At 71.7% G+C, this 45,521-nt stretch carries 28 protein-coding genes; 9 read left to right on the forward strand and 19 right to left on the reverse strand.

Features of this window, described 5'->3' with window-relative positions; all coding sequences use genetic code 11:
* The first annotated feature begins 57 nt into the window (after nt 1-57).
* Together M1E25_RS19830 and M1E25_RS19835 are read left to right on the forward strand one after the other, a co-directional pair.
* Nucleotides 58-1,221 (forward strand): ROK family transcriptional regulator, encoded by a 1,164-nt coding sequence (locus tag M1E25_RS19830; protein WP_251417580.1) that lies wholly within the window; start codon nt 58-60, stop codon nt 1,219-1,221.
* Nucleotides 1,222-1,342: 121 nt separating this feature from the next.
* Complete coding sequence (locus M1E25_RS19835; protein ID WP_251417539.1) at nt 1,343-1,945, forward strand: N-acetylmuramoyl-L-alanine amidase; 603 nt, start codon at nt 1,343-1,345, stop codon at nt 1,943-1,945.
* A gap of 57 nt (nt 1,946-2,002) precedes the next feature.
* Here M1E25_RS19835 and M1E25_RS19840 read toward each other — a convergent pair whose 3' ends face one another.
* From M1E25_RS19840 to M1E25_RS19860, 5 genes are all read right to left on the reverse strand, one after another.
* A complete protein-coding gene (locus M1E25_RS19840; RefSeq protein ID WP_285830990.1) occupies nt 2,003-2,713 on the reverse strand; it encodes a PIG-L deacetylase family protein in 711 nt (236 codons plus the stop codon).
* A 61-nt stretch (nt 2,714-2,774) separates the two neighbouring features.
* Entirely contained in the window at nt 2,775-2,969 is a 195-nt protein-coding gene (locus M1E25_RS19845; protein WP_251417544.1) for a hypothetical protein, read from the reverse strand.
* Nucleotides 2,970-3,445: 476 nt separating this feature from the next.
* On the reverse strand, nt 3,446-4,585 hold the full coding sequence (locus M1E25_RS19850) for an acyl-CoA dehydrogenase family protein (RefSeq protein WP_251417546.1): 1,140 nt from the start codon (nt 4,583-4,585) through the stop codon (nt 3,446-3,448).
* The gene (locus M1E25_RS19855) at nt 4,582-5,763 is read right to left on the reverse strand and encodes an acyl-CoA dehydrogenase family protein (RefSeq protein WP_251417582.1); all 1,182 of its coding nucleotides are present in this window, start codon (nt 5,761-5,763) and stop codon (nt 4,582-4,584) included. Before M1E25_RS19855 ends, M1E25_RS19850 begins: the two co-directional genes overlap by 4 nt.
* 55 nt (nt 5,764-5,818) lie before the next feature.
* On the reverse strand, nt 5,819-6,802 hold the full coding sequence (locus tag M1E25_RS19860) for an NADPH:quinone oxidoreductase family protein (protein ID WP_251417549.1): 984 nt from the start codon (nt 6,800-6,802) through the stop codon (nt 5,819-5,821).
* A gap of 199 nt (nt 6,803-7,001) precedes the next feature.
* Between M1E25_RS19860 and M1E25_RS19865 the strand changes: the two genes are divergently transcribed.
* Entirely contained in the window at nt 7,002-7,856 is an 855-nt protein-coding gene (locus M1E25_RS19865; protein ID WP_251417551.1) for a phosphotransferase, read from the forward strand.
* 169 nt (nt 7,857-8,025) lie between these two features.
* Here the strand turns inward: M1E25_RS19865 and M1E25_RS19870 are convergent, their stop codons facing one another.
* The 3 genes from M1E25_RS19870 to M1E25_RS19880 form a co-directional block, all read right to left on the reverse strand.
* Nucleotides 8,026-18,963 carry a non-ribosomal peptide synthetase/type I polyketide synthase gene (locus M1E25_RS19870; RefSeq protein ID WP_251417554.1) on the reverse strand — a complete coding sequence of 3,646 codons (10,938 nt, stop codon included), beginning with the start codon at nt 18,961-18,963 and terminating at the stop codon, nt 8,026-8,028.
* A complete protein-coding gene (locus M1E25_RS19875) occupies nt 18,960-20,198 on the reverse strand; it encodes an MFS transporter (protein WP_308290452.1) in 1,239 nt (412 codons plus the stop codon). The genes M1E25_RS19870 and M1E25_RS19875 overlap by 4 nt, the downstream gene beginning before the upstream one ends.
* 233 nt (nt 20,199-20,431) lie before the next feature.
* A complete protein-coding gene (locus M1E25_RS19880) occupies nt 20,432-21,670 on the reverse strand; it encodes an MFS transporter (RefSeq protein WP_251417558.1) in 1,239 nt (412 codons plus the stop codon).
* Between the two features lie 550 nt (nt 21,671-22,220).
* Between M1E25_RS19880 and M1E25_RS19885 the strand changes: the two genes are divergently transcribed.
* The gene (locus tag M1E25_RS19885) at nt 22,221-22,646 is read left to right on the forward strand and encodes a hypothetical protein (protein WP_251417561.1); all 426 of its coding nucleotides are present in this window, start codon (nt 22,221-22,223) and stop codon (nt 22,644-22,646) included.
* Nucleotides 22,647-22,748: 102 nt separating this feature from the next.
* On the opposite strand, the gene M1E25_RS19890 is transcribed toward M1E25_RS19885, so the two are convergent.
* Nucleotides 22,749-23,696 carry a cytochrome P450 gene (locus M1E25_RS19890; protein ID WP_251417562.1) on the reverse strand — a complete coding sequence of 316 codons (948 nt, stop codon included), beginning with the start codon at nt 23,694-23,696 and terminating at the stop codon, nt 22,749-22,751.
* A gap of 439 nt (nt 23,697-24,135) precedes the next feature.
* Between M1E25_RS19890 and M1E25_RS19895 the strand changes: the two genes are divergently transcribed.
* Nucleotides 24,136-25,362, forward strand: a complete 1,227-nt coding sequence (locus M1E25_RS19895) for a cytochrome P450 family protein (protein ID WP_251417563.1) — start codon at nt 24,136-24,138, stop codon at nt 25,360-25,362.
* Between the two features lie 101 nt (nt 25,363-25,463).
* Nucleotides 25,464-26,246: a class I SAM-dependent methyltransferase gene (locus tag M1E25_RS19900; RefSeq protein ID WP_251417565.1), complete on the forward strand. Its 783-nt coding sequence runs from the start codon at nt 25,464-25,466 to the stop codon at nt 26,244-26,246.
* A gap of 129 nt (nt 26,247-26,375) precedes the next feature.
* Here the strand turns inward: M1E25_RS19900 and M1E25_RS19905 are convergent, their stop codons facing one another.
* The 3 genes from M1E25_RS19905 to M1E25_RS19915 form a co-directional block, all read right to left on the reverse strand.
* Nucleotides 26,376-27,059 carry a haloacid dehalogenase type II gene (locus tag M1E25_RS19905; RefSeq protein ID WP_251417566.1) on the reverse strand — a complete coding sequence of 228 codons (684 nt, stop codon included), beginning with the start codon at nt 27,057-27,059 and terminating at the stop codon, nt 26,376-26,378.
* Nucleotides 27,060-27,415: 356 nt separating this feature from the next.
* On the reverse strand, nt 27,416-28,189 hold the full coding sequence (locus M1E25_RS19910) for a 4'-phosphopantetheinyl transferase family protein (RefSeq protein WP_251417568.1): 774 nt from the start codon (nt 28,187-28,189) through the stop codon (nt 27,416-27,418).
* A complete protein-coding gene (locus M1E25_RS19915; RefSeq protein ID WP_251417569.1) occupies nt 28,186-29,061 on the reverse strand; it encodes a metallophosphoesterase family protein in 876 nt (291 codons plus the stop codon). The genes M1E25_RS19910 and M1E25_RS19915 overlap by 4 nt, the downstream gene beginning before the upstream one ends.
* Nucleotides 29,062-29,394: 333 nt before the next feature.
* Between M1E25_RS19915 and M1E25_RS19920 the strand changes: the two genes are divergently transcribed.
* Nucleotides 29,395-30,363 carry an ACP S-malonyltransferase gene (locus tag M1E25_RS19920; protein ID WP_251417570.1) on the forward strand — a complete coding sequence of 323 codons (969 nt, stop codon included), beginning with the start codon at nt 29,395-29,397 and terminating at the stop codon, nt 30,361-30,363.
* A 222-nt stretch (nt 30,364-30,585) separates the two neighbouring features.
* Here M1E25_RS19920 and M1E25_RS19925 read toward each other — a convergent pair whose 3' ends face one another.
* Nucleotides 30,586-32,190 (reverse strand): outer membrane protein assembly factor BamB family protein, encoded by a 1,605-nt coding sequence (locus M1E25_RS19925; protein ID WP_251417571.1) that lies wholly within the window; start codon nt 32,188-32,190, stop codon nt 30,586-30,588.
* 566 nt (nt 32,191-32,756) lie between these two features.
* On the reverse strand, nt 32,757-34,340 hold the full coding sequence (locus M1E25_RS19930; RefSeq protein WP_251417572.1) for an AMP-binding protein: 1,584 nt from the start codon (nt 34,338-34,340) through the stop codon (nt 32,757-32,759).
* 185 nt (nt 34,341-34,525) lie between these two features.
* Here M1E25_RS19930 and M1E25_RS19935 point away from each other — a divergent pair, with 185 nt between their 5' ends.
* On the forward strand, nt 34,526-34,822 hold the full coding sequence (locus tag M1E25_RS19935; RefSeq protein ID WP_251417573.1) for an acyl carrier protein: 297 nt from the start codon (nt 34,526-34,528) through the stop codon (nt 34,820-34,822).
* A 179-nt stretch (nt 34,823-35,001) separates the two neighbouring features.
* Here M1E25_RS19935 and M1E25_RS19940 read toward each other — a convergent pair whose 3' ends face one another.
* From M1E25_RS19940 to M1E25_RS19950, 3 genes are all read right to left on the reverse strand, one after another.
* Entirely contained in the window at nt 35,002-36,261 is a 1,260-nt protein-coding gene (locus M1E25_RS19940; protein ID WP_251417574.1) for a pyridoxal phosphate-dependent aminotransferase, read from the reverse strand.
* Nucleotides 36,258-37,628 carry a KamA family radical SAM protein gene (locus M1E25_RS19945; RefSeq protein WP_251417575.1) on the reverse strand — a complete coding sequence of 457 codons (1,371 nt, stop codon included), beginning with the start codon at nt 37,626-37,628 and terminating at the stop codon, nt 36,258-36,260. Before M1E25_RS19945 ends, M1E25_RS19940 begins: the two co-directional genes overlap by 4 nt.
* A 307-nt stretch (nt 37,629-37,935) precedes the next feature.
* A complete protein-coding gene (locus M1E25_RS19950; protein ID WP_251417576.1) occupies nt 37,936-39,531 on the reverse strand; it encodes an MFS transporter in 1,596 nt (531 codons plus the stop codon).
* Between the two features lie 76 nt (nt 39,532-39,607).
* Here M1E25_RS19950 and M1E25_RS19955 point away from each other — a divergent pair, with 76 nt between their 5' ends.
* The gene (locus M1E25_RS19955) at nt 39,608-40,201 is read left to right on the forward strand and encodes a TetR/AcrR family transcriptional regulator (RefSeq protein WP_251417577.1); all 594 of its coding nucleotides are present in this window, start codon (nt 39,608-39,610) and stop codon (nt 40,199-40,201) included.
* A 74-nt stretch (nt 40,202-40,275) separates the two neighbouring features.
* On the opposite strand, the gene M1E25_RS19960 is transcribed toward M1E25_RS19955, so the two are convergent.
* Both M1E25_RS19960 and M1E25_RS19965 read right to left on the reverse strand, forming a co-directional pair.
* Entirely contained in the window at nt 40,276-41,880 is a 1,605-nt protein-coding gene (locus M1E25_RS19960; protein ID WP_251417578.1) for an amino acid adenylation domain-containing protein, read from the reverse strand.
* Between the two features lie 36 nt (nt 41,881-41,916).
* A partial coding sequence (locus tag M1E25_RS19965) for an SDR family NAD(P)-dependent oxidoreductase (protein ID WP_251417579.1) occupies nt 41,917-45,521 on the reverse strand: 3,605 nt, incomplete at its 5' end.

Consider the following 45,521-nt stretch of genomic DNA (forward strand, 5'->3'; position numbering starts at 1 on the left):
CCGACGAGACGAGAGGAGGCGGCCGTGCGGTCCGCAGCGCCCAACACGCAGCACGGGATGCGGCAGCGCAATCTGTCCATGGTCATGCGTGCGATCGCCGACCACGGCCCGCTCTCCCGCGCCCGGATCGCCGAACACGTCGGGCTGACCCGGGCGGCGGTCTCCACGCTCGTCGGCGAACTGGCCGGTGCGGAGCTGCTGGTGGAGCTGGGCCGGGACCGGCCCGGCACCGTCGGCCGCCCCGGCAGCGCGCTCGCCCTCAGCGACCGCGGACCGGCAGGGCTCGGCGCCGAGATCGGCGTGGACCACCTCGCCGTGTGCGCGGTCGACCTGCGCGGCGAGGTACGGGTGAAGGCGGAGGAATCCGCGCCGAACCGGGACAGTTCACCTTCCCTCGTCCTGGGACGCCTTGCGGGGCTGGTGCGACGGGTCGCCGACGAGGCCGGTGCGGGTGGGCTGCGCCCGGCCGGTCTGTGCGTCGCCGTGCCGGGCCCGGTCGAGCGGGGGTCGACGCGTGTCGTACGGACCCCGAATCTCGGATGGCCGCCCGTGGACCTCGGCGACGCCCTCTCCGGGACCCTCCCGGAACCGGTACCCATGACCGTCGCCAACGAAGCGAACCTCGGAGCGCTGGCCGAGCTGTGGATCGGCGGCCACGGCCCGGGGCTCACCGACTTCGTGCACGTCTCCGCCGAGATCGGGATCGGTGCCGCGGTGGTCGTGGACGGCGAACTGCTGCGCGGCGCCCACGGTTTCGCCGGCGAGCTGGGGCACGTGCCGGTGCGTCCGGAGGGGCTGCCCTGCCGCTGCGGCGGTCGTGGCTGCCTGGAGCAGTACGCAGGTGAAGCCGCGGTGCTGCACGCAGCGGGCGTCGTCGCTCCGGCCGGAGCGGGGGTGGAGCTGCTGCGGCGGAGCGCCTCGGACGGCGACCGCGCCGTGCTCGAGGCCCTGTGCGGCGCGGGCTCGGCACTGGGTATTGCGCTCACCGCCACGGTCCAGCTCCTCGACCCGCAGGCCGTGGTGCTGGGCGGTGCCCTCGCCGAGCTCGCCACATGGCTGGCGCCCGCCGCCGAGGAGGAGTTGCGCCGCCGACTGCAGCTTCCGCGCAGCAGGCTCGTGGTGTCCCGGCTGGGCCGCAGCGGTCCGCTGCTCGGCGCGGCGCACTCGGTGGTCCGGGCGGTGCTGGACGATCCTCTGGCGTCCGGGGCTCCGGCGGGTTGAGCGCCGTACGCCCGCCGAGGGTGCCTCACCGTGCCGCCGGCCGTCCCGTCCCGTCCCCCGTAGTGTGTTCCGGGTGGCTTGCCATGCGCGAGCGAACTCACGGGCGTTTCGGGGGGTCGTGGTGGAGCGGGGGCCTGACGGCCGACGTGCCGTGGTGCGGGCCGGGCTGCTCTTCGGAGCGGCCGCGGCGGCCACGGCGGTTTCGGCCGCACTGCCTGTGCTGGGTCGCGAGCGCAGGCTCGTGGACTATCCGCACGCCCATTGGGCACCGGCCGCCGGATCCACCTGCACGGCATCCGACCGTCCGTCGGCACATCCGATCGACCGCGTCGTGATCCACGTGACCCAGGAGACCTTCGCGGACACGATCGGCATCTTCCAGAACCCGGACAAGCCGGTCTCGGCGCACTACGTGGTGAGGTCCGTCGACGGCCGCATCGCCCAGTGCGTGCGGGACAGGAACATCGCCTGGCACGCCGGCAACTGGCACCACAACACCCGCAGCATCGGCATCGAGCACGAGGGCTGGGTGGACCGGCCGCGGTACTTCACCGCGGCGATGTACGAGGCGTCCGCGGCGCTCACCGCCCATCTCTGCGCCACCTACGGCATACCCGGAGACCGGGACCACATCATCGGCCACTCCGAGGTGCCGGGGGCCGACCACACCGACCCCGGACCCCTCTGGGACTGGGACCGATACCTGCATCTGGTCAATGGCTGAACGCCGCTGGTGGAACCGAGCCGCGCAGGACTCCCGGAGAGGCTGTCGCGTGGTCCGTCAGCGCGGGAAGAGTTCGAACGTGGTCGCGGGCCGCCCGCCGAACCGGGACGCCGCGCTCCGGGTGGTGCCGGTCAGGAAGTTGCGGCAGTAGGTTTCCGGGTCCTCGTCCGTCAGGCCCTCGATGTACGCCCGGTGGGCGAGCAGGGACCGGACCCCGCGCTCGAACCCCTCGGAGACGTCGACCGCGTGCGTGGGGTTCGGCGAACCCGCGACCGCCACCCACCGCACCCCGCCCCAGGGTTCGAGGCCGTCGTCCGCCAGGTCGGTGAAGATCCAGCGGTTGCCGGCGTCCCCGGCCGCGTCGAGCACCGCCCGGCCCACGGCGCGGTGGTCCGGGCTGTTCCAGTACGTGCCGCCCCAGGTGTCCTGGTGGTTGAGCGTGAGCACCAGCTCCGGGCGGTGCCTGCGGATGGCTGCGGTGAGGTCGCGACGCAGACCGACGCCGTACTCGATCACGCCGTCCCGGTGGTCCAGGAACTCGACGGACCGGACGCCGACCACCTCGGCGCTCGCCCGTTGCTCCTTCTCGCGCAGCGGGGCGCAACGGCTCGGGTCGATCCCGTCGATGCCGGCCTCGCCCCGCGTGACCAGCAGATAGCCGACCTCCGCGCCCCGGTCGGTCCACGTGGCGACTGCGGCAGCCGCGCCGTACTCCAGATCGTCGGGATGGGCGACGATCGCCAGGCAGCTCTGCCAGTCGGTGGGCATGGCCTCGAGGGGTGCGGTCACCGCACTCTCCTGCCGTTCGGGCCGCGGGCGCCCCCTGCCGTCACGGTTTGACGCTTCCGACGACCTCAGCCGTCGCGGAGAGGCCGTTGTAGAGCGTCGGGGCGAGGCTGGTCCCCGCGAGACTGAATCCGAGCATCACACATACGAGGGCGTGCGACATCTTCAGTGTGCCGCTGCGCACGAAGATGACTGCCAGGAGCAGGAGCAGGACGACCACTGAGATGGAAATGGCCACGATGAACCTCCTTGGCCGCGGGCGACGGAGCGGCGAACGGCCGCCAGTGTGACCCATCGCCGTGCCTTCTCCGGCCGTACGGGCGTCCTCCGAACGGGTGTTGACTGCCTGTTACCTCGATCGTCGGCGAACAGGCGGCCGGTTCGGCGCCCGAGCAGCGATGCCGCCGCTGAGCGCCTTCGGCCCGACGGCCACGGAACGACGCGCGGATGCCCGAGGACCGGACAGGCGTGCGGGGCTGCGAGGCGTTCTCTTCGACTCGGGCGGCGTGTTGATGCGACCGACCGTACGCAGGGCGCGTGATCTGCAGGGAGCCGGCCACCTCGCAGGTTCCCCTCATCAGGGCGCTGACCGAACTTTCCGGCTTCTTCTGACACACGCACACGGGCTGGGCCGAAAACGCGTGACCGCCCCGGCCCGGTCCCGCACGTCCTGGTGTGCCAGGACGTCGCGGCCCACGGGCCGGAATCGGACACTCAGTCCATCGGAGCCGGCAGATCGACCAGTCCCGCCAGCCGGGAGCGGTGGCGGCCGGCGGTGCCCAGCGCGGTCGCGTCGCTCTTGGCGCGCTTGAGGTAGAGGTGGGCCGGGTGTTCCCAGGTCATGCCGAGTCCGCCGTGCAGTTGCACGCACTCCTCCGCCGCGTGCACCGCAACGCCGGAGCAGAGGGCCTGGGCGACGGAGACCGCCACCGGGGCGTCCGGGCTGCCCGTCGCCAGAGCGTCGGCCGCGTTGCGGGCCGTGGCCCGGGCGGAGACCAGATCCAGCCAGATCCGGGCGAGACGGTGCTTGAGCGCCTGGAACGAGCCGACGGGACGGTTGAACTGGTGCCGCTCGCTCGTGTGGCGCACGGTCTCCCGCAAGCACCATTCGGCGAGGCCCAGTTGTTCCGACGCGAGGAGTCCGGCACCGGCGAGCAGGGCCCGCTGCACGGCGGCATCGGCGTCGCCGGATCCGGCCAGGAGGCGAGTGGGCGCTGCGTCGAACCCGACGTCCGCGATCGGCCGGGTCAGGTCCAGCGGCACCCGAGGGGAGATCGTGACTGCGGCGTCCCGGGCCTCGACGGCGTGGAGCGCTGAACCCTCCGGCCCGTGCGCCGGGACGATCAGGACGTCCGCGCGTGCCGCGTCGGCCACCGCCGGCACCTGGCCGTCCAGTCGGCCGTCGGCCGCAGCGCGCACCGAAGGTGCGATCTCGCCTCCCGCCGCCGTCGACCACGGGACGGCCAGCACGGCCACCGACCGGCCCGACGCCACCGGCGCGAGCGTTCCGGCGACGGTGTCCGAGCCTGCCGGCCCGCAGCCCAGCAGCGCCTCGACGGCGATCACCGCGCTCGTCAGATACGGCAACGGGGCGACGCTGCGCCCCAATTCCTCCAGGACGACCGCAGCCTCGCGGGCCGTCGCGCCCTGCCCGCCGAGGTCCTCGGGCACCAGCAGTCCGGCCGCTCCGATCCCGGAGGTCAGGGCGTCCCACAGGGCAGGGTCGTACGGCTCGTCCGTCTCCTGGCGGGCGAGGACGACCGCTGCGTCGCAGCGGTCCGTCAACAGCGCCCGGACAGCGGCCCGCAGGTCTTCCTCGGCCTCGGAGTACAGCAGATCGGGTCCGGCGCTCAACGGGAGAGTTCCTTCCACGGGACGTCCTTGTCGGTGCGTGGTTCGGCCGGTAGTCCGAGGACGCGTTCGGCGACGATGTTCAGCAGGACCTCCGAAGTGCCGCCCTCGATCGAGTTCCCCTTGGCCCGCAGGTAGCGGTACCCGGCGTCATGTCCGGTGAAGTCGACTTTTTCGGGACGGCGCATCGTCCAGTCCTCGTAGGTGAGGCCGTCGTCGGCGAGGAGTTCCACCTCCAGTCCGCTGATCTCCTGGTTGAGGCGGGCGAACGCGAGTTTCATCGCGGAGCCCTCGGGACCGGGCTGGCCGACGGCCAGTTGCTGCCGCAGCCGCTCCCCCGCGAGCCGCGCCGCCTCGGCCTCCACCCACAGCCCGAGCAGCCGCTGGTGCAGGTCATGGGTACGCAGTTCGGGCCGGGCCCGCCAGGTCCCGGCGACGAGTCCGATCATGCCGCCCTCGCGGGGGACGGTGCCGCCGCCGATGGCCACCCGCTCGTTCATCAGCGTGGTCTGCGCGACCCGCCAGCCGTCGCCGACCGCCCCGAGGCGGTGGCGGTCGGGGATGCGCACCCCGGTGAGGAACACCTCGTTGAACTCGGCCTCGCCCGTGATCTGGCGCAGCGGGCGGACCTCGACACCGGGGTCCGTCATGTCGCACACGAAGTAGCTGATGCCGCGGTGCTTGGGCACGCCGGGGTCGGTGCGGGCGATGAGGATGGCCCACCGGGCCAGGTGGGCGCTGGAGGTCCACACCTTCTGCCCGTCGACGATCCAGTCCTCCCCGTCCCGGACGGCGCGGGTGGCGAGCCCGGCGAGGTCCGATCCGGCACCGGGTTCGCTGAACAGCTGGCACCACACCTCCTCGCCCAGCCACAGCGGGCGCAGGAAACGCCGTTGCTGCTCCTCCGTGCCGTACTTCAGGATGGTCGGGGCGGCCATGCCCAGGCCGATGCCGATGCGGCGCGGGTCGTTGTCGGGTGCGCCGGCGGCTTCGAGTGCGGCGTCCACGACCGTCTGCAGCGACCGGGGGGCGCCGAGTCCGCCGAGGCCTGCGGGGAAGTGCACCCAGGCCAGTCCGGCGTCGAACCGGGCGCGCAGGAAGTCGGCGCGATCAGTGGTCGCGGGGTCGTGGGCCGCGGTCAGTTCCGCGACGCGCCGTCGCAGTTCGTCCGCGTCGGGCACGGCGGCCGGGTTCGGGGTCGGGGCTTCGTTGCGTGGCACGGCGGCCTCCCTGGGGTCAGTCGGTGGTGACGACGACGCGGCCGGTGGTGGTGCCGTCCGCCACTCGCTGGACGGCGTCCGCTGCCGCCTCGAGCGGCACCCGCTCGCTGACCAGCGGAGCGACGGCGCCCTTTGCCGCCAGCTCGGTCAGCTCGTCGTGGCAGGCGCGCACCGATGCCGGGTCGTGGACGTTGTAGAGGCCCCAGTGCAGGCCCAGGATCGAATAGTTCTTCACCAGCGCGTGGTTGAGTCCGGGCGTGGGGATCGCCCCGCTCGCAAAGCCGACGACGACGATGCGGCCTTCGAAGGCGATGCACTTGACCGACTTGGCATAGGCGTCTCCACCGACCGGGTCGTAGACGACGTCCGCGCCTCGTCCGCCGGTCGCCTCCTTCACCGCGGCGACGATGTCGTCGGAGCGACGGTCGATGACGAGGTCGCAGCCCAGGTCACGGGCCGTCGCGGCCTTGTCCGGTCCGCCGACCACGCCGATGACCCGTGCGCCGGCCGCCTTGCCGAGCTGGACGGCTGCGCTGCCCACACCGCCGGCCGCGGCGTGGACCAGCAGCGTCTCGCCGCTCTGCAGTCGGGCCCGGCGATGGAGGCCGAACCAGCCGGTCTGGTAGCCGATGTGGAGGGCCGCGGCCTGGGCGTCGTCCAGCGCGGCGGGCACGGGAAGGACGGCTGAGGCGTCAGCCAGGACGTACTCGGCGAAGCCGCCCGCGGGCAGTGCGGGCTGGGCGAGCACCCGGGTGCCGACGGTCGCGTCCGCACCCACGCCCACGCCCACGACTTCGGCGCAGACCTCGACGCCCGGCGTGAACGGCAGCGGCGGCCGGGACTGGTACTGACCGCGGCACAGCAGTGCGTCCGGGAAGTTGACGTTCGCCGCGCGGACGCGCAGCAGGAGCCGGCCCGGGCCGGCGACGGGGTCCGGCGTCTCGTCGAGGCTCATCACCTCGCGGGGCTCGCCGTTCTCGTGCACGCGCCATGCCTTCATGGGGTGGCCTCCACGACCGTCGAGGGGGCGGCGGGCCGAAGGGCTCCGGCACCGCCGTCGGTTTGCGCATACTAACCAGTCGGTATGAATGGGGGGAAGGGCCCGTCCGGGCCCCGGCGAGGGCTGCGTAGTGTGTGAGCCCAGCTGGGACGGCGGGCGGAGCGCACCCTTCATGACGGACACGCGAAGGACAGGTCACGTGAGGCTCCCGGACGCACTCGGCACCGGACTGGTGTTCATCCGCGAGGAGGAAGTCACCGTCGGGCTGTCCGGCGCTGCGGTGCACCGGCTGCTGGACGCGGACGGCGTGCCCGTCGCCTACGCGAAGGCCGCGGGCCCTCAGGTGCCGGATCTTCAGGACGAGTTGCGGGCCGAGGCGGACCGTCTGGTGTGGCTTCACGGCAGGGGCGTGGCCGTGCCCGAACTGCTCGCCTTCGACGTCATCGACGGCACGGCCTGGCTGTTGACCCGTGCCGTGGCCGGAACACCGGCTTCCGGCCCGTGGCCCGCGGGAGACCGGGACGCAGTCGTGGTGCAGCTCGCCGAGTGCCTGCACACACTGCATGCCGTCGACCGCACCGGTTGCCCCTTCGACCGATCGCTGCCGGTCGCGCTGGAGCACGCCGCATCCCGTACCGAGGCAGGCATGGTCGACCGGTCGTGGCGGGAGCGGGGTGCGGACGACCGTCCCGCCACGACCCTGCTCGGCGAACTCACAGCAGCAGTGGAACAGTTCGGGCCGGATGACCTCGTCGTCAGCCACGGCGACTTCTGCCTGCCGAACGTGCTGCTGCGCCCGGACGGCCCGGCCGCGCTCGTCGACCTGGGACGAGCCGGGGTCGCGGACCGCCACTCCGACGTCGCCGACTTGCTCCGCAGTCTGCGCAACGCCGAACTGAACCCGCAGTTCGGAGAGTCGTACGCCCAATTGTTCCTCGACGCCTACGGGCGGGACGGGCTGTCCGAAGAACGGCTGCGCGTGCACGACCTCGTGGAGCGGTTCTTCTGGCCGGTCTCGCGGCAGCCGGGCCCGGCCGGTCCCGTTGCGCCGTGAGCCGCTCCGGCGGGCCCGCGGTCCGGCCGGTGGTCCGCTGCTCGACGCGGACCTCGTCACGGAAGCACTGCGCCGTGTACGACCACGAGGAGGGCGAGGGCACGAAGACGTACGCGGCCCCCGAGCCTCCGCTTCGACGGCCGCGGATTCACCGGCCGGCAGCCGAGCGTCAGCCCTCCCGTCCGGGAAGGGGTGCCTCCGGATCCGCCGTGACCTCGGCGAGCAGCGCTGCGAACTCCTCGCCCCAGGAGGCGATCGTCGACGCGTCGAAGAGGTCGGTGGAGTACTCGATGACGACCTCGATCCCGTCGTCTCCCGGTACCAGCACCACGTAGAGCTCGTTGCGTGCCAGTCCGGGTACGGGAAGGCTCCGGATCCGGGTGCGCAGCCCGTCCAGGTCCATCGACGGGGAGGCGGTCGTCACCACGGTGAACAGCACCGTGGGGAACAGCTGCTCCGCCATCTCGGGGGCGGCCAGCCGCACGACCTCCTCGAGCGGCAACGCCTGGTGATCGATGGCCGGGAAGAGCATGGAGCCCAAGTGCGTCACCAGCTCCGAGAACGTCGTGGCCCCGGAGGTGCGGGTGCGGAGCAGCACCGCGTCACCGATGAAGCCGACGGTGTTCTCGAACTCCTGGCGGGTGCGGTTCGCGCTGGAGGCCGCCAGCACGACATCGGAGCTGCTGCCGGACCTTGCGCCGGCCCAGGCGGCGAACGCGCCGGCCAGCACCAGGTAGGCGGTGGTGCCGAGCCGGGCCGCCGTGCCTGCCACCCGCTCGGCGACCGCTTCGCCGATGCTCAGCCGGTGCAGTGCGCCCTCGCCGGAGAGGACCTCGGGGCGGGGACGGTCGTAGGGAAGCTCCATGCGCAGCTTCGCGCCCGCCAGTTCGCGACGCCAGAACGCCTCGAGCTCCTCGCGTCGTGCGCCGGTGAGCTGTTCACGCTCCCAGCGCGCATAATCCGTGAACTGCGCCGGAACAGCGCCGAGTTCGGGTTCCCGGCCGGAGCGCCGCGCGTTGTGGAGTTCTTCGAGTTCGCGCCACAGCACGCCCATCGACCAGCCGTCGCAGATCGCGTGGGACAGCACCGCGACGAGCACCCACCGGTCCTCGCCGAGGCGGGCGAGTCCGAACCGGAACAGCGGGGCGGTGTCCAGGGAGAAGGGCCGCCGTGCCTGCTCCCGGCACCAACGGTCGACCCGCTCCTCGTCCGCGGCGGTGAGATCGGTGACGGGCAGATCCGGTTCGAGGTCGGCGAGGACCTCGATCAGGTACTCGCCGTCGCGGTGGACGGCCCGGCTCCGCAGCGCGGCATGCCGGCGCACGAGCACGGTCAGAGCGTGCGAGAGCGCGGCCGTGTCGAGTTCGCCGTGCAGGTCGATCCGGTGGGCCACGTTGTAGACCGAGGGATCGGAGCGCTCGTGGTGGCGCCGCCACATCCTGCGTACGGTGCCGGGCATCGGGGCCCGGTCGGCCGTCGCCCCGGACGTGGACGCCATCCGCCCGGCCACGGCCCGGACGGTGGGTGCGCGGAAGAAGTCCGCCATGGACATCTCGAAGCCGTGCTCCCTGGTCATGCGGTTGAGGAGCCGGACAGCGCTCAGCGAGTGGCCGCCCAGTTCGAAGAACGACCGGTTCACCGGCACCGAGGTGCGCCCCAGTTCGTCGCACCACACCTCGTGCATGACCTTCTCGGCCGGGGTGGACGGCTCGCCCGCCGCAGCCGCCCGGTCCGTCCTGCCGTCCGGGTCCGGGGCGGGATCCGTTTCCGGTGCCGGCAGCCGGTCCCGGTCGATCTTGCCGCTGCTGTTGAGCGGGATCCGGTCCATGCGCACCCACTGCCGCGGGACGAGGTGGTCGGGCAGTCCGGCCGCGAGAGCCGCGGCGAGGTGGCCGATGCCGTCCGCGGCGCGCGCGGGCACCACGTAGGCGGCGAGCACGGTCTCACCGTTCCGGTCGCGCCGGGGCACGACCGCTGCGGCCGTCACGTCGTCCCGGACGGCCAACGCCGCCTGAACCTCGGCCGGTTCGACCCGGAAGCCGCGGATCTTCACCTGGTCGTCGGCGCGGCCGAGATATTCGAGCTCCCCGTCGGAACGCCATCTGCCGAGGTCACCGGTGCGGTAGAGGGTGCCGTCCCGGGCGTCCCGCACGAACGCGGCGGCCGTCTCCTCGGGGCGGCCGTGGTAGCCGTGCGCCAGTGCCACGCCCGCCACATGGATCTCGCCGACGGCGCCGACCGGCACCTCGCGGCCGCTGCCGTCGAGCAGCCGGATCCGCACTCCGGGTACGGGCATGCCGATCGGGGGCCGGTCGCCCTCGGCCGGATCCACCCGGTGGGAGGTGACGATCACGGACGCCTCGGTGGGCCCGTACTGGTTGTAGAGCGCGCATTCGGGATGCCGCCCGAGGAAGCGGCGCAACGGCGGAGTGAGTGTCAGGGCCTCTCCCGCGACGAACACCTCGCGCACGGAGGGCATCAGCGGGTCGGTCTCCATGAGGTATCTCAGCGGTGTGTACGGCATGAACAGGCGCTGCACCCCGTGACGCCGCACGGCCTCGGTGACTGCCGCCGGGTCGAGCCGGGTCTCGTCCCCGATCAGGACGAGCGCCGCGCCCGCCGCCAGTGTGGTGAACAACTCCTGGACGCTGACGTCGAACGACGGGGAGGTCCACTGCAGGGTGCGCATCGGCTCGTGCCCCTCGAGGTGCCGCCGGACCAGGTTCGCCGGGCCGCGGTGCGGTACGACGACGCCCTTCGGACGGCCCGTGGAGCCCGAGGTGTAGATGCAGTAGGCGGGGTCCTCGGGCCGTGCTCCGCCCTCCGGGGGACTCTCGTCGCCCCCGTCCGCGGCAGTCATCGGCTCCCCCGGACCCCCGAGGCGCTCCGGGAACGTGACGTCCCCTGCTTCGGCCGCCTCGTCCACGAGGTGCACGCGCATGCCGTCGGGGAGTCCGAGCCCCGAGCGCAGAGCGCTGGTCGTCACCAGCAGGGCCGGCGCACCGTCCTGGAGGAGCCACTCCGTCCTGGCCGTCGGCGCGCCCGGGTCCAGAGGGAGGTAGCCGGCGCCGCTCTTCAGCACCGCGAGCAGTGCCGTGATCAGCTCGGGGCCCCTCGGCAGCAGCACCGCGACGAGGACGCCGCGTTCTGCTCCCCTGGCGCCGAGCTGCCGGGCCAGCCGGTTCGCGTGTTCGTCCAGCTCCCGGTAGCCGATGCCGCGGTCGTCCGTGATCAGGGCGACGGCATCGGGGCTTCTGCGCGCCTGCTCCTCGAACAGTTCGTGCAGCGTCCGGCCGGAACCGGATTCGGTCCCGCCCTCGAAGGCGGTCAGCGCGGACCGGTCGGCCGCGGTGAGGGCGGTGAGGGCGGTGAGCTCGGGCAGGGGCGCGGTCGGCGCTTCGAGCGCCCTGCGCAGCGCGGTCTCCGCATAGTCGATGAACCTGCGCACGGTGCCCTCGTCGAAGAGCGCCGTGTCGTACTCGACCATGAGGCGCAGGCCGTTCCGGTGGTGCGTGAGGTAGATGCTGAGGTCGAACGGGGCGCGGGCGCTGGGCACGTCGAGGAGGGTCGCCTCCAGCCGGGGCGGGTCGAACTCGACCCGCCCCTCGTTCTCGTACTCGACCAGGACCTGGAAGAGCGGATTGCGCGACGGGTCGCGGGGGACGCCGAGCGCGCCCACGAGCTCGTCGAACGGGACGCCGCGGTGCTCGTACGCGGTCGTGGTGCTCTCCCGCACCCGGTGGACCAGTTCGGCGAAACCGGGGTCGCCCGACAGGTCGATCCGCAGCGCCAGGGTGTCCAGGAACAGCCCGATCTCGTCCTCGGCGGCCACGGGCCGTCCGCCGACGGCCGTGCCGATCACGACGTCGTCCTGTCCGCTGAACCGGGCGAGGACCGCGCAGATCGTCGCGAGGAGCGACATGAACGGCGTGACCCGGTGATCGGCGCTGAACCGGCGCAGTTCGGCGACGAGTTCGGGGTGGAATTCATGGGTGAAGCCGGCGCCCGCGCCTGATCTGACCGCCGGGCGGGGCCGGTCGGCGGGCAGTTGCAGAACGGGGGCGCCGGCGAGTTCGCGCCGCCAGAACGCGAGGTCCCGTGCCGTGTCGGCCGGGTCGGGCCGCGGTTCCGGCCTGTCCGCCAGGGGCGGGGGCGGGGCGGCCCCGTGCTGCTCGGCGCGGTAGAAGGCGGCGAGGTCGCGGACGAACACGGCGGTGGAGGCGGAGTCGAGCACGATGTGGTGGGCCCGCAGGAACAGCAGGTGCACGTCCGGTGCGGTGCGGAGCAGCCGGGCGGAGAACAAGGGGCCGCTGCCCAGGTCGAACACACGCTGTGCCTCGCGCTCGAGCACCGACCTGAGGGCCTCCTCCTCTCCGGCCCCGGTGTGGTCCTCGACGGGGCAGTCGACCGGGACGTCGTCCAGGATTCGGCGCCACGGCACGCCGTCGTCGTCGGGGAAGACGGTGCGCAGGGCCGGCTGCCGGGCGACGACCTTCCGGAGGGCTCTGGCGAACGCCTTCTCGTCCAGGGGCCCTTGGAGCCGGACGGCCTTCGGCTCGTGGTACATGGCGGTGCCGGGGTGCAGCTTCTCCAGGAACCAGATCCGGCGCTGGGCCGGGGAGAGCGGCAGACGTTCGGGCTCCCGGGCGGCCCGGCCGGGGGACGACCGTCCGAGCCGGTCGATCGCGGGCAGCGCGGCGAGCACGCGGTCCTTCGGCACCCCGAAGTCGACGAAGCAGGCGATCTCGTCGGCTCCGGCCTCGGTCAGGAGCCGCACCGTCTCGGCGGCCGTGCGTTCGTCTCCGATCAGGGCGCGGGACTCGCAGTAGCGTTCGTAGGCCCGTCCGAGCAGGAACTCCAGGTCCTCCTCGGGGGTGTTGTCCAGGTCGACATCGAACCCGAGGCTGTTCGTGACCTGGTCGAACAGGGAGAGCGACGAGCGAAGGTAGCCGATGAAGGGCCGGTAGGCCTCGGCGCGGGCTCGCTCGGCGTCCTCGCCGAGGTAGGTGTGCACGAGCACGACGACGCGGCCCGCGGCCGGGTCGAGCCCGTGATCGGCCCGGGTCTTCCGGTACAGCGCGATGTTCTCCGCGAGTTGCTCGACGCTCTGCGACATGAGGTTGGTGACCACGCCGAGACCGTTCTCGGCCGCCCTGCGGTAGCTGTCGGGGTTGCCCAAGACCGCGACGAACAGCGGCGGCTGCGGTTGGACGGGCGTGGGGTGCAGCCGGACCTCCGCGGGTTCGCCGCCGCCCGCGGTCACCGGAACCGCTTGCCCCGACCAGAGGCGGCGCACGGTGTCCAGCTGTTCGTACATCAGCTCGCGATGGCGTCCGAAGTTGTCCGGGGCGAGCGCGAAGTCCTGGGCGTGCCAGCCACTGGCCACGCACATCCCTGCGCGTCCGCCGGAGAGGTTGTCGACGACCGACCACTCCTCGGCGACGCGAACGGGGTGGTGCAGCGGCAGGACGACCGAGCCGGCGTGCAACCGGATGCGACTGGTGCGCGCAGCCAGTGCGGCGGCCAGGACCGAGGGGTTGGGGAAGAGGGAGCCGAAGGAGTTGAAGTGCCGCTCGGGGAACCAGAGGGTGTGGAAGCCGTGCCGGTCGGCGAACTCGGCGGCCGACATGATGAGGTCGTACCGGCCGGTTTCCCCGCTCTCCGGGTAGTCGCCGAAGAAGTACAGACTGAAGTCGCAGCCGGAGGCGTCCGGGACGTCGACGTCCGCGCAGGGGGGCAGCGCCGTGAGGGGCCGGGCGGCCGCTGGGGGCGCCGTCCGTGCGGGTTCCGTCCGGGGCGCCGGCACCGGGCTTGCACCGGCGGGCTCTCCAGCCGGGGCGGGTACGGCCGTAGCGGGCGTGACGGAAGGGGGCGCGGCGGGTGGCAGCGCCGCGCCGAGCGCCTGAAGCTGGCGTGACATCAGGCCGGTGACCTGGTCGACCATCTTCTCGGCCAGTCTCAGCTGCTGTCCGGCGATCGCATGGAGGCCGTCCGCAGCAGGGCCGTCGGTGGCCGAGAGGACCGGAACGGTCGGGTACGCCGGCAGTTCGTCCACGGGGCAGATGTCCGCCTCCGCGGTCCGGTGCTCGTGGGCGGCTGTCGGAGCCGGTTCACTCCCCGTCCTTTCCTGCACGGTTCCGGTCGCGGTCCCTGCCGACTCCGTCGGCGTGATGACCGCACCGCCCTCCCGTACGACGAGTTCCGCGAGCTTGCGGGGGGTGTCCGCCGTGGAGAACAGTTCGCGGACGGGGATGCGGACCTGGTGGAGCGTCTCCAGCTCTCGCGTCATCCCCATGAGGGAGAGGGAGTCGGCGCCGAGCAGGAAGAACGACGTGTCGGGGCTCATCTCCTCCGGGTCGGCGCCCAGTTGGGCGGCGGTCAGCTCCACCACCGAACGCAGGACCGGACCGACCCGCGCATCGTCGCCGCGCCGGGTGGACGGATCGCCGGGCGCCGGGGCGGGTGATGAGCTCTCGCGGGCAGCTGCCACCCGTTGCTGCGCCGGGAGTGCCGTGGGGGTGCGGCGCAGCGGGTGGCCGGGCAGCGGTATACGGCCGCCGTCCGGTACGACATCGCTCCAGGTCACGTCCGCTCCTCCGGTGTAGAGCTCTCCGAGTGCCTCCAGCAGGCCCTCCATCGCGTCGGTGTCCCGGCCCTGGTGCACCCAGCGGCTGCCGGGCAGGCACTGTCTGCCGGGGCCGGCCAGGACGCCGGCCGCTCCGATCTCCAGGAAGTCCGCGCATCCCTGCTCGGCGGCTGTCCGCAGGGCGAGGTCGAAGCGGACGGCCTCGCGTGCTTGCGCGTGGAGATAACCGGCGTCGACAACCCGGCCCACGGACCGCAGTACGCCGTCGAGTCCTCCGACGAAGGGCGCGCTCAACGGCGCGAGCGTCAACCGGTCGGTGACGGAGCGGAATTCCGCCAGGGCTGAGTCCATCAGGGACGTGTGGAAGGCCCGGTCGACGGACAGGGCGCGCCACGGGATGCCGTCCCGGTCCAGGAGGACAGCGGCTTCCCGTATCGCCCCCGCGGCTCCGGAGAGCACCTGGGAGCGGGGCCCGTTCACCGCGGCCGGCTCGGTGCCGCTCGCCTGCGCGATGCGGTCCGCGGTCGCCCGGTCGCAGCGCACGGCGAGCATCGCGCCGGGCGGGGTCTCCTGCATCAGCAGGCCGCGCCGGGCCGTGAGCCGCAGGCCGTCGGCGAGCGACACGGCTCCCGCGGCGCACAGGGCGGCGTACTCGCCGAGGCTGTGTCCCATCAGCAGGGCGGGCCGGACACCGCAAGCGCGCCAGAGTTCGAAGAGCGCCATCTGGTGGGCGAAGAGCGCCGGTTGGGCCGTGCGCGTGGGCATGGCGGCGGACGGCCCGGCGTCGTCCGCGAGCAGGACGTCGAGCAGGCTGCCGCCGTAGTCGTCCGAGAACAGCTGCTCGCACTGCTCGAGCACGCGTCGCGCGACGGGCGCGTGCGCGTGCAGCGCCCGCGACATGCCGGGGGCGGCGCTGCCCTGACCGGAGAAGACGAATGCCAGGGATCCCAGGGGCTGCCGGGCAGCCGGCTTCCACCGCGCGAGGGCCGCGACGAGATCCTCGCCCGAGCGCGCGACGAACGCGGCCCGCTGCTCCCGGTGCCGTCTGCCGAGAGCGAGCGTGCGGACCACGTCGGCGCATGCGGTTCCGGGACGGTCCCGCAGGTGCTTCTCCAGGCCCGCGACGAGGTCGCCCAGCGCTCCGGGGTCCTTGGCGGAGACCGGTACGAGCACGGGGCCCTCGGCCGTCGGCCGTGGCGCCCGGGGCGGCGTCTCCTCGAGGAGGACGTGGGCGTTGGTGCCGCCGACGCCGAGGGCGCAGACTCCCGCGCGCCGCGGCAGTCCGCTCCCGGTCGGCCAGGGCCGGAGCTCGGTGGCCAGGACGAACGGGCTGCCCTCGAGGCGCAGAGCCGGATTGGGGCGGGTGAGGTTCAGGGTCGGCACGAGCATGCCGTGCCGCAGCATCAGCACGGTCTTGATCAGGCCGGCCATGCCCGCGCAGCTGTCCAGATGACCGATGTTCGGCTTGACGGAGCCCAGCGCGCAGAATCCCGTCCTGCCGGTGCCCTCGCCCAGCGCCCGCGACAGGGCCTCGAACTCGACCGGGTCACCGAGCCTCGTGCCCGTGCCGTGCGCCTCCACGTACGAGACGGTGTCAGCGGGGACGTTCGCGCGGTGCAGCGCCTGCCGGACCACGTCGACCTGACCGGCCACTCCCGGTGCGGTGAAACCGACCTTGCCCGAGCCGTCGTTGTTCACCGCGGACCCGATGATCACGGCGTGCACGGTGTCGCCGTCGGCGAGTGCCCGGTCCAGGCGCTTGAGCAGGACCGCCGCGACCCCGCTGCCGCCCACGGTGCCGTCGGCGTCGGCGTCGAAGGCACGGCATCGCCCGGTCGGCGAGAGGATGGAGCCGGGGTGGCTGCGGTAGCCCGACTCCTGGGGGGTGTGCACGGCGGCTGCGCCCGCGAGGGCCAGGTCCGCGTCGCCGCTCAGCAGGGCCTGCGCAGCAAGGTGTACGGCCACGAGCGAGGTGGAGCAGGCGGTCTGCACGCCAATGGCGGGGCCGGTGAGGCCGAGCCGGTAGGCCACCCGGGAAGCCATGAAGTCCGGCTGCCGGCCGACAGCGGCCTGGATTCCGGCTGCCGGATCGTCCGGTCGGGGGCCGGCGGTGGCGGTCGGCTGCTGGTGGCCGTACAGGTGCATGCCGGATCCGGCGAACACGCCGACACGGGTGCCCGGTTCGCCGGCGGCGTACCCGCCGTCCTCCAGGGCCTGGTGGCAGGACTCGAGGAAGAGCCGGTGGGCGGGGTCGGTGAGTTCGGCCTCGCGGCGGCTGATGCCGAAGAAGTCCGCGTCGAAGCCGTCGGCCTCGTCGAGGTGCCCGGCGACGGACACCCGTCCGGGCTCCTCGAGCAGTGCGGGCGGCAGTCCAGCCGCGGTGAGGTCGTCGGCTGTATAGGTGCGGACGCTGTCGACGCCCGCACACAGGTTGCTCCAGAACTCGTCCACGGAGGCGGCTCCTGGGAACCGCGCGGACATACCGATGACCGCGATGCGCCGGTCCGCGGGGGTGGCCGGGGAGACCGGCTCCGTCACGTCGGCGGTACCGCCGGCCGGGGCCGCGTCGAGGTGGGCGGCCAGCGCGGCGGCCGTCGGGTGCTCGAAGAAGGCCGTCGCGGGGACGGTCCGGCCGAGCCGGCGTTCGAGGTCGCCGCGCGTCCGCATCAACAGCAGCGAGTTCATGCCGAGTTCGTAGAACGGCGTGTGCGGGTCAACCGGGTGTCCCAGGATCGCCGTGACGCACTCCTGCACGGCGGCCGTCGTCCCCGCACCCGCCACGAGAGCCGACGGTGCCGCCGGGGACGTGCCTTCGTACTCCCCCGACTCCAGGCGGTCGCGCAGTACGCCGCGGCGCACCTTCCCGGCCGGTGTCCTCGGGAATGCGGCCTCCGGCACGGGGACGACCCGGTCGGCCGTGAGTCTCAGCCGGGTGAACACCCTTTCCCTGAGGGCGCCGGCGACGCGCCGGTCGGCATCGCGGGCGCCGGTGCTCACGAAGAAGAGGGCCAGCGACTCGCTGCCGGTGTTCCGATCGGGAACCCCGCAGGCCGCCACGCTTCCGGTCCGGACGCCGGGGACGCCGGCCGCCACCTCCTCGATCTCGTGGCTGTAGTGGTTGTGCCCGTTGAGGATGATGACGTCCTTGCGCCGCCCGGTGACGACCACCTGGCCGTCCGCGAAGAAGGCGAGATCACCGGTGTCCAGCCAGTCGGGACCGTCCGGGAACGCCTCCGCGGTGGCCTCCGGACGGGCCGCATACCCCGGTGTCACCCGGGCGGAACGGACCTGGAGTCTGCCGATCCTGCGCTCCGGTACCGGCTCGCCGCGCTCGTCCACGGCGCGCAGCTCGGCGCGGTGCGCCGGCGAGCCGGCTGCGACGAAGGTGATGCAGTCGGCGTCCGGGTCGTCCTCACCGGCCGGAATCAGGTCGCCGCCCAGGGACGACTTGAGGACGCGGTGCACGCTTCCCGGGGCACCCAGCCGGCCGTAGGTGATGGCGGTGACGGTCTCGGCCATTCCCCAGGCGGGCACGATGTGCTCGTCCCGGACGCCGAAGGGCGCGACCGCGTCGAGGAAGCGGCGCATCACGGGCAGGGGTATGCGTTCGCCTCCGCAGAGCAGGGTGCGCAGCCGGGACAGGTCCCACCGGGCGCCGGGCCGGCCGCCGATCGCGTCCGCGATCAGCGCGAAGGCGAACGCGGGGGCCCACGAGTGAACGGCCCGGTGCTCCTCCAGCAGGTCGAGCCAGTGCAGGGGGTCGGCCAGGACCCGGTCGGTCGGCACGTGGACGTTGGTGCAGCCCGCGAACACCTGGAGGACGTGGAAGATCAGGAACGCCCCGCTGTGGTCGACCGGGAGCCAGTTCAGTGTGACGTCACCGGGTCCCACGCCGAGGATCCGCCGGGTGCTCGCGGCGAACTCCGCGAGACCGCCGTGCGTCAGCTGGGCGGCCTTCGGCAGGCCCGTACTGCCCGAGGACAGCATGAGCAGCGCGACATCGCCCGGGGCGGGCTCTTCGAGCCGGCCGGCCGGTTCGTGGCGGAGGCAGTCGGCGGCGACTGCGACGCGCAGGGCGGGGTCCGTCCGGGCGAGCGACGAGGCACCGGCCCTGTCGCTGAGCACCACTGGAGCTCCGAGTAACTCGCCGGTGTGCCGGAGGCGTTCGAGCGCCGGGGTGCCCTCACCGCAGTGCTCGGCGATGGCGACCGGGCGGATTCCGCCGAGCGCGCAGGCCCAGAAGGCGGGAAAGAATTCGGCGAGCGGGAGACCGCAGAGAACGACGTGCTGACCGGGACGCAGGCCGTGTGCGCGGAGTCCGGTGAGCAGTTTCCGCGCCCGGGTCAGCAATTCGGCGTAGGTGAGCGTGTGCGTGGCGCCGTCCTGGTCCACGGTGACCACCGCTGATTCCGGAAAGAGTTCCGCGGCTCGCAGCAGAGCCGACGCGGCGGTCGGTGAATCGTCCGCTGAGAACGCGAGTTCGGGTCCCCGGTAGTGGGAGAGACCTCGCGGCTTGTTCATATGCAGTCCTTCTCTCCGCTTTCGGCTACCGGAGCGTTCGCGCCGCTCCGGTGTCTGCCGGCCAGTACCAGGAACGCAAGCGCCCCGCACAGGGCGATGCCGTGGAAGGCCGCGACGACGTGCAGGGGCGGTGCCGTCTCGAGAGCCCAGGCGGACACCACGGTGCCGACGGCGAACCCGGAGGTCTCGGCGACGGCGGAGAGGCCGAACAGACGGCTTCGTCGGGCATCGGGCTCGGCCTGCAGGCGTGAGGTGTAGGCGATGTCGGTGAAGCCGTCCGCCAGCCCCGCGGCCAGGGCCACGGCCACGAGGGCGGGTCCCGGCAGCCCGGTGAACGCCAGCACGAAGGAGACCGACATCAGGCAGGTGCCGACCGCGAACGCGCGCTCGTCCTCGAGGGCCTGGCGCCATGGCTCCCAGCGCTTGACCAGCTGGTGCGGGAGAAGGCTGCCGACCGCCCACGCCGCCCAGAACTGCGTCATGAACACGGCCGGGCTGCCCGGATCGGCCAGTTCGGCGACCACGGGCAGGGCGACGTTGTGCGAGGACGAGCCGAGGGCGTCGGCGCCCCGGAGCAGGAGCATGCCCAGCAGTGGCGGGGCGAGGACGGCCGTTCCGATGCGGGTGGAAGACGGCGCGGCGGCCTCGGAAGGCTCCGCGGTGGCTTCGTCCCGGGTGCTCAGCCGCAGGAACAGCAGCGCCGCGGCCGACACCAGAAAGCTCAGGGCGTTCAGGGCGAAGGCCGCGCGGTAGCCGCCGACCGCGATCACCGGAGCGGCGGAGGCGAAGCCGAGCACCGTGGCCAGGGAACGCGCCGTGACGAGCAGCCCGTTGGCCCGCACCCGGTTGTCCTGACCGACCATGTCCGGCACCGCGCTGCGCAGCGCGACGTTGAACAGCGTGTTGCCCGATCCGAGCACCACCACGACGGCGGAGAGAAGCAGCACCCCGGTCTCCGCGCGTGCGGCGAGCACCGTCATGGCCGCCGCCTGGGCGAGATCGGTGCAGATCATGAAGGTGCGGCGGTTGTGAGGCCTGACGAGAACACCGGCGGCCAGCCCGGCGAGCACTCCAGCTGCCAGGCGCAGGGCCATGAACGCGCCGATGCCGAAGGCGGTGCCCGCGACCTCGTAGGAGAACAGGCTGAGCGCGATCAGATTGAGGTAGTTCCCGTAGGTGGACACCGCATGAGCTGCGACGAGACTCCGGAAACGTCGATCACTTCCCGCCACCACAGTTCCTAATTCATGAGAAATCAAGAAAAACTCCGCAACACAATATTTCCCATGACTTTTTGGGGCAGTGAGGCTTCCGGCCGGAGTTTACGACGCGATGGATGCCCTGGCAATGCCTTCGTAAAATCCCGACGCAATGACGCGATATATGAGGTCATATGGAGTTGACGGAACATGATTTCGGAAGCGGGCCTTGATGATTACTCAGGGCCCGCCCCGATGTTGATGTGACGTCAGGTTTCGACGCTCCGGCCGTCGGGGCCGCCAACTCGGGTCCGGGCAGGCCAGCGGACGGCCAGAGCGGAGACAGTGAGGCTGGTGACGATCAGCAGGGCCAGCGCGGTGCGCAGGCTCGTGGCATCGGCGAGAGCCCCGATGAGAGCGGGTCCTGCGACGAACGCGCTGTAGCCGACGGCCGTGGTCAGCGCCACTGCCTTGCCCGCATGACCTGGGACGCTACGGCCTGCCAGCGACAGGGCCAGGGGGACGACGGGTGCCACCGCAGCGCCGACGGCCAGCAGCCCGCAGATCGCCGGAACGGGCGTGGTCGACTCAACCACTGCGGTCATTCCCGCCGCTGCCAGGATCCCCGCACAGAACAGCAGCCGCCGCTCTCCCCACCGCTGCTGGACACCGACCGAGCCGAGCCGTCCGATCAGTGAGGCGAGGTGGTAGCCGCCGATGCCGATACCCGTCAGCACGCCGTCGGGGGCGTTCCAGCGGGTGAGGAAGACGCCGAGGAAGCTCTCCAGGGCACCGTCGCCGAAGAACGTGACGGTCACGGCGCCCATCGCGAGGACAACGCCGAGTTCACGCCACACCGGCCGCTCGGGCCGGGCCGAGGCGGCGCCGCCTGCTTCCGCACCCTGATGGCCGGCGTTCCGAGTAGGCAGCGACGCCACGGCGGTGATCAGGGCGGTGAGCGCGAGCACGACGGCGAGAAGCACGTAGACCGTGCGGAACCCTGCGCCCGCCCACAGCAAAAGGGAACTGGCCAGGGCTCCGAGCAGGGCGCCCAGGCTGAATCCGGCATGCAGACCGGTCATGGCCTGCCGCCCGTGGGTTCGTTCGTAGTCGGAACCGACCGTGTTGGCTCCGAGATCGATGAAGCTCACCGTCAGGCCGTACAGGACGAACACAAGGATGAGCATCGGCGTCGAGCGGACCTGAGCGAGCGACACGAACGCGGCAGCGGTACCGCCGAAACCGGCGAGCAGGACGGGACGGCGGCCGAACCGGTCGGCCAGCCGGCCACCGCCGAAGAGCGTGACGATCCCTGCTGCCGCCGAGGCGCTGACGGCCGCGCCGAGGGCTCCGGGCTCGAGATGGAGGGCGTCGGCGAGGCGGGGCAACTCGACGGCCCAGACCCCGACGTGGAACCCCAGGACGAGGAAGACGCCGGCTGCGAGGAGAGCGTGGCGGTGCCGTTCGATCCGTGCGGATCGGGGCGCGCTGAAGAATTGCGTATGCACGAGGGGACTCCTGCGAGGATGCGGAAAGGAAACCGCGTCCGGGCAACACGAGTTCACCGGCGGCTGTGCCCGGTTTCGTCTCATGTGCGGGAGAGGACGCGCGGGCTCACCGCACGCGGGGAGTCTCCCCCTCGCCGAGCTCTCCCCCTTGTGCTCGAGTCATGGCCACGGACCCTACCCCGGGCGACCGTCAGGGGCACCCGGATATCCGGGCTCCGGCAACTCGACTGCGCGTGGCGCCCCATGGAGCGGCGGCCCCCGGAAGGCCGTCGGGAACCCGGGACGGCAGAGATGTGACCGGTACACAGCGCGTCCGCAGTCCGTCGCGGTGCGTTCTCCCCCACGACGGCGCATGTCCGGACCTGCGGCACCGGCATCCCGGCTCGCACGACCGGCAAGGAGAGTGCACGGGGGGGACACGCATCAGGACGGTCGGGACGCGCACGACCCCGGCGGCGGCTCTTTCCGCGCGCTGGGCGGATTCCCTGCCCCACCGGGCATACGACCTGATCACGTTCCGGCTCGGCTACGCCTTTCTGAGACGGGAATCGTGGCCGCCACCGCGCCACACTGGGAAGCCGCGGGCTGTGTCCGCGGCGGCTCACTCGCCCGGCTGCACACGCGCAAGATCGTGGAGGATACCGAAACAGGCTCCTGCACCTGGGAGTTCGGGGTCCACGTCTACGGCCCGGACGCCGCTGCGCTCGCCGGGACGATGGCGGAGCGGATCATCACCTGGGACCGAAAGTATCGCCACACCACACCCGTGCTCACCGTTCGTCCGGTCGCCCGTTCGGGCCCCTCCGACGCAGATGTGCACACGGTCGTCAAGCGGTGTGCCCGGCTCGAATTCCGCCGGCCCGCACCGGATGTGGAGCCGGACCGGCCGCTCACTCCGAGTCCGGCCACCAGCGGACGGCGCCCCCGCAGGGTCGGAGGACAGGGCGGGGAGCCCTTGCCGCCGGCCCTCTCCTGAACGACGCCGCCCTCGGCCGAAGGCCGCCGTCGGCTGCCGAGCGCGGTTCCCGCCCGGGGGGCAGGGACCGCGCTCGCTCATGTTCAGTGCCAGTACTTCATGTCAGTTCCTCCTTCCCGTCTGCCGTGGGCGCAGGCTGACCTCGAAGCGGTCGAGGCCGCGCAGGGTCAGATTGCGCCGGTGTTCGGGTTCCGCGACCGCCCGCGCGTCGGGGTATTCCCCGGCGAGGATCCCGAGGACCGTTCCGGTCAGCCGGATCGCCATGGACGCGCCCAGACAGGCGTGGGCACCGCGACCGAACCCCAGGTGCGGGTTCGGGGCGCGGTCCAGCCGCAGTTCGGTGGGGTGGGCGAACCGGAGCGGGTCGTGGTTGGCCGCGCCGAGGAACAGCGTGACCGGGTCCCCCGCTCGTACGGTGACGCCTGCGAGTTCGGTATCAGTGACACAGACCCGGGCATCAGCCTGGACCGGGGCGTCGTAGCGGATCAGTTCGTCCACGGCGGCAGCCCGGGGCGCCGAACGGAAGGCCGCGGCCGCACCGGTAGTCGTGAGCATCGCGACGGCCGCGTTGCCGAGGAGCCGGGAGACGGATTCGTAGCCGGCATGGAGCACGACACGCAGGCTGTTGCGCAGCACATCGGGCTGTACGTCCGTGCCGGCGGCTTCCTGCGCCACGTGGGCTACGAGGCCGTTCTCGGGCGGGTCGGCGAGCCAACCCCCGGTGAACTGCGCAAGTTCGGCCCGGGCGGCGACGGCAGGCTCGTGTTTCTCCGGCCAGAGCCCGGCGTCCATCCCGTCGACGATCGCACGGGACATCGGCACGAACCAGGCCGGGTCCGGCGCAGGCACCCCGAGGAACGCGGTCACGAAGCGCAGGGCGAGCGGTTCGGCCAGTTCTCCCACGAAGTCGAAGGAAGACAGCCGGGCGAGCCGGGCGAGCATGTCCCGGGCCTGGTGTTCCAGGCCGTGGTGCAGTGCCTGGCGGTCCTGTGCGCGGAATCCGTCGAGCAGCAGGTGCCGGACGGCGGTGTGCTCGGGTGGGTCGATCATCTGAATGCTGAGCAGCGAAGAGGGGATGTCCTCCCCGGCCCGGCGCCAGTCGGACGCGAATCGCGTGCTGTCGGTGAGGACGGCAAGACAATCGGAATGGCGCGTCAATACCCACGAGCCGAGCAATTCATGCCAGAAAACCGGCCGGTTTTCGCGCAGGCGCGCATAAGCGGGGTAGGGGTTTCGCAGGACCGACGGACGGGCGAGTTCCAGGATCGGGTCAGCAGCCATCACGTGATGCACAGAAACGTCTCCCCTTGCAAGAAGGCCTGGTTCAGCGCCCATGCGTCGATCGGCACAACGCGAAACGCCAATGTGCTGGTAGGCATGGTGTGTTCGCGATACATCCCCGAACCGATCGCCGGTGACGCTACCACGCAACCGGACCTACTGATATGAATATCCGCCTGAGATCTTTCACGTTCCTCGGGAGTTGCGGATGTCCGATCGCGGCCAGGCCCTCGTCCATGATGTTCCGCTGGATGTCGCCCAACAACACGACCCCTACCCGTTGTTCGAACGCATTCGAAAGCACGGTGCCATCCAACGCGTTCGTCTGAATCCCACGCTTGAAGTCTGGATGATCACCGGCTACGACGAGGCGGTTTCCGCGCTCACTGACCCGAAGCTGAGCTCCAGCCCCGTCAGGGTCGACGGTCTCACCGAAGAGATGGATCACCAGGAGCGGACCAACGTCCTGATGGCCAGCATGCTGGTCGCCGACGGCGAGAACCACACGCGCTTGCGCAATCTGGTGTCCAGGGCGTTCACGTCACGCCGCGTGGAGATGCTGGCGCCCCGGATCCAGGAGCACACCGACGCGTTTCTGGATGCCATAGCCCTCCGGGGAACCGCCGATCTGGTATCCGAGTTCGCCCTGCCACTGCCCATGGCCGTACTCAGTGAACTCATCGGTATTCCGGTCGACGACCAACCGGATTTCGCCAAACTCGCCGTCGGGCTCATCATGCCGCCGAACACCCCCGAGCGACTGGCCAAGGGAGCCCGGGCCCGCGCCGAACTGACGACATTCTTCGAACCCCTGATCGCACAGCGCAAAGCGGAACCGCGTGACGACCTGCTGAGCGCACTGTGCGCGGCCCAGGCCGAAGAACGGATCAGCGACCGCGAACTGACCGCCATGGCCATTCTTCTCACCCTCGCCGGCCATGAAACGACCGCCGGCCTCATCGCCAACGGCATCCACGCGCTCCTCAGGAACCCCGACCAGTTCACGGCCCTCCGAGACGATCCCGCGCTGCTCCCCGCCGCCGTCGAGGAGTTGCTGCGCTACGAGGGACCGGTCAGCCGCGGCGTCGCCCGCTTCACGGTCGAGCCGTTCGACATCGCCGGCGTCAGCATCCCCGCAGGCCAGATGATCATCATCGGCCTCGCCGCGGCGAACCGCGACCCGGCCCGCTTCGACCGGCCCGACATCCTCGACATCGCCCGCCGCGAGGTACCGCAGCAACTGGCCTTCGGTCACGGTGTGCACTTCTGCCTGGGCGCACCGCTGGCCCGCGCCGAGGCGAGGATCGCCATCGGCACGTTGCTGCGCCGCTTCCCCGACCTGAAGCTGGCTGCGCCGGACGAAACCCTGACGCGGCGTGAGGGCATCCTGCGCGGCATGGCCAGCCTGCCGGTGACCTTCACACCTCAGTCGTAGACGGGAACGCCCCCGGCCCCTCCGATTCACCAGGACGGCTCCGGGCACGTTGCTCCGGACATTTCGCATCCCCTGGCATCGAACGGAGAGAGGAAGTCGGCATGCCATCGGCCCCGGGAACTGCGGAGTTCGACGACATCGCTCCCGTGTACGACGATTCACGCGGCGGAACGGCCCGAGCAGCCGGCTTCGCCGACCAGTTGGCCCCGTTGTTGGACTCCGAGCGGTGGGTACTCGACATCGGCGTCGGCACCGGCATCGTGGCCGCCGAGTTGACCGAGCGGGGCCACACCGTGTTCGGGGTGGACCTCTCGGCGGGCATGCTCGCCCGTGCCCGGTCCCGGCTGGGCCGGCGCGTGGCCGTGGCCGACGCCGGCCGGCTGCCGGTGCGGACGGCGTCGGTGACGCAGGCGGTGTCGACCTGGCTGCTGCACACCGGGCCCGACCGTCGGGCCGTGTTCGGCGAAGTGGCCAGGATTCTGCGTCCCGGTGGTCGTTACCTGGTGATTCCGGCCCGGGGCATGCGCCCCGTGGACGACATCGGGCGCATCGTCAACGAGCTGGAGGACCGTCTGGATCCCGCGGGATCGCGGCAGGACGGGCCGCAGTCCCTCGCCCCCGTCGCAGCCGAGCACGGCCTGGTCTACGAGGGAACCGCGAGTGAACGGCCCACCAGCTTCGAGGTGTCGCCGCAGCAGATGGCGCGGTCGCTGTCCGAGGGAGGACTGTTCACCGGAGCCTGGAAGGTCAGCGGCGAGGACGTGGAGATCGTGCAGCAGGCCTGTGAGCGGCTGCGGGCCCTGCCCGATCCCGCCGTGCCCCGGGTCCGGGAGATGTCCGACTTCGTGATGGTGTTCACCCGCGCACGTCGACATCACAGGTAGGGGGACCTTGGACGCGCCGCACCGGCGCCCCACTGGCGGGACATCCGTCGGCTTCGTGCCGGAGCCTCTGCGCTGCGAGTGGTGTGCACGGCGTCGGCAGCGTGCGCAAGGGGGCCGGATGCCCCTCCCTCACCTGCCGACGAGCAGGTCCGCCAGTTCGCCCAAGTCCTCGGCGACGAGGCTCGGCGCCGTCATCGAGGAGGGGTAGAACGAGGCGCCGCGGCGGAGCCAGGCGGCACCCAGGCCCGCCCGGCGGGCCCCGTCGAGGTCCCACGGGTGCACCGCGACCAGAAGCGCCTGCTCGGCCTTCACTCCGAGGCGTTCGACCGCGTACTCGTAGGCGGCTCGTCCGGGCTTCCACGTCCGTGGCCCCCCGACATCCAGCAGTTCGTCGAAGCAGTCCTCGATGCCGGCCCTCTCCAGCAGACCACGGGTGAATGCTGCGGAGCCGTTGGTCATCGTCGCCAGTCGCATGCCTCCCCCGCGCAGCACGCGGACGGCGTCGGGCACCTCCGGATGCACGGTCAACCGGTCGAAACCGCCCAGAATGTGCTGAACCGCCGCCTCCGCATCACCCGACCGGCCGGACTCCGGGGGCAGGAGGCCGCGCAGTCCGTCGGCCGCGACCTCGCCGAACTCGGCGTAACCTCCTGCGGCAGTGAGGGCGAAGCCGTCCCGCAGCACGCCGGCGAACCACGTCGGAGCAAGGCTGCCCGGCGCGCCCACCTCTTCGAAGCGGGCCTGCAGCGGAGCCATGTCGCTCAGTGTCTCGTTGACGTCGAACACGATGGCGCGTGGCGAAAAGACCGGCATGGGGCTGCCTCCAGTGCGACGGTGAACTCTCCCCCGAGCAACGCGGCTCCACGCCGCGCACATTCCGATGGTGGCCCGCTGCGCACGAAGGCGTGCCGATGCAGTCCGCCCCCGCAGCCGGCGTGATCGCGCTGTGGCCTGCAACGTTGCATATCCGCCCCCTGGCCGTGCGCCCGAGTGTGCCGGGGTGCCGGCACCGTCCCTGAGAACGGCGCCCGTACCGCGGCCGCTTCCTGCGCGGGCCTGAGCCATCACTGCAACGCACGGGCCACCGGGCCCTGGTGCGGAAGCGACATCGAGGCCGGCCCGCCCGGGAAGGGGGCGAGCCGGCCTCGACAAAAAGCCCGAAGGCATGCTCATAGGCTCGGCACGGGCCCGTCGGACACCCCCGAAGCGGCCTCGTCCCGGGTGCATCGCCGACCGGTGACCGTCCACTCGTCAGCCGGCGTCCGCGCCCGGTCCGACGCGGGGGTCTCGAGGAGGGTCGCCGTCAGGATCAACCCGTCCCGGACCGCCCACCGTCCGCTCAGCGCCTTCAGCCTGCGGCCGCGCACGACCGGCCCGTCGATCAGCAGTCGCGCAGTGAAGCTCCCGGTGACGAGGTCGAAGAGGATCTCCGCCTCGTGGAAGTCGAGGAAGCGCCGGGCGAGCGGGTACCAGGCCTTGTAGACGCTTTCCTTCGCGCTGAACACCAGCCGGTCCCAGCACACGTCGGGACGCTGGGCGGCGAGCGTCGGAAGCCGGACCCGCTCCTGGGCGAGGGCGACGAGGCCGAGCACACCATCGTCGCGCAGGGGAAGGTTCGGTTCGGCATCGATGCCGACGGCGGTGACGTCCGAAGCACGCGCCACCGCCGCGGCGCGGTAACCCACGCAGTGCGTCATGCTGCCGACCACACCTGTCGGCCAGACCGGCGCCCCGAAATCCCCCCGCAGCAAAGGCGTGCGCGGTGCACCGATCCGCTGGAGCGCCTCCCGCGCACATGCCCGCACCGTGGTGAACTCCGCACGTCGCGACGGCAACGCCTTCGCGATCAGGAGTTCCTCCTCCGCGTACAGCATCCCGGGCACCGCGGGGTCGCCGAAGCGCTCCTCGGCCTGGACGCTCCCGGGCAGCAGTTCGCGGATCATGACTGTCTCCTTTCTGCAGTCGGCAGGATCGGCACGGGACGGCCGGGGACGTACCAGTCGGGATAGCGCTGCCACTCCCGCGGATAGCCCAGCGAGACCTCCTGGTGCGGCACTCCGTCATGCATCGTCGTCCGGGGGATGTGCAGATGACCGTAGACGACGGCCTTGGCCCGGTGGCGTCGGTGCCAGTCGGCCGTGGCTTCGGTACCGCACCACAGCGCGAACTCGGGGTGGCGAAGGATCCGAGTGGGCTCCCGCAGCAGCGGGAAGTGGTTGACGAGCACGGTCGGCAGATCCGACGGTAGGGCCTCGAGCCGCGTCCGGGTGGCCCGTAGCCGGGCCCTGCACCAGGCCTCACGGCTCGGGTGGGGGTCGGGGTGGAGCAGGAACTCGTCGGTGCAGACCACGCCGGCCCGCTCTGCCCGTTCGAGGGCTGCCTCCACGGTCGACGCGCCGGGCGGGCGGAACGAGTAGTCGTACAGCAGGAACAGCGGTACCACGGCGACCGGTCCGCCTTCGCCCTCCCACACCGGGTAGGGGTCCTCGGGGGTCACGACGCCGAGGCGCCGGCAGATCTGCACCAGGTGCCGGTAGCGGTACTCGCCACGCAGCCGGACCGGGTCGTCCGGAGGCGTCCACAGTTCGTGGTTGCCCGGGACCCACACCACGGTGGCGAAGCGCTCGCTGAGCAGTCCGAGGGCCCACTCGACGTCGGCGACGGTCTCACCGACGTCGCCGGCGACGATCAGCCATTCGTCGGGCGAACCCGGCCTGATCCGCTCGACCACGCTCCGGTTCTCCCGGTAACGGACGTGCAGGTCGCTCAGTGCCAGCAGACGGCCGTGCCGGCCCTCCCGGCTCCGAAGGCCCACAGGCGACACGGCGGCGGGCCCCGGCTCGCTCCCGCCCGCCACTCGGACCGAGGGGGTCGAACCGCCCCACTGCTCCACGCTGACCTCCCGGTTCGGGCGGGCTTCGGCCCGCCTGCGCATTCCACCCGGGGACGCGGCCGGGTGCCACCCCGGCCGACCCCGGTCCTCCCCCGTACCGCCGGTGCGCCGGACCGCGCCCGGTTCGTCGCGGACGGCCCGCGGCGGTCGGAGCGGCCGGGCGTCAGGGGGCGTTAGGGGTACGCGCGGGCAGAGCCGCACCCTGATCCTGGAGGGCAGTAAGCATCGTTTCTCTCGAGACAGGGACGGGTGCAGATGGACGAGGAGCGAGGCAGGGGAACGGCGATCGTCTTCCCCGGGATGGGGCCGACCGCTTTCGGTGACGTGGCGCGTTTCATGCTGGTCAATCCGTTCGCCACCAGGCTGCTCGCGGAGGCCGACGAGGTACTCGGCTACCGCCTGACCGACCGGTACCGGCAGGCGGACAGTGACTACTCGGTCCCCGGTCAGGTGTCGTTCGTGGTCAACTGCCTGGCGTTGGCGCAGTGGGCGCGGGCACGGCAGGAGGCCCGGCCCGAGTTCGTCGTCGGTCCGAGCTTCGGGGGCCGGGCTGCCTCCGTCTACGCCGGGACGCTGACGTTCGCGGACGCGGTGCGCATGACGGCCCGTCTGGCCGAGGTCATGGAGGAGTGGTTCGCCGGCGAACAGCCCGACCTCGTGACCCAGTCCATGGCCCGCCTGCCCGAGGACCGGCTGTCGGTCCTGCGCCGGGAGCTCGACGAGCGGGGCGAGTGGCACGATCTCTCGTGCCAGGTCGACCACGACTTCACCATGCTGACCGTACGGGAACAGGTTCAGGACTGGCTGCGCCGGCGCATTCGTGCGCTCGGCGGCATGCCGCTGTACACGATGAAGCCCCCGATGCACTCGTACGTCCTCAAGCCGCTGCGCGACCTGGTGGCTCGCGAGGTCTTCTCCGGCCTCACCTGGTCGGACCCGAGGATTCCGCTGGTCGCGGACCAGGACGGGCGTCTCGTCACCACCGGGGAGCAGGTGCGCGAGATGCTTCTGGACGGCTTCGTCCGTCCGGTGCGCTGGCCGCAGGCCGTGTCCGCGCTGCGCAAGGCCGGCGTGGAGCGGTTGTACGTCGCGGGGCAGGACGGGCTGTTCACCCGGGTGCCCTGCACCACCCGGGCCTTCGAGGTCCTCTCCTTCACGCCCGCCTCGGTCATGCGGCCGGTGCGCCGCGGCATGCCCGGCCGGACGGCGCCCGCCGGGACGTGACCATCCCCGGCCCACGGTGCGTCCGCTGGACCCGACCAGCCGGGCCCCCGCCGAACCCCCGCGGCGGTGGCCCGGCTTCCTCGTTGTTCCGGCAATGCGTGAGCGCCGGACGTGGCAAGGCCGGGACGTGGTGCGTGCGGGGCTCAGGACAGCGGCGGGGCCGGTGCCTCGGGCACCGGCCCCGCCGGTTCGTGCGTCAGACGGGTGTTGACGCGGAAGGGATCATGCCCCGTCGACGCTGAAGGCGTAGAAGGTGCCCTCGGTGGTGCTGCCGGTGGTTCCGGCGCCGTCCTTGAACCGGACGTAGCCGTTGCCCCAGTACACGGTTCCGTCGACGATCGACGGGCCGGCGTTCGACGAGTAGGGAGCCCGGAAGTCCCACAGCTGCTTGCCGGTATGGGCGTCCATCGCGTACATGTGGCCACTGGTCGAACTGCCGAACACCACGCCGTTGGCGACGCTGAGCGGCGCCCAGGCGTGGCCGCCGGACGGCTCGGCGACCTGCCAGAGGATCCGGCCGGTGGCCGGGTCGAGTGCCGCGAACGAACTGCCCGTCAGGGTCTTGCCATCGGGGGTCTGGTACGGCAGTCCCTCCCAGTTGGCCTCCGCGAGGTAGATCCGCTTGCCGTCGTAGGCGGTGCCCCACATGATGCCGCCGATGTGGCCTCCCGGGCCGGGGGCCGCGCTCCAGACGATGTCACCGGTGCGAGCGTCGAGCAGCCAGTACTCTCCGCTCTTCTCGCCGGCGCCGATCACCTTGCGGCTGCTGCCGTCCGGACGCTTGATGGTGAACAGATGCGCCCCGTCCCCGAAGTCGTAGTCGTAGCCGGGGTTGGCCGGGCAGTTGTTGGGCGGGAATCCCGGCAGGCAGCCGGTGTTCCAGGCGTCGAACCGCATGGCCCCGGTGTTCCACTTGACCGCACCCGTGCGCACGTCGAGGGCGAGCACGGTGTCGATGTAGTCATCGGGCGCAAGGCATTCGGAGGGCTCGTGACCGGCGTCCTGACAGTCGGACACCGACTTCGGGACCGTGTAGTTCTGTCCCGTGGTGAAGTAGGCCGTCCCGGTCTTCGGGTCGATGGCCGGAGTTCCCCAGATCGCGCCGCCGCTGTAGCCGCCCGCCTCGCCGCCGTTGTCCGGGACCGTGTACCGGCGCCAGAGAAGCTTGCCCGTGTCGGCGTCGACGGCGGTGGCGCTGCCGCGGAAGGTGCAGCACTTGTAGTCCGGATCCAGTCCGGATTCGGACTCGCGGGAAGAGACGCCCTGGTAGACCACCCCGTCGTGCACCACGGGAGAGGCAGTGAGCACGGCAGCGGGATGGGTGTCCATGCGGGTGCGCCACACCAGCTTGCCGGTGACGGTGTCGATGGCCATGAGGTAGGCCTTGTCCCAGTCGCCGATGTAGAGCCGATTGCCGACGACCGCGGGGCTGGACCGGGAGACGGAGTTCTCGACACCGTTGTACTCGGAGATCCGGTGGGACCAGATCTGCCGACCGGTGGCGGCGTCGACCTTGTAGAGGTAGCCGCCCCAGTCCGGGAAGTACACCGCACCGTCGACGACCGCGGGAGTGGCCGAGACGTCACCGTGTGTGGCGAACTTCCACTTGGCGCGCAGCCGGGAGGCGGTGTCCTTGTTGATCACGGTCTCGGTCCTGCTGGAGCGGGTGTTGTGCAGGTCGTGACCGTTCGTGGGCCAGTCCGACGCGGACTGACGCACGTGCGACGACGACGGCTGGACCGAGAGCACAGTGGCTCCCAGCACCAGCGCGGCGAGGAACACGAGTCCGCGGACTCCTCCCCGTATGAACCCTGGACGTCCGCGCATGCGTTGTCCCCTTCTGTCTGAGCGGTGAGACGTGCTGTGCCGTCCTGTCGACGGTGGTGCGGCCGGCCTCGCGCCCCTGAGCCGCGGCGCGCGAGCGCACGCTAGCCACGTCCCGGGAGCCCCGGGAGCCCCTACCGCCCCCTAAAGGCGTGTTGTGAAAGTCCCGTCCGGCTCGCGTCGCCCGGCACGCACATCCGCTGCGTTGTCGAATCGTCCGCGCAGCCCTCCCCTGGCCTGCGGCATGGGGAACCCCAGAGGCCGGCTCTCCGCCTTGCGGCTGCACGCACCAGACGCCGCAAGCCCCGCCCCCAGGGGCGGACGACGCTGCTTCCACAACAAGCCTTGGTTCTGCGACCGGATGCCCCCGCGGGCCATGCCGGTTCGGCACGGTTTGTCGACGGCAGGGACTCGACGGCCGAAGTCCGAGCCGTGACCGATCGTCGTCCGACGCCGGACGACCACCCGCAGGGCCGGGCACCCGACGTCCTCGCCGGCCCGCCATCCGGGACAGCCCGCGCCGGGACGTGCCCGACGGGTCGAGGTCGGAAGGTCGTCGTCCGCCACTGTCAGGGCGCGGGAACCCCCAGCAGGCCGGCAGCCCGGGCGGTCAGGGCCAGCCTGTCGGTCTTCTTGTTGGTGTTCAGCGGGAAGGCGTCGAGGCGGTGGAACGAGCGCGGTATCAACTGTGGGGGCAGCAGCGCGCTCAGCGTCCGGTGCACCTCCCGCGGGGCCACGGGATCGCCGAGGTAGAAGGCGACGAGTTCGGTGCTGTTGGCCACCGGAACGCCCACCACGACGGCGTCCTGGACCGATGTGCCGGTGCGCAGGGCATGCTCGACCTCTGCTAGTTCGACGCGGTAGCCCTGCACCTGCACCTGGCTGTCGACCCGCCCCAGGTAGACGAGTTCGCCGCCGTCGACGCGGCGCACCCGGTCCCCGGTGCGGTACCAACGGCGGCCCTCGTGCACGAGGAACCTGTCCCTGCTGTCCTCCGCGTCGACGTATCCCGCCGCCATCTGCGGCCCGGCGAGCCAGAGTTCACCCTCGCCGTCGGCGGGCCGGCCCTGGTCGTCGAGGAGCAGCTCGGTGTGTCCGTCGTGCACTCGGCCCAGGGGCACCACCCCGTTGACGCCGAGGCGCGTCGACCCGTCCGGCGACCAGCGGTGGCGGTGGGTGGTGATGGTCATCTCGGTCGGGCCGTAGACGTTGATCACGGCCGATTCCGGGGCCGCCTTCTGCCACGCGTCGGTGTCGCCGTACTGCAGCGCCTCTCCCCCGAAAAAGGTCCAGCGCAGCGACGGCATGCTCCCGGGCAGGAGACGGCCGGTGCGACGGGCGAGGGCGATGACGCTGGGGGCGGAGAACCAGACGGTGACACCGTGTTCGGCCAGGAATGCGGGCAGGTCGCGGTAGGCGTGCGGGTCCACGGACACCAGGGGCGCTCCGGCCGCCCAGGCGCACCACAGGTCGGAGACTGCGGAGTCCCAGTTCAGGCCGGCGGCCTGGGAGAAGACGTCGGATTCGGTGAAGTCGTACCAGTCGTCCATCAGGGAGAAGTAGTGGGCGAGGTTCCCGTGGGTGAGGCGCACTCCCTTGGGGCGTCCGGTCGAGCCGGAGGTGAACAGCACGTAGGCGACGTCGCCCGGCTCGGTGGGGACGGGCTTCTCCAGTGCCGTCGCCGGGGAGGCGGTGATGCGGTGGAAGGCGCCGCCCGCCGAAAGGTCGGTGCTCTCCGCGGTGTCCGGTGCGAGGACGACGGTCTTGCGCCCGCCGGTGCCATGGTCGGCCAGCGCGGGCAACAGTCCGGCACCCGCCTCGTCGGCGATGACGGCGGTGACGTCGGCGGCGTCGAGCATCGCGGCCGTGCGCGCCGGGGGGAAGTCGGCCAGCAGCGGCACCACGGGGATGCCCGCATAGAGTCCGGCCACGATCCCGAGGTAGGCAGTGATGCTGCGGTCGGCCAGGACGCACACCGCCCGTGGCAGGCCTCCCGGGGCGCTGCGGAGGGCACCTGCCCAGCTCAGGGCGATGCTGTGGGCCTGGCCGTAGGTGACGGTGCGCTGCCCCGCCCGCACGGCGACGCCGTGCGGGGAGCGGGCCAGCCCGCGCAGGAAGCGCATGTGGACGCCTCGTTCCGGCGTTCGGTTCATGTCTCTCGCCCCTCCCTCCGGACGGGGTGTGTGCCGGTCCCCGAACCTTTGCGGGGTGACGGCGACCCGACCCGGCATTCCCGTGTGGAAATTGATCGTCCGCGATGGCCAGCTTAATGTGACGTCAATTCCTGTCAATGTTCCGAGCATTGACAGGAAGGCGAATTTACGGCCATGATGACGGCATGCCAGAAAACCTCGCCTTTCTCAGCCACGGGATTGCCGTCGACGATGCCTGGGATTCCGGTTTCGAGTCCCTCCTGCGGCCTTTCCTGCCCTTCCTCTCCCCCGGCGCCCCCCTGACCCCGGACGCCGATCTGCGCGACCTCGGTCTGGACTCGATGGGTACTGTAGAGCTGCTCGCCACCCTCGAGACCACCTATGAACTGCGGTTTCGTGACGACGCTCTGCAGATGGAGAATTTTGCCAGTCCGGCAGTTCTCTGGCAGACCCTCACCAGGGCGATGCGAACGACCCCCTGAGATACCGCCGAGCCCGGTGCCGGACATCACGTCCGGCACCGGGCCTTTCGCGTGAACGGCATTCTGCTGACGAAAGAACTGTGAATCCGTTCCTGCTCCGGCCGGCCCGTGAATGCCATTCGGGACCGCTGCCGGGATCACCCCCGACAGCGGATGGAATTCAGCTTCCTGCGAGGCGATCAGGAGGAACAGAGTTTGCGGAACCCATCCTCGACAACGTCGAGGACTTTCCGGACGTGAGGCAGGTTCACCGGGTCCTCGGCCGCCAGGGCGAGCCACTGTTCCTCGGTTGTCTCTCCGTAGAGCATGCTCGTGGCCGCCTTGAACCGCAGGGCTCCGGGTTCGTCGCCGAGATGATGTCCGGCCAGCACGACGATGCCGTAGGCATCGAGCAGGTGTTCCGTGAGGCTCGGTGCGTCGGTGACCCCGACCGCCCTCAGGGTCTCCCGCAGCGGCTCGAGATCGGGGTAGACGTAGAACGCACCCGTCGGGGGGCGGCACCGGGCCCCTGCGGAGACGACGATGCGGTGCACCTCACGGGCGACCGCCCCGTGCAGCCGGGCACTGGCGGCCAGATGCTCCAGCAATTCGGGCGGCTCGCCGAAGGCGTACTCGGCGACCTCTTGCATGGGCCCGGCGAGGGTCGACCAGATCTCGCTCGCCACCGCGACGACCGCTGCACGCAGCCGGGCGCCCGCCGGACCGGCAGGGAAGCGCGCGACGCCGATGCGCCAGCCGCCGAGGGCCAGGCTCTTGCTCAGGCCGCTGGTGACCACGGTGCGTTCCGGCGCGACCTCGGCCGGACTGAGCACGGGGGTCGCCGGGTCGTGGACGACGTCCCGGTAGATCTCGTCCGAGACGATCAGCAGATCCTCCTCCTCGGCGATCGCACAGATCTCGCGCACGATGGCCGGGGGCGCCAGGGTCCCGGTCGGGTTGTCGGGCAGGGTGAGCACCACCATGCGGGGATCGCGCCCGCGGGCCCGGGCTTCAGCGATACTTGCGCGCAGCGCCGAGGGTTCGGGCACGCCACCGCACTCGCGGGGGATCGGCACCCCGATGGCCTTCTTGCCGGCGAGCCGGGCCTGTGGGGCGTAGGTGTTCCATGCGGGGCGGGGCAGCAGAACGTCGCCGGGGATCACGTGGTGCAGGGCCATCAGCAGCGGCTTGCTGCCGGGCGCCACGACCACCTGGTCGGCTTCGGTGGGCATCCGGCGGCGGCCGAAGTAGCCCGCGGCCGCGGCACGGACGCCGGGGCTTCCGGCCACGGGCCCGTAGGCGTTGCGGTGTGCGCCGGCAACCAGCCGGTCCACCAGGGGGCCGAAGGCGGGCAGCCTCGACTCTCCGAAGCCGAGGTGGACGAGCCGCTCGCCGGCCGCCCGGCGGTGAGCCACCACTTCGTTGAGGGCCAGGTTGGGAGATGTCCCGCGCGTGCTCACTGTCCGCTCCTCTCCGAGCTGCGGATGGGGTCGGCGGTGGGGGGCCGGGCCGGGCCGGCCACGGCTGCCGCGATGTCGGCCGGCGTCGAGGGGTCCAGGCGAAGGTCGTCGATCCACGCAGCAGCCGGGTCGGCGTAGGCCCGGAACGGGCGGCCGACGAGGGCTGGATCGCGGGCCTGGAGCATGCGCAGCTGGAAGAACCGGCCCTGCGGCGTCTCTTCGATGCCGTCGACGGCGACCTTGCCGCAGGTCGCGGACATCACCGGGCCGCGCACGGTGCGCGCCAGACCGGGCAGTGTGCGGTAGGCCGCCTGGAAGATCTCCACGGCCCGGTCCAGCGGAACCTTGAAGTAGTCGTGGGGTCCGGTGTCCCGCTCGACGAAGAGGTAGTAGGGCACGGCGCCCGCCGCGTGCTGGGCCCGCCACAGCTCGCTCCAGGCGGCTTCGTCGTCGTTGACGCGGGCGATGAGGGGGGCCTGGCAGTAGACGAGTGCCCCCGTGGAACGGATACGGGAGATCGCCCGCCGGGCGATCTCCGTGCGCAGTTCGCACGGGTGGCTGAAGTGGGCCATCACCACGAGGTTGCGTCCGGAGGCGAGGACCTGCTCGAACAGCCGGAGGACGTCGTCGGCGTCCGGATCGGTGACGAACCGCTGGGGCCAGTAGGCGACCGATTTGGTCCCGATGCGAATCGTGCGCACACTGCCCACCGTCAGCAGCGGTTCGATGTGGCTGCGCAGCCGCTCGGTGGACATCACCATCGGGTCGCCCCCGGTGATGAGCACGTCGCTGACATCGGGGTGGTCGTCGAGGTACTCGACGAGTCGCCCCGGATGGGGGGCGGCGAAGCGCAGGTCGGCGTCGCCGACGAATTGTGCCCAGCGGAAGCAGTAGGTGCAGTAGGCGTGGCAGGTCTGACCCTGGCTCGGGAAGTACAGAACGGTCTCGCGGTACTTGTGCTGCGAGCCGGGCAGCGGTTCGCCACGGTGGACGGGGACGTTGAGCTGCCGCTGTCCGGACGGGTGGGGGTTGAGGCGGCCGCGGATCTGGCGTACCAGGGTGCGCAGCGCGTCCTTGTCCTCCGCCCGCGCTGCGAGGCCGGCCAGCGCGCGCTCGTCCTGCTCGGTGAGCATGCCGTGCTGAGGGAAGACCAGCTGGAACATCGGGTCCTCGGGGATCCGCTTCCAGTCGATCATCTCGGACAGGACGTAGTCGTTGACGCGGAAGGGAAGGACGCGCGCGATGTTCCGCACGGTCTCCCGCACGTCGTCCGGCAGTCCGTAGCGATCAGCGATCTCGTCGATGTGGCGTGGTCCGAACGCGCGAAACCGGGCCGTGTCGGCGAGGCCGGTTGCCAGCAGGGACATGAGATTCCTCCAGCGTCTGCCGGGCGTGGTCGGTGCGTGCACTCGGGGAGACGGCGCCGCGCCGGCTCGGTGCGCCCCGGACGTACGCGGACGGGAGTCGTCCTGATCGTCCGCAGCGCTTCTCGCGAGCGGTTCGATGCTAGGAAGCGGTGTTCCGAAGCGGTCCCCCTGACGACCCCAGCCGTACCCTTACCGCTCCGGCCGGGTCCGCTGCACCCGGCGGTGCCGGGGGCCTGCACGAAACCGCCCGGACCGTCGGGGCAACGGTCCGGGCGGAAGTCGCACGGTGCGGGACGGAACGTCCGGCTCACTGGTCCAGGACGGACGCCGTCTCCGTCGCGCGGCCCGGTTCGGCGCTCTCGGCAATCCGCTCGGTGTCGCTCTTGATGGAGCGCAGGGCGATGGTGGCGCCGATCGCCGCGAGCGCCATGACGGCCGCAGCGGCGTACGAGGCCGCGTGCACCTCGATGGTGAAAGCCTCCCTGGCGGCCCTGATCAGGGAATCGGCCGCGCGCGCAGGCAGCTGCTCGGCGGCCGCGAGCGCGCCGCCGATGGTCTGCCGGGCCGACTCCAGTGCCGCTGCGGGCACTCCGTCCGGGGAGTCCAGGGCGGAGCTGTGCCGGTAGACGGTGGCGCCCACGCTGCCGAGCACGGCGATACCGAGGGCTCCGCCGAACTCCTGCCCTGTCTGCAGCAGCGCCGACGCCGATCCCGCCTTGTCCGGGGGCGCCTGACCAACGACCATCTCGGTGACCAGCGTCAGCACCGGCGTGAGGCCCACCGCCAGGGCGATGATGCCGATGAGCAGCATCAACAGGCCGTCCTCGGCCGGGAGCCGGGTGAGCATCAGCAACGCCAGGGTCGCGATCGTGAACCCGCCGCCGATGATGTAGGCGGGCCGTACCGTGCGCACCAGCATCGTCGCCACCGGGATCGCCGCACCGACCGCGACCGTGCCGGGCAGCGTCCACAGGGCGGAGCGCAGGGCCGACATGCCCAGCACGGACTGCAGGTACTGGGTGCTGAAGAGCGAGTAGCCCACCAGGGTGAACGAGGCCAGCATGTTGGCGCTCAGCGACGGAACGAAGGTGCGGTAGCGGAACAGCTCGATGTCGATGACGGGGTGAGGTGTCGTCCGCTGCCGGCGGACGAAGACCCAGGCGAAGAAGAGTCCCACCACGATCGACAGTGCCGGCAACGGCTGCACGCCGTCGAGCGCGATCTTCTTGAAGCCGTAGATCACCGGCAGGACGGCCGCGAGCGAGAGGGCCGAGCTCAGCAGGTCGAAGCGTCCGGCCACCGCGGTCCGGAATTCGGGCAGCAGCAGAGGGCCGAGCACCAGCAGCACGATCATCACCGGAACGTTGATCAGGAAGATCGACCCCCACCAGAACTGGCTCAGCAGCGCGCCGCTGACGACCGGTCCGAGTGCCGCGCCGGCTGCCATGCCCGTGGACCAGACGGCGACGGCCGTGCGGCGCTGGGTCTGGTCGTGGAACAGGTTGCGGATGAGCGCCAGGGTGGACGGCATGAGCGTCGCTCCGCCGATGCCCTGAAGGGCACGGGCGGCGGTGAGAATCGTCGGGTTGCCGGCGTAAGCGGCGGCGACGGAGCCGATACCGAACGCGGCCGCTCCGATGAGTAACAGCCGACGACGGCCGATGCGGTCCCCCAGCGAGCCCATGGTGATCAGCACACCGGCCAGGACGAAGCCGTACATGTCGATCAGCCACAGCTGTTCGGTGCTGGTCGGCTGCAGGTCGCGGCTGATGGACGGAACCGCGAAGTAGAGGACCGTCAGGTCCATGGAGACCAGGAGGACCGGGAGCAGGAGCACCCCGAGGGCGATCCACTCCTTGCGACCGGCCTTGGCCTGTGGAGAAGTTGCGTTGACTTCACTCATGGGGAGAACAATACAAGCGTCTTGCACGTGCGTATAGTACGTACGTACATTCAACCGAAAGGGTGAGGTCAGCGGCATGGGACATCGAGAGGACCTGCTTGACGGCGCCGAGGCGTGCCTGCTTCGCAAGGGCTACTCCGGGACCACGGCCCGCGACATCGTGGCAGCCTCCGGAGCGCAACTCGGCTCCATCGGCTACCACTTCGGCTCCAAGGAGGCGCTGATGAACGCGGCGCTGGTACGGGCGACCGAGAAGTGGGGCGATCAACTGGAACAGGCGCTGACCGCGGCCTCCGACCCCTCGGCCGGCCCCCGGGAACACTTCGAGATCGTCTGGGACCGCATCATCGACCTGATCGGCCGCCACCGGGCGCTGTGGGCGGCACAGTTCGAGGCCTTCTCCCTGATGCAGCGGTCTCCCGACATCCGGCGGTTCCTCGCCGAATCCCAGGAGCATGCCCGCGACGGTCTGAGCGCCCTGCTCCAGCAGTTCGAGGGGGAGCACGACCCGGACACCGCCGCACGCATCGGCTCCTTCCATCTGGCACTGATGACCGGGCTGATCGCCCAGTGCCTCGCCTCGCCGGAGAACGCGCCCACCGGGCGTGACCTGGCCGAGGCCATCCGGGTGATGGCGGAGTCCATCGCCGGCCCCGGGCCGGCCGCCTGACGTACGCACACCGAGGGCCCGGCCGTCCCGGCCGGGCCCTCGGTGCCGCGCCCGCCGCGGCGAGGTGCGGTCGGTCAGCCCTGCGGGGCCGTCAGCCCGGCCACCAGAGCCCGCCGATCGGTCTTGCCGTTGGGGGTCAGTGGCAGGGCCTCGATCAGGCGCACCCGACGGGGAATCATGTAGGCAGGCAGCGTCTGCTTGCAGAACGCGCTCAGCGCGGTCTCGTCGACGGGACCCGCTCCCGGTGCGGGCACCGCGAACGCCGTCAGAAGCGGATCGTCACCCCCCTCACGTGGAAGGACCACGGCAGCGGCCGCGACGACGTCCGGGTGCTCCAGCAGCCGGCGCTCGATCTCCCCCAGTTCCACCCGGTTGCCCCTGATCTTCACCTGGAGGTCTGCACGGCCGACGAAGTACAGCCCGCCGTCCTCGCCCCACTCCGCCAAGTCCCCGGACTTGTAGACGACCTGGCCCGAACGCGGATCGAGGGGGTCGGGGACCAGCACCGCGCGGGTTCCCTCGGGGTCGTCCCAGTATCCGGTGAACAGTGACGGGCCGCGCAGGTGGATCTCGCCGACCACGCCGGGGGCCTCGACGGGCGCGCCCTTCTTGTCGACGAGCAGGATCTCCGCCCCGTCATAGGCCTGTCCGATGGACAACCGGTTCCGACCCGCGGGCAGCGGGTTGGGAACCTCCGTGAGCGAGAACGCCATGGTCTCGGTGGGCCCGAAGCAGTTCACCACCCTCACCCCCGGGAGCAGTTCCTGCAGCCGGCGCATTTCGGGCAGTGGAAAGGCCTCGCCGGAGAACAGCACGCCGCGCACCTGGCCGGCCAGCGTCGCCAGCCCCTCCGGCTCGTGCCGCAACACCGGTCTCCAGATCGACGGCACCCCGTTGACCTGGGTGGCGCCGGTGTCCGCGAGGAACCGCAGCAGACGGCGCGGCCAGGGCAGCAGATCACGCGGGATCGGCACGAGAGCCGCGCCGCTGCCCAGCGTCAGACCGATGTCCAGCAGCGAGAAGTCGAACTGTAGCGGCGATGCGGTGGCGACCCGGTCCTGCGGCCCGACGATGCCCTGCCGCAACATGCCCCTGTAGAAGGCCAGCACCCCGCGATGGCTCATGACGACGCCCTTGGGCCGGCCGGTGGTGCCGGAGGTGAAGATCATGTATGCGGCGTCGGTGGTCACCGGGGTGCGCCGAAGCCTGACCCGGGGCCCGGGGTGCCTTTCGACGGTGACGCCGGCGGGACCGAACCGGGCGGTGCCGACCGGGGCGGGCACCCCGTCCCGGCGACCCTGCTCCGTCTGCAGGTGGAGCACCGGCTGCGCGGCGGCGACGACGGACAGCAGCCGGGCCGCAGGCACCTCGGGGCCGACCGGGACGAAGGCGGCCCCCAACAGCGAGCAGGCAAGCACCATCGCCACCGCGCAGGCCGAGTTGTCGGACTCGAGGATCACGCGGTCGCCGACACCGACGCCGGCCCGATCCAGGGCGACGGCGTAGTCGTGGGCCCGGGATTCGAGTTCACCGTACGTCAGGAAGCGGATACCGCCGTCCGTGCCGGGCTCCAGCACGGCGGGACGGTCCGGATCGGTGTGCGCGGTGGCCAGCATGAGCTCGTGGATCCGCTGGGGCTCACCGTGCACGAGTGCGGGAACTGCAGTTGTCCGACTCACCGCGGACTCCGTTTCTGTTCGAAAGGGCGTAGGGCGTCAGGAGATCCGCTGGTCCAGGTGCGCCAGCCAGTGATCGATGACGGGTGCGGTCGTGCCCACGTGCTGTTCGACGACGGTGAAGTGCGTACCGGGCACGGTGACCACACGGTCCGCGCCGTCCCATTGGGCCTGCCAGTCGCCGCCCGGATCGACCGGGTCGTCGTCGCCGAGCCGGAACAGGTCGCCGGCGCGCACGAGCAGCACGGGGGTGTCGATGTCGTCCTTCCGGAACTGCGGGAGGATCTCCACGTACCGGCCCATCGCCGAGAGTTCGGCACTGCTGAACGCGCCGAGCGTGGCGGCCTTGTCCGGCACCGCGAAGGCCATCTGGTCGAACAGAGCGTCATTGGCAGCGTCCCCGACCCGGTAGGTGTCCACCAGGACCAGACCGGCGGGCCGCACACCCTGCGCCTCCAGACGGGCCACCGTGGCGTGCGCCAGCAGGCCCCCCGAGGAGAAGCCGAGGAGTGCGAACGGCTCGGCCTCGGCGGCCCGCAGCACGGCGGCGGCGAGGGCGTCGACGGCTGCCTCGAACGAGGCGGGCAGCGCCTCGCCGCGCCCGAAGCCCGGTGTGGGGATGCCGAACACCGGCATGGACAGCCGGGCGGCGAGGCGCGCGTGCTGGTGCACACCGCCCGCCACGGTGGGCGTGCTGAGACAGATCAGCCGTGGCAGCTTCTCCGTGCCCTCGACCGGTGCGGACTTCGCCCCGTACGACACCGCGCGCGGAAGGTCACCGAGGTCGGCGGCGCCGGTGAAGGCCGGGCGCAGCGCGGCGACCGCCCGGAGCATGGCGAGGCCCGGCTGCAGTTTTCCGGACAGGATGGCGTCGAGGAACAGTCCGTAGAGCGAGTCGTCCGGCACTTCATGCTCCGGTGCGGCGGCCGTGGGCTCGGCGGGCCCTGCCTCCGCCACCGCGTCCCGCAGGTGAGTGCTCACCCGGCGGGCGAGGTCCAGCGGGTTCTCGCTGTCGAACACCGCCATGGCCGGCAGGGACAGCCCCGTCGCCGTGTTGAGCCGGTTGCGCAGCTCTACGGCGCTGAGCGAGTCGAACCCGGCCTCGAGGAATCCGGCCTCGGGGTCGAGCGCGTGCGCGTCCGCGTGACCGAGGACCTCGGCTGCGTCGGCCAGCACGGTCTCCAGGACGGTCCGCTCACGCTCCGCGTCGTCGAGCCCCCGCACCCGGGAGCGCAAATCGACGGCCCGGGCGGCCGAGCCGGCGGCAGAGCGACGGCGCACGGCAGGCGCCAGGCCACGAAGCAGGGCGGGGATCTCGTCGGTCCTGGCGCGCAGACCGGCGGGGTCGACGCGCAGCGGGACCAATCCGGGGGCCCCGGCCGCCGCGGCCGCGTCGAAGAGCCGGAGCCCCTCCTCCTCCGACAGCGCAGGTGTACCCGTCCTCCGCATCCGCTGAAGGTCGGTGGCGCTGAGCCACTGGCTCAGTCCGGTCGCCACATCCCACAGGCCGAAGGCCATCGACGTGGCGGGCAGGCCGGCCGCGTGCCGATGCTGGGCCAGCGCGTCGAGGAACACGTTGGCCGCCGCGTAGTTGCCCTGCCCGGCGGCCATCACCAGGCCGCCGGCCGAAGAGAAGAGCACGAATGCCGAGAGGTCCAGCCCAGCGGTCAATTCGTGCAGGTGCCAGGCCGCGTCGGCCTTCGCCCGCAGTACGGCGTCCACATGGTCGGGTGTGAGCGCTTCGACCAGTCCGTTGTGGCCGATTCCGGCAGCGTGCACGATTCCGCGCAGCGGATGGTCCGGGTCGATGCCGCCGAGCAGTCCGGCGACCGCATGCCGGTCGGAGACGTCGCAGGCGACGATGTCCGCATGCGCACCCAACGCGTGCAACTCGGAACGCAGTTCGGCGGCGCCCGGAGCATCCGGCCCACGACGGCTCGTGAGCAGCAGGCGCCGCACCCCGTGGTCGGTCACCAGGTGCCGGGCGACGATGGCGCCGAGTCCGCCGGTGCCTCCGGTGATCAGGACCGTGCCCCGCGGGTCCCAGGGAGCGTCCGCGCCTCCCACTGCCGCGCGGACCAGCCGGGGCGCCAGCACGGTGCCGCCACGGACGGCCAGTTCGGGCTCGCCGGAACCGAGCGCGGCGGGGATCGCGTGCAGTGACTCCGGGGCGTCGTCGAGGTCCAGCAGGACGAACCGGCCGGGGTGCTCCGCCTGCGCCGCCCGCACCAGGCCCCACACCGGAGCCTGGCGGACGTCGACGTGCGAACCGTCGTGCACGGCCATGGCATTGCGGGTGACCAGGACGAGGCGTGATCCGGCGAACCGCGGTTCGGCCAGCCATCGCTGCGCGGCCTCCAGCGCCGTGTTCACTGCCGTGCGCACCCCGACGAGCACGTCGTCTCCGCCATCGTCTGCTGCGGAGGTGACGGCGGGGCCGGGGAGCACGACCGGCAGCACGACGGTGTCCGGCACCGGAGATGCGCCGGCGGCCAGCGCCTCCAGGCCGGCGACCACGGGGAGGTCCGGGTCGGCGTCGAGGCCGGGGCCGGCGAGGGCCCACCCCACGGGGGTGGCGGCCTCCGGCACCGGTGTCCAGTCCACGGTCAGCAGGGCCTCGTGGAGCCCGTCCGCGCCGGCCAAGTGCCCGGCCGCCACCGGGCGGAGCAGCAGCGCGTCCACCGTGGCCACCGGCGCTCCCGCGCCGTCGGCCAGATCGATCCGCACGGCGTGGCGCTGTTCCCCGGCGGGTGAGAGCCGGACGCGCGCCTCGGTCGCACCCGTGGCGTGCAGGGTCACACCGGTCCAGGTGAACGGCAGCAGCGCCTGCCGCTGGTCCTCCTCCGCGCCCAGACCGCCGAAGCCCAGAGCGTGCATCGCCGCGTCGAGGAGCGCGGGGTGCAGCCCGTACGCGGCGGCCTCGGTGTGTGCCGTCCCGGGCAGGGCGACCTCGGCGAAGAGTTCCTCGCCGCGGCGCCAGGCCGTCCTCACGCCCCGGAACACCGGGCCGTAGCCGAATCCGCGGTCTTCCAGCAGGTCGTAGAGGTCCGTGGTGTCCAGTTCGGTGGCCCCGTCAGGGGGCCACACGGCGAGGTCGGTGCCGGGCCGGGGAGCTCCGGGGCGGAGCACACCGTCGGCGTGCCGGGCCCACGGCCCGTCCGGCCGGTCCTCGGGCCGGGAGTACACCTGCACGCCGCGCCGCGCGCGTTCGTCGGGAGCGCCGACGACGACCTGGAGGGCGACGCCGCCCTCGTCGGGGAGGACGAGCGGTGCCTGGAGGGTGAGTTCGTCGAGCACCTGACATCCCACCCGGTCACCTGCCTGGACGGCGAGTTCCACGAAGCCGGTGCCGGGGAACAGGACATTGCCGAGAACGGCGTGGTCCGAGAGCCACGGCCGGCCGGTGAGCGAGAGCCGGGAGGTGAAGGTGACCGCGTCCGAGTCGGGTGAGGGCACGCCGGCCGCCAGCAGCGGGTGGTCCAGGGCGATCTGGCCCGCCGCGGTGGCGTCACTCGTGGGCTTGGCCGGTTCGACCCAGTAGCGGGCCCGTTGGAAGGGGTAGGTGGGCAGGTCGATGCGGCGGGCGCCGGTGCCGTCGAAGAATGCGGACCAGTCGACCTCGGCCCCGGTGACGTGCAGCCGGC

This window comes from Streptomyces meridianus (assembly GCF_023703325.1).
GTDB lineage: Bacteria > Actinomycetota > Actinomycetes > Streptomycetales > Streptomycetaceae > Streptomyces > Streptomyces meridianus.

What these genes read in the sequence shown, in the direction of transcription:
- M1E25_RS19910 (WP_251417568.1), bottom strand. Translation starts at nt 28,189, where the DNA reads ATGATCCGCGAACTGCTGCCCGGGAGCGTCCAGGCCGAGGAGCGCTTC.
- M1E25_RS19920 (WP_251417570.1), top strand. Translation starts at nt 29,395, where the DNA reads ATGGACGAGGAGCGAGGCAGGGGAACGGCGATCGTCTTCCCCGGGATG.
- M1E25_RS19890 (WP_251417562.1), bottom strand. Translation starts at nt 23,696, where the DNA reads ATGATCGACCCACCCGAGCACACCGCCGTCCGGCACCTGCTGCTCGAC.
- M1E25_RS19950 (WP_251417576.1), bottom strand. Translation starts at nt 39,531, where the DNA reads ATGAGTGAAGTCAACGCAACTTCTCCACAGGCCAAGGCCGGTCGCAAG.
- M1E25_RS19840 (WP_285830990.1), bottom strand. Translation starts at nt 2,713, where the DNA reads ATGCCCACCGACTGGCAGAGCTGCCTGGCGATCGTCGCCCATCCCGAC.
- M1E25_RS19870 (WP_251417554.1), bottom strand. Translation starts at nt 18,963, where the DNA reads ATGAACAAGCCGCGAGGTCTCTCCCACTACCGGGGACCCGAACTCGCG.
- M1E25_RS19930 (WP_251417572.1), bottom strand. Translation starts at nt 34,340, where the DNA reads ATGAACCGAACGCCGGAACGAGGCGTCCACATGCGCTTCCTGCGCGGG.
- M1E25_RS19905 (WP_251417566.1), bottom strand. Translation starts at nt 27,059, where the DNA reads ATGCCGGTCTTTTCGCCACGCGCCATCGTGTTCGACGTCAACGAGACA.
- M1E25_RS19830 (WP_251417580.1), top strand. Translation starts at nt 58, where the DNA reads ATGCGGCAGCGCAATCTGTCCATGGTCATGCGTGCGATCGCCGACCAC.
- M1E25_RS19955 (WP_251417577.1), top strand. Translation starts at nt 39,608, where the DNA reads ATGGGACATCGAGAGGACCTGCTTGACGGCGCCGAGGCGTGCCTGCTT.
- M1E25_RS19945 (WP_251417575.1), bottom strand. Translation starts at nt 37,628, where the DNA reads ATGTCCCTGCTGGCAACCGGCCTCGCCGACACGGCCCGGTTTCGCGCG.
- M1E25_RS19895 (WP_251417563.1), top strand. Translation starts at nt 24,136, where the DNA reads ATGTCCGATCGCGGCCAGGCCCTCGTCCATGATGTTCCGCTGGATGTC.
- M1E25_RS19925 (WP_251417571.1), bottom strand. Translation starts at nt 32,190, where the DNA reads ATGCGCGGACGTCCAGGGTTCATACGGGGAGGAGTCCGCGGACTCGTG.
- M1E25_RS19860 (WP_251417549.1), bottom strand. Translation starts at nt 6,802, where the DNA reads ATGAAGGCATGGCGCGTGCACGAGAACGGCGAGCCCCGCGAGGTGATG.
- M1E25_RS19900 (WP_251417565.1), top strand. Translation starts at nt 25,464, where the DNA reads ATGCCATCGGCCCCGGGAACTGCGGAGTTCGACGACATCGCTCCCGTG.
- M1E25_RS19935 (WP_251417573.1), top strand. Translation starts at nt 34,526, where the DNA reads ATGCCAGAAAACCTCGCCTTTCTCAGCCACGGGATTGCCGTCGACGAT.